Annotated in this window: 50 protein-coding genes, 3 tRNA genes and 1 pseudogene; 24 read left to right on the forward strand and 30 right to left on the reverse strand. The window is 71.3% G+C overall.

Going from position 1 to position 57398, the window contains the following annotated elements; all coding sequences use genetic code 11:
* Window positions 1–105, forward strand: a pseudogene (locus tag ACIQCJ_RS00005) (IS481 family transposase); the annotation flags it as partial.
* A gap of 88 nt (window positions 106–193) precedes the next feature.
* On the opposite strand, the gene ACIQCJ_RS00010 reads toward ACIQCJ_RS00005, so the two are convergent.
* Window positions 194–277, reverse strand: a tRNA-Leu gene (locus tag ACIQCJ_RS00010).
* A 416-nt stretch (window positions 278–693) separates the two neighbouring features.
* On the opposite strand from ACIQCJ_RS00010, the gene ACIQCJ_RS00015 reads away from it, so the two are divergent.
* The 6 genes from ACIQCJ_RS00015 (at window position 694) to pknB (ending at window position 8935) form a co-directional block, all read left to right on the forward strand.
* Window positions 694–1617: a DUF3662 and FHA domain-containing protein gene (locus ACIQCJ_RS00015; protein ID WP_355336704.1), complete on the forward strand. Its 924-nt coding sequence runs from the start codon at window positions 694–696 to the stop codon at window positions 1615–1617.
* Between the two features lie 10 nt (window positions 1618–1627).
* Window positions 1628–2155: an FHA domain-containing protein gene (locus tag ACIQCJ_RS00020; RefSeq protein WP_355336703.1), complete on the forward strand. Its 528-nt coding sequence runs from the start codon at window positions 1628–1630 to the stop codon at window positions 2153–2155.
* A 57-nt stretch (window positions 2156–2212) separates the two neighbouring features.
* Complete coding sequence (locus ACIQCJ_RS00025) at window positions 2213–3751, forward strand: Stp1/IreP family PP2C-type Ser/Thr phosphatase (RefSeq protein WP_355336776.1); 1539 nt, start codon at window positions 2213–2215, stop codon at window positions 3749–3751.
* A gap of 79 nt (window positions 3752–3830) precedes the next feature.
* Window positions 3831–5216: an FtsW/RodA/SpoVE family cell cycle protein gene (locus ACIQCJ_RS00030; RefSeq protein ID WP_355336702.1), complete on the forward strand. Its 1386-nt coding sequence runs from the start codon at window positions 3831–3833 to the stop codon at window positions 5214–5216.
* Window positions 5213–6679 (forward strand): penicillin-binding protein 2, encoded by a 1467-nt coding sequence (locus tag ACIQCJ_RS00035; protein WP_355336701.1) that lies wholly within the window; start codon window positions 5213–5215, stop codon window positions 6677–6679. Before ACIQCJ_RS00030 ends, ACIQCJ_RS00035 begins: the two co-directional genes overlap by 4 nt.
* Window positions 6680–6943: 264 nt before the next feature.
* Entirely contained in the window at window positions 6944–8935 is a 1992-nt protein-coding gene (gene pknB / locus ACIQCJ_RS00040; protein WP_402710219.1) for a Stk1 family PASTA domain-containing Ser/Thr kinase, read from the forward strand.
* 82 nt (window positions 8936–9017) lie between these two features.
* Here pknB and ACIQCJ_RS00045 read toward each other — a convergent pair whose 3' ends face one another.
* The 5 genes from ACIQCJ_RS00045 to ACIQCJ_RS00065 form a co-directional block, all read right to left on the reverse strand.
* Window positions 9018–9719: a class E sortase gene (locus ACIQCJ_RS00045; RefSeq protein WP_391041969.1), complete on the reverse strand. Its 702-nt coding sequence runs from the start codon at window positions 9717–9719 to the stop codon at window positions 9018–9020.
* Between the two features lie 36 nt (window positions 9720–9755).
* Entirely contained in the window at window positions 9756–11153 is a 1398-nt protein-coding gene (locus tag ACIQCJ_RS00050) for a class E sortase (protein ID WP_402710220.1), read from the reverse strand.
* Window positions 11150–11827: an aminodeoxychorismate/anthranilate synthase component II gene (locus ACIQCJ_RS00055; protein ID WP_355336697.1), complete on the reverse strand. Its 678-nt coding sequence runs from the start codon at window positions 11825–11827 to the stop codon at window positions 11150–11152. Before ACIQCJ_RS00055 ends, ACIQCJ_RS00050 begins: the two co-directional genes overlap by 4 nt.
* Window positions 11824–12024, reverse strand: coding sequence for a hypothetical protein (locus tag ACIQCJ_RS00060; protein WP_355336696.1), 201 nt, complete (start codon window positions 12022–12024; stop codon window positions 11824–11826). The genes ACIQCJ_RS00055 and ACIQCJ_RS00060 overlap by 4 nt, the downstream gene beginning before the upstream one ends.
* A 120-nt stretch (window positions 12025–12144) precedes the next feature.
* Entirely contained in the window at window positions 12145–12849 is a 705-nt protein-coding gene (locus ACIQCJ_RS00065; RefSeq protein WP_355336695.1) for a DUF881 domain-containing protein, read from the reverse strand.
* 215 nt (window positions 12850–13064) lie between these two features.
* Here ACIQCJ_RS00065 and crgA point away from each other — a divergent pair, with 215 nt between their 5' ends.
* Complete coding sequence (gene crgA, locus ACIQCJ_RS00070; RefSeq protein WP_188281586.1) at window positions 13065–13322, forward strand: cell division protein CrgA; 258 nt, start codon at window positions 13065–13067, stop codon at window positions 13320–13322.
* A 295-nt stretch (window positions 13323–13617) separates the two neighbouring features.
* On the opposite strand, the gene ACIQCJ_RS00075 is transcribed toward crgA, so the two are convergent.
* Both ACIQCJ_RS00075 and ACIQCJ_RS00080 read right to left on the reverse strand, forming a co-directional pair.
* Window positions 13618–14472: a rhomboid family intramembrane serine protease gene (locus ACIQCJ_RS00075; protein WP_355336694.1), complete on the reverse strand. Its 855-nt coding sequence runs from the start codon at window positions 14470–14472 to the stop codon at window positions 13618–13620.
* 171 nt (window positions 14473–14643) lie between these two features.
* Window positions 14644–15171, reverse strand: a complete 528-nt coding sequence (locus ACIQCJ_RS00080; RefSeq protein WP_355336693.1) for a peptidylprolyl isomerase — start codon at window positions 15169–15171, stop codon at window positions 14644–14646.
* Window positions 15172–15427: 256 nt separating this feature from the next.
* Between ACIQCJ_RS00080 and ACIQCJ_RS00085 the strand changes: the two genes are divergently transcribed.
* On the forward strand, window positions 15428–16240 hold the full coding sequence (locus ACIQCJ_RS00085) for a DUF5324 family protein (RefSeq protein WP_355336692.1): 813 nt from the start codon (window positions 15428–15430) through the stop codon (window positions 16238–16240).
* 200 nt (window positions 16241–16440) lie between these two features.
* Here ACIQCJ_RS00085 and ACIQCJ_RS00090 read toward each other — a convergent pair whose 3' ends face one another.
* From ACIQCJ_RS00090 to ACIQCJ_RS00100, 3 genes are all read right to left on the reverse strand, one after another.
* Window positions 16441–18039, reverse strand: coding sequence for an MFS transporter (locus ACIQCJ_RS00090; RefSeq protein ID WP_402710221.1), 1599 nt, complete (start codon window positions 18037–18039; stop codon window positions 16441–16443).
* 203 nt (window positions 18040–18242) lie between these two features.
* Window positions 18243–21740 carry an AfsR/SARP family transcriptional regulator gene (locus tag ACIQCJ_RS00095; RefSeq protein WP_402710824.1) on the reverse strand — a complete coding sequence of 1166 codons (3498 nt, stop codon included), beginning with the start codon at window positions 21738–21740 and terminating at the stop codon, window positions 18243–18245.
* Between the two features lie 61 nt (window positions 21741–21801).
* Window positions 21802–22341 carry a MarR family winged helix-turn-helix transcriptional regulator gene (locus tag ACIQCJ_RS00100; RefSeq protein ID WP_401305491.1) on the reverse strand — a complete coding sequence of 180 codons (540 nt, stop codon included), beginning with the start codon at window positions 22339–22341 and terminating at the stop codon, window positions 21802–21804.
* A gap of 84 nt (window positions 22342–22425) precedes the next feature.
* On the opposite strand from ACIQCJ_RS00100, the gene ACIQCJ_RS00105 reads away from it, so the two are divergent.
* Entirely contained in the window at window positions 22426–23070 is a 645-nt protein-coding gene (locus ACIQCJ_RS00105) for an NAD(P)H-dependent oxidoreductase (protein ID WP_391041984.1), read from the forward strand.
* Window positions 23071–23158: 88 nt separating this feature from the next.
* Here ACIQCJ_RS00105 and ACIQCJ_RS00110 read toward each other — a convergent pair whose 3' ends face one another.
* Together ACIQCJ_RS00110 and ACIQCJ_RS00115 are read right to left on the reverse strand one after the other, a co-directional pair.
* A complete protein-coding gene (locus ACIQCJ_RS00110; RefSeq protein WP_402710222.1) occupies window positions 23159–23989 on the reverse strand; it encodes a methyltransferase domain-containing protein in 831 nt (276 codons plus the stop codon).
* A 56-nt stretch (window positions 23990–24045) separates the two neighbouring features.
* Window positions 24046–24780 carry a DUF4232 domain-containing protein gene (locus tag ACIQCJ_RS00115; protein ID WP_401851356.1) on the reverse strand — a complete coding sequence of 245 codons (735 nt, stop codon included), beginning with the start codon at window positions 24778–24780 and terminating at the stop codon, window positions 24046–24048.
* A gap of 188 nt (window positions 24781–24968) precedes the next feature.
* Here ACIQCJ_RS00115 and ACIQCJ_RS00120 point away from each other — a divergent pair, with 188 nt between their 5' ends.
* Window positions 24969–26417 (forward strand): helix-turn-helix domain-containing protein, encoded by a 1449-nt coding sequence (locus ACIQCJ_RS00120; protein ID WP_402710223.1) that lies wholly within the window; start codon window positions 24969–24971, stop codon window positions 26415–26417.
* Window positions 26418–26473: 56 nt separating this feature from the next.
* Here ACIQCJ_RS00120 and bla read toward each other — a convergent pair whose 3' ends face one another.
* On the reverse strand, window positions 26474–27472 hold the full coding sequence (bla, locus tag ACIQCJ_RS00125; RefSeq protein WP_402710224.1) for a class A beta-lactamase: 999 nt from the start codon (window positions 27470–27472) through the stop codon (window positions 26474–26476).
* A 256-nt stretch (window positions 27473–27728) separates the two neighbouring features.
* Between bla and ACIQCJ_RS00130 the strand changes: the two genes are divergently transcribed.
* Window positions 27729–28697 (forward strand): LysR family transcriptional regulator, encoded by a 969-nt coding sequence (locus tag ACIQCJ_RS00130; RefSeq protein ID WP_402710225.1) that lies wholly within the window; start codon window positions 27729–27731, stop codon window positions 28695–28697.
* On the forward strand, window positions 28694–29608 hold the full coding sequence (locus ACIQCJ_RS00135) for a serine hydrolase (protein WP_402710226.1): 915 nt from the start codon (window positions 28694–28696) through the stop codon (window positions 29606–29608). Before ACIQCJ_RS00130 ends, ACIQCJ_RS00135 begins: the two co-directional genes overlap by 4 nt.
* A 72-nt stretch (window positions 29609–29680) precedes the next feature.
* On the opposite strand, the gene tgmC is transcribed toward ACIQCJ_RS00135, so the two are convergent.
* The 3 genes from tgmC to tgmA are packed head-to-tail and all read right to left on the reverse strand — an operon-like array spanning window position 29681 to window position 32092.
* Entirely contained in the window at window positions 29681–30844 is a 1164-nt protein-coding gene (gene tgmC / locus ACIQCJ_RS00140; RefSeq protein ID WP_402710227.1) for an ATP-grasp peptide maturase system methyltransferase, read from the reverse strand.
* On the reverse strand, window positions 30841–31803 hold the full coding sequence (gene tgmB, locus ACIQCJ_RS00145; protein WP_401306018.1) for an ATP-grasp ribosomal peptide maturase: 963 nt from the start codon (window positions 31801–31803) through the stop codon (window positions 30841–30843). Before tgmB ends, tgmC begins: the two co-directional genes overlap by 4 nt.
* Window positions 31804–31807: 4 nt before the next feature.
* Window positions 31808–32092: a putative ATP-grasp-modified RiPP gene (tgmA, locus tag ACIQCJ_RS00150; RefSeq protein WP_402710228.1), complete on the reverse strand. Its 285-nt coding sequence runs from the start codon at window positions 32090–32092 to the stop codon at window positions 31808–31810.
* Window positions 32093–32232: 140 nt separating this feature from the next.
* On the opposite strand from tgmA, the gene ACIQCJ_RS00155 reads away from it, so the two are divergent.
* The 3 genes from ACIQCJ_RS00155 (at window position 32233) to ACIQCJ_RS00165 (ending at window position 34746) form a co-directional block, all read left to right on the forward strand.
* Window positions 32233–33300, forward strand: a complete 1068-nt coding sequence (locus ACIQCJ_RS00155; RefSeq protein ID WP_402710229.1) for a hypothetical protein — start codon at window positions 32233–32235, stop codon at window positions 33298–33300.
* A 65-nt stretch (window positions 33301–33365) separates the two neighbouring features.
* Window positions 33366–33962, forward strand: coding sequence for a YdcF family protein (locus ACIQCJ_RS00160; RefSeq protein ID WP_402710825.1), 597 nt, complete (start codon window positions 33366–33368; stop codon window positions 33960–33962).
* A gap of 28 nt (window positions 33963–33990) precedes the next feature.
* Window positions 33991–34746: a WbqC family protein gene (locus ACIQCJ_RS00165; RefSeq protein WP_402710230.1), complete on the forward strand. Its 756-nt coding sequence runs from the start codon at window positions 33991–33993 to the stop codon at window positions 34744–34746.
* 16 nt (window positions 34747–34762) lie between these two features.
* On the opposite strand, the gene ACIQCJ_RS00170 is transcribed toward ACIQCJ_RS00165, so the two are convergent.
* Window positions 34763–34835: transfer RNA gene (locus tag ACIQCJ_RS00170), tRNA-Ala, on the reverse strand.
* A gap of 106 nt (window positions 34836–34941) precedes the next feature.
* On the opposite strand from ACIQCJ_RS00170, the gene ACIQCJ_RS00175 reads away from it, so the two are divergent.
* A complete protein-coding gene (locus ACIQCJ_RS00175; RefSeq protein WP_355336678.1) occupies window positions 34942–35505 on the forward strand; it encodes a DNA-binding protein in 564 nt (187 codons plus the stop codon).
* 17 nt (window positions 35506–35522) lie between these two features.
* Entirely contained in the window at window positions 35523–36893 is a 1371-nt protein-coding gene (locus tag ACIQCJ_RS00180; protein ID WP_402710231.1) for a protein kinase, read from the forward strand.
* A gap of 131 nt (window positions 36894–37024) precedes the next feature.
* Here ACIQCJ_RS00180 and ACIQCJ_RS00185 read toward each other — a convergent pair whose 3' ends face one another.
* The 12 genes from ACIQCJ_RS00185 to dnaA form a co-directional block, all read right to left on the reverse strand.
* Complete coding sequence (locus ACIQCJ_RS00185) at window positions 37025–38416, reverse strand: hypothetical protein (protein WP_402710232.1); 1392 nt, start codon at window positions 38414–38416, stop codon at window positions 37025–37027.
* Window positions 38413–40557 (reverse strand): VWA domain-containing protein, encoded by a 2145-nt coding sequence (locus ACIQCJ_RS00190; RefSeq protein ID WP_402710233.1) that lies wholly within the window; start codon window positions 40555–40557, stop codon window positions 38413–38415. Before ACIQCJ_RS00190 ends, ACIQCJ_RS00185 begins: the two co-directional genes overlap by 4 nt.
* 229 nt (window positions 40558–40786) lie before the next feature.
* Window positions 40787–40927, reverse strand: a complete 141-nt coding sequence (locus ACIQCJ_RS00195; RefSeq protein WP_223187219.1) for a DLW-39 family protein — start codon at window positions 40925–40927, stop codon at window positions 40787–40789.
* Between the two features lie 178 nt (window positions 40928–41105).
* Window positions 41106–41179 (reverse strand) — tRNA-Ile (locus tag ACIQCJ_RS00200).
* Between the two features lie 83 nt (window positions 41180–41262).
* Complete coding sequence (locus ACIQCJ_RS00205) at window positions 41263–41877, reverse strand: DUF3566 domain-containing protein (protein WP_391042007.1); 615 nt, start codon at window positions 41875–41877, stop codon at window positions 41263–41265.
* Window positions 41878–41880: 3 nt separating this feature from the next.
* Window positions 41881–44532: a DNA gyrase subunit A gene (gene gyrA, locus ACIQCJ_RS00210; protein WP_355336674.1), complete on the reverse strand. Its 2652-nt coding sequence runs from the start codon at window positions 44530–44532 to the stop codon at window positions 41881–41883.
* 41 nt (window positions 44533–44573) lie between these two features.
* Entirely contained in the window at window positions 44574–46574 is a 2001-nt protein-coding gene (gene gyrB / locus ACIQCJ_RS00215; protein WP_355336774.1) for a DNA topoisomerase (ATP-hydrolyzing) subunit B, read from the reverse strand.
* Between the two features lie 325 nt (window positions 46575–46899).
* Window positions 46900–47514, reverse strand: a complete 615-nt coding sequence (locus ACIQCJ_RS00220; RefSeq protein WP_355336673.1) for a DciA family protein — start codon at window positions 47512–47514, stop codon at window positions 46900–46902.
* Window positions 47511–48641: a DNA replication/repair protein RecF gene (gene recF, locus ACIQCJ_RS00225; RefSeq protein ID WP_355336672.1), complete on the reverse strand. Its 1131-nt coding sequence runs from the start codon at window positions 48639–48641 to the stop codon at window positions 47511–47513. The genes ACIQCJ_RS00220 and recF overlap by 4 nt, the downstream gene beginning before the upstream one ends.
* Before the next feature lie 52 nt (window positions 48642–48693).
* Window positions 48694–49641: a phosphogluconate dehydrogenase (NAD(+)-dependent, decarboxylating) gene (gnd, locus tag ACIQCJ_RS00230; protein ID WP_355336773.1), complete on the reverse strand. Its 948-nt coding sequence runs from the start codon at window positions 49639–49641 to the stop codon at window positions 48694–48696.
* Between the two features lie 63 nt (window positions 49642–49704).
* Entirely contained in the window at window positions 49705–50835 is a 1131-nt protein-coding gene (gene dnaN / locus ACIQCJ_RS00235) for a DNA polymerase III subunit beta (protein WP_355336671.1), read from the reverse strand.
* 811 nt (window positions 50836–51646) lie between these two features.
* A complete protein-coding gene (gene dnaA, locus ACIQCJ_RS00240) occupies window positions 51647–53605 on the reverse strand; it encodes a chromosomal replication initiator protein DnaA (RefSeq protein ID WP_402710234.1) in 1959 nt (652 codons plus the stop codon).
* A gap of 380 nt (window positions 53606–53985) precedes the next feature.
* On the opposite strand from dnaA, the gene rpmH reads away from it, so the two are divergent.
* From rpmH to rsmG, 6 genes are all read left to right on the forward strand, one after another.
* A complete protein-coding gene (gene rpmH / locus ACIQCJ_RS00245; protein ID WP_003975051.1) occupies window positions 53986–54123 on the forward strand; it encodes a 50S ribosomal protein L34 in 138 nt (45 codons plus the stop codon).
* 19 nt (window positions 54124–54142) lie between these two features.
* Window positions 54143–54541, forward strand: a complete 399-nt coding sequence (rnpA, locus tag ACIQCJ_RS00250) for a ribonuclease P protein component (RefSeq protein WP_391158835.1) — start codon at window positions 54143–54145, stop codon at window positions 54539–54541.
* Window positions 54538–54855, forward strand: coding sequence for a membrane protein insertion efficiency factor YidD (gene yidD / locus ACIQCJ_RS00255; RefSeq protein ID WP_188282916.1), 318 nt, complete (start codon window positions 54538–54540; stop codon window positions 54853–54855). The genes rnpA and yidD overlap by 4 nt, the downstream gene beginning before the upstream one ends.
* The gene (gene yidC, locus ACIQCJ_RS00260; protein ID WP_355336772.1) at window positions 54855–56036 is read left to right on the forward strand and encodes a membrane protein insertase YidC; all 1182 of its coding nucleotides are present in this window, start codon (window positions 54855–54857) and stop codon (window positions 56034–56036) included. Before yidD ends, yidC begins: the two co-directional genes overlap by 1 nt.
* A 13-nt stretch (window positions 56037–56049) precedes the next feature.
* On the forward strand, window positions 56050–56568 hold the full coding sequence (locus ACIQCJ_RS00265) for a R3H domain-containing nucleic acid-binding protein (protein WP_355336668.1): 519 nt from the start codon (window positions 56050–56052) through the stop codon (window positions 56566–56568).
* An 88-nt stretch (window positions 56569–56656) separates the two neighbouring features.
* A complete protein-coding gene (gene rsmG / locus ACIQCJ_RS00270) occupies window positions 56657–57394 on the forward strand; it encodes a 16S rRNA (guanine(527)-N(7))-methyltransferase RsmG (protein WP_355336667.1) in 738 nt (245 codons plus the stop codon).
* The last annotated feature ends 4 nt before the right edge of the window (window positions 57395–57398 follow it).

A 57398-nucleotide genomic window follows, 5' to 3' on the forward strand; every position in this document is an offset into this window, starting at 1 on the left:
CTGGCAGACTTCCTCCACACCTACAACCACCACCGCACCCACACCGCACTCGGCGGCCAGCCACCCATCACCCGCGTCAACAACCCTCCAGGTCAATACACCTAGATCCAGCCAAACGATCACGCAACGAGAAACGGACCCCCGGTCGCGACTTTCGTCACTTCCGGAGGCCCGCGTCGTCGGTACCTCTTTGTGCGCGAGGGGGGAGTTGAACCCCCACGCCCTTTCGGGCACTGGAACCTGAATCCAGCGCGTCTGCCTATTCCGCCACCCGCGCATGGGTGTTGCCGTTTGATTCTCACACACGGTCCGGACCGGTGGGTCCGAGTGGTGTGGGAGGGCCTCCCGACATGCAGAAGATTAGCACGAGGTCCGGGGTGGAATCACATGCGTTCGGGCGGCCCGGGGAGTGCCGGGAGCCGGGCGGGGGCAGGTGGGAGAGGGACCCGGGGGCGGTGCGGGACACTGGGAGGGGACAGGGCGGCGGTGAACGACGGCGAACCGGGCACCATGGACAGAACGCGCATCTACCATCCCAGTGGGGGACGGCGGAGGAGGCGCGGGCGGTGTGAGGGTTGACACTGCCCGGTCCAGGGGATTCGGGGAACCACAGGTTTTTCCCGCGCGTGGATACGATCAGTAAGCAGTATCGGAAATCGTTGGGCCGGAAGGTCGCGAGGAGGGAGGTGCCCCGTGGGAGTACTGAAGCGCTTTGAGCAGCGCCTGGAGGGCCTGGTGAACGGCACCTTCGCCAAAGTGTTCAAGAGCGAGGTGCAGCCCGTCGAGATCGCGGGCGCGCTCCAGCGCGAGTGCGACAACAACGCCACGATCTGGAACCGTGACCGCACCGTCGTGCCCAACGACTTCATCGTGGAGCTCAGCTCCGGCGACTTCGAGCGGCTGAGCCCGTACGCGGTGCAGCTCGGCGACGAGCTGGCCGGGATGGTCCGCGACTACGCCAAGCAGCAGCGCTACACGTTCATGGGCACCATCAAGGTGCACCTGGAGCGGGCCGACGACCTGGACACCGGGCTCTACCGGGTGCGCAGCCGCACGCTGGCCTCCAGCGAGTCGCAGCACCAGGGCGGCGCGCCCCAAGCCGCCCACCAGGCCGCCCACCAGGCCCCGGCCGCCCCCTCGTACCAGCAGAGCCCGCAGCACCAGCCGCAGGCGCCGCAGCGTCCGACGTACGCGCAGCCCGGCGGACCGCAGCGGCCCTCGGGTCCGCCGCCGATGCCCGCGGCCCCGCCCCCCGGCGGCGGTGGCGCCCGTCACGGTGTGGCGCCCGTCACGCGGCTGCCCGGCACCGGCGCTCCCGCGGGGGCCCCCGGCGCGGCCACCCGCCGCTGGATCGAGATCAACGGCAACCGCCACCAGATCTCCCGCTCGACGCTCGTTCTCGGCCGTTCCACGGAGGCCGACGTGCGGGTGGACGACCCGGGCGTATCGCGCAAACACTGCGAGATCCGGGTCGGAACGCCGTCCGTGGTCCAGGACCTCGGGTCGACAAACGGCATTGTGGTGGACGGACAGCACACCACGCGCGCTACGCTCCGCGACGGCTCCCGCATTGTCGTGGGGAGCACCACCATCGTGTACAGGCAAGCCGAAGGGTGAAGCGGGGGCAATGTCAGAGCTGACCCTGACGGTCATGCGGTTGGGTTTCCTCGCCGTTCTGTGGCTGTTCGTGATCGTCGCGGTGCAGGTCATCCGCAGCGACCTCTTCGGTACCCGGGTGACCCAGCGAGCGGCGCGCCGCGGGGACGGCCAGTCGCGTCCTCCGCAGCAGCGCCAGCAGCAGGCCGCCGCCGCGCAGGCCCAGCCGCGGCAGCAGCCGCAGAACAACCGCCAGCGCCGCGGCGCCCCCACCAAACTGGTGGTCGCCGAGGGCTCGCTCGCGGGGACGACGGTCGCGTTGCAGGGCCAGACGATCACCCTCGGCCGGGCACATGACTCGACGATTGTGCTCGACGACGACTACGCGTCCAGTCGGCATGCCAGGATCTACCCGGACCGCGACGGCCAGTGGATCGTCGAGGACCTCGGATCCACGAACGGCACCTATCTGGACCGGAACCGGCTGACCACGCCGACCCCTGTCCCGCTGGGTGCGCCGATCCGCATCGGCAAGACCGTCATCGAGCTGCGGAAGTAGTCGCACTATGGGCGAGCGGAGCCACGACGCGCGAGCGAGAGGGTGGGCAGCGTGCGGATGTACCCGGAGCCGACGGGGGAGGTGCGCATGTCTTTGAGCCTGCGTTTCGCCGCCGGTTCGCACAAGGGCATGATCCGCGAGGGGAACGAGGACTCCGGCTACGCCGGTCCGCGTCTGCTCGCGATTGCCGACGGCATGGGCGGACAGGCCGCCGGCGAGGTCGCCTCGTCCGAGGTGATCTCCACCATCGTCACGCTCGACGACGACATCCCCGGCTCCGACATCCTCACCTCGCTCGGCACCGCCGTGCAGCGGGCCAATGACCAACTGCTGCACATGGTCCAGGAGGACCCGCAGCTCGAAGGCATGGGCACCACGCTGACCGCGCTGCTGTGGACGGGCCAGCGGCTCGGCCTGGTGCACGTCGGCGACTCCCGCGCGTATCTCCTCCGGGACGGCGTCCTCACCCAGATCACCCAGGACCACACCTGGGTGCAGCGGCTTGTCGACGAGGGCCGGATCACCGAGGAGGAGGCCACCACCCACCCGCAGCGCTCCCTGCTGATGCGCGCGCTGGGCAGTGGCGAACACGTCGAGCCCGACCTGTCGATCCGCGAGGTGCGGGTCGGCGACCGGTATCTGATCTGCTCCGACGGCCTGTCCGGCGTCGTCAGCCACCAGACGCTGGAGGACACCCTCGCCGGGTACCAGGCGCCGCACGAGACCGTGCAGGAGCTGATCCAGCTCGCGCTGCGCGGCGGCGGACCCGACAACATCACCTGCATCGTCGCGGACGTGCTGGACACCGACGACGGCGACACGCTGGCGGCGCAGCTCAACGACACCCCGGTGGTCGTCGGCGCGGTCGCCGAGACCCAGCTCCCGCTGAGCGACCCGCGGCACCTCCAGACCCCGGCGGGGCGCGCCTCCGAGCTCGGCCGTACGCCCCCGCCGCAGCAGCAGGGCCCCGCGGGCTCCTTCGGCCCGCCCGGCAGCGGCGAACCCGGCGCGGCCGGCGCCGCGCCGCTGGGCACCTTCGGGTCGTACGACGACGACGGCCAGACCAAGCCCGCCAAGACCCGTAAGTGGCCCAAGCGCACGGCGATCACCGTCATCGTGCTCGCCGTCATCGCCGGCGGTCTGTACGGCGGTTACGCGTGGACGCAGACGCAGTACTACGTCGGCGCCAAGGGCGACCACGTCGCCGTGTACCAGGGCATCGACCAGAAGCTGGCCTGGATCAAGCTGTCGAAGGTCCACAAGGACCGCCCCGACATCGAACTCAAGTACCTACCGGCCTACCAGCAGAAGCAGGTCCAGGACACCATCGCGCTCAGCAGCCTCGGCCAGGCCGACGACAAGGCCGACGAGCTGGCGACGCAGGCCGGTGTCTGCAAGAAGGTCGCGACGGCCAAGACCCTCGCCGACCAGGCCAAGGCGGCGGCGAAGGCCGCCGAGGACAAGATGCCCGCAGCGGGCACCACCGGCACGCCGGGTGCGAAGAAGAGCAGCGCCACCCCGACGGCGGACCCCACGCCGCCGCTGACGCCCGACGAGAAGAAGCTGGCCCAGCAGTGCGGTACGAGCCAGCAGTAGCGGCTGGTCGCGCACCGGAAGCCCCGCGGGGACCGGCGAGCGCGCCGGCGGCGGGACCAGCAGGAGGAGTCGGCTCGTCATGAGCGCCAGCAACACCACCACCATCACGTCGATCGGCGCGCCCAACCGTCGCAACACCGAACTGGCGCTGCTGGTCTTCGCGGTGCTCATCCCGGTCTTCGCCTACGCCAACGTCGGGCTCGCCAAGAACGACTCGGTCCCGGCGGGGCTGCTCAGCTACGGCCTCGGCCTCGGCCTGCTCGCGGGGATCGCGCACCTGCTGGTCCGTAAATTCGCGCCGTACGCCGACCCGCTGATGCTGCCGATCGCCACGCTGCTCAACGGCCTCGGCCTGGTGCTGATCTGGCGGCTCGACCAGGAGCCGTCGCTGGGCAAGGCCATGGCGCCCAACCAGCTCATGTGGTCCACGCTCGGAGTGGCGCTCTTCGTCGGCGTGCTGGTCTTCCTCAAGGACCACCGCATCCTCCAGCGGTACACGTACATCTCGATGATGGTGGCGCTGGCCCTGCTGGTCGCGCCGATCTTCTTCCCCGGGGTGAACGGCGCGAAGATCTGGATCACGCTGCCGGGCATCGGCTCGCTCCAGCCCGGTGAGTTCGCGAAGATCGTCATCACCGTCTTCTTCGCCGGATACCTGATGGTCAAGCGGGACGCGCTGGCGCTGGCCAGCCGCCGCTTCATGGGCCTGTACCTGCCGCGTGGCCGCGACCTCGGCCCGATCCTGGTGATCTGGGGCATCAGCCTGCTGATCCTGGTCTTCGAGACCGACCTCGGCACCTCGCTGCTCTTCTTCGGCCTCTTCGTGATCATGCTGTACGTCGCCACCGAGCGGACCAGCTGGATCGTCTTCGGCCTGCTGCTCAGCGCGGGCGGCGCGGTCGTCGTCTCCTCGATCGAGCCGCACGTCAAGGAGCGCGTCCACAACTGGCTGCACCCCCTGCAACTGGCGTCCAACGGGGGTGTCACCGAGACCGCGCAGACGATGTACGCGTTCGGCTCCGGCGGCATCTTCGGCTCGGGACTCGGCCAGGGCTACTCCCGGCTGATCGGCGGCATCGCGCCGAAGAGCGACTACATCCTCGCCACCGTCGGCGAGGAGCTGGGCCTGGCGGGCCTGATGGCCGTCCTGCTGCTGTACGCCCTGCTGATCGAGCGCGGTGTGCGGACGGCCCTCGCGGCCCGCGACCCGTTCGGCAAGCTGCTGGCGATCGGCCTGTCGGGCGCCTTCGCGCTCCAGGTCTTCGTGGTCGCGGGCGGCGTCACCGGGCTCATCCCGCTGACCGGTATGACCATGCCGTTCCTGGCGCAGGGCGGCTCCTCGGTGATCGCCAACTGGGCGCTGGTCGCGATCCTGCTGCGGATCAGCGACACCGCCCGCCGTCCGGCCCCGAGCCCGGCCCCCTCCCCCGATGCCGAACCGACCCAGGTGGTGCGCACCCAGTGAACAAGCCTCTCCGACGGGTCGCGGTCTTCTGCGGTCTGCTCGTCCTCGCCCTTCTGCTGCGCGTGAACTACGTGCAGTTCGTCCAGGCCGACCAGCTCTCCAACGACGTGCACAACCGCCGGGTCGCCATCAACCAGTACGCCCAGCCGCGCGGCGACATCATCGTCGACGGCGGCAAGGCGATCACCGGTCACACCGAGACCACGGGCAGCGACTTCAAGTTCAAGCGGACCTACGTCGACGGCCCGATGTGGGCGCCGGTCACCGGCCACGCCTCGCAGGCGTTCGGCACCACCTTCCTCGAAGGCGTCGAGGACAAGTTCCTCACCGGCAACGACGACCGGCTGTTCTTCAACCGCACCATCGACCTGCTGACCGGCAAGGAGAAGCAGGGCGGCAACGTCGTCACGACGCTGAACGCCAAGGCGCAGAAGGCCGCGTTCCAGGGCCTGGGGAACAAGAAGGGCGCGGTCGTCGCGCTCGACCCCGGCACCGGCGCGATCCTGGCCATGGCGAGCACCCCGTCGTACGACCCGTCGACCATCGCGGGCAACTCCAAGACCGACGAGAAGAACTGGGTCGCGCTCGACAAGAAGAACGACCCCGACGACCCGACGCAGAACCGCGCGCTGCGCCAGACGTACCCGCCGGGTTCGACGTTCAAGCTGGTGACGGCCGCCGCGGCGCTGGAGAACGGCGCGGTGACCGACATCAACGCGAAGACCGACACCCCGCTGCCCTACATCCTTCCCGGCACCACGACCCCGCTGAAGAACGAGGGCAACATCCCCTGCAAGGAAGCGTCGCTGATCGACGCCCTGCGGGTTTCGTGCAACACCGTCTTCGGCCACCTGGGCGCGGACAAGGTGGGCCTCCAGGCGATGGTCGACGAGGCGGAGAAGTTCGGCTTCAACAAGGAGCAGTTCGTCCCGGTCCGCGCGAACGCCAGCAACTTCGACACCAAGATGACCAAGGACCAGGTCGCGCTCTCCTCCATCGGCCAGTTCGACACCGCGGCCACTCCGCTCCAGATGGCGATGGTCGCCTCGGCCATCGCCAACAACGGCAAGCTGATGAAGCCGTACATGGTCGACAAGCTGGTGGCGCCGAATCTGAGCACCATCTCGCAGACCAACCCGAGCGAGATGTCGCAGCCGCTGTCGCCGGAGAACGCGCAGAAGCTCCAGACGATGATGGAGACGGTGGTCAACTCCGGCACCGGCACCAACGCCAAGATCTCCGGCGTCAAGGTCGGCGGCAAGACCGGCACCGCGCAGAACGGCATCAACAACGAGGGCACGCCGTACGCCTGGTTCGTCTCGTACGCGATGACCGACCAGGGGTCGCCGGTCGCCGTCGCGGTCGTCGTCGAGGACGGTGCGGCCAACCACGACGACGTCAGCGGTGGCGGTCTGGCCGCGCCGATCGCCAAGAAGGTCATGGAGGCCGTCCTCAACAAGTGAGGGCCGGCCGCCCGGCAGGCCCGGTCCCCCGGCACGGTCCCGGGCCCGGCGTCGAACCCGGTGTCAGGCCCGGTCCCGGTGCCGGAAACGGTCCGGAGACCGCCCCCGGGACCGGCGCACGTACCGGACAGGTACCGGTCGGGTATCGGCGGGCGGGCAGGGCGCGAAGGGACCAGAAACGCCCGGTAGCGTATGCCCGAGCATCCGCAGGGCACGGCATTACCGGTTTTGGGTCAAGAACGGGTTTGAGGAGAGGGCAGAGCTATGGAAGAGCCGCGTCGCCTCGGCGGCCGGTACGAGCTGGGCTCAGTGCTCGGCCGTGGTGGCATGGCCGAGGTGTACCTCGCCCATGACACCCGGCTCGGCCGCACTGTCGCCGTGAAGACGCTGCGGGTGGACCTCGCCCGCGACCCGTCGTTCCAGGCCCGGTTCCGCCGAGAGGCCCAGTCGGCCGCCTCGCTCAACCACCCGTCGATCGTCGCCGTGTACGACACCGGCGAGGACTACGTCGACGGGGTCTCGATCCCGTACATCGTCATGGAGTACGTGGACGGCTCCACCCTGCGTGAGCTGCTGCACTCCGGACGCAAGCTGCTGCCCGAGCGCGCCATGGAGATGACGGTCGGCATCCTCCAGGCCCTGGAGTACAGCCACCGGGCCGGCATCGTGCACCGCGACATCAAGCCCGCCAACGTCATGCTCACCAGGACCGGCCAGGTCAAGGTCATGGACTTCGGCATCGCCCGCGCCATGGGCGACTCCGGTATGACCATGACGCAGACCGCGGCCGTGATCGGCACCGCGCAGTACCTCTCCCCCGAGCAGGCCAAGGGCGAGCAGGTCGACGCCCGCTCCGACCTGTACTCGACCGGCTGCCTGCTCTACGAGCTGCTGACCGTGCGGCCGCCCTTCGTCGGCGACTCCCCGGTCGCGGTGGCCTACCAGCACGTGCGCGAGGAGCCGCAGCCGCCGTCGGTGTACGACCCCGAGGTCACGCCCGCGATGGACGCGATCGTGCTCAAGGCGCTGACCAAGGACCCGAACTACCGCTACCAGTCGGCCGACGAGATGCGCGCCGACATCGAGGCGGCCCTCGACGGGCAGCCGGTGGCCGCCACGGCGGCGATGGGCTCGGTCGGCTACGGGTACGGCTACCCGGACAGCCAGGCCACCACGGCGATGCCGTCGCAGAACGACCAGCACACGTCCATGCTGCCGCCGCTGCGCGAGGAGGACGGCGGTTACGGCTACGACGACCGCCCGGACCGCCGCCGGCAGAAGAAGGGCGGCAACAACACCTCCACGGTGCTGCTGGTCGTCGCGGGCATCCTGGTCCTGGTCGGCGCGATCTTCCTGGGCAAGGCGCTGTTCAGCGGCAGCGGCGCCGCGGACAACGGCACCGTGCCGAATCTGGTCGGCGCGTCCCTCACCGACGCGCAGGCCAAGGCCACCAACGTCGATCTGAAGATCGTCCAGGGTCCGGCCGAGTTCTGCGACAGCATCGACAAGAACCTCGTCTGCAAGCAGACCCCGGCAGCCGACGCCGCGATCCCGGACGACAAGACGGTCACGGTCGTCCTGTCCAAGGGCCAGGCGCCGATCGAGGTCCCGGACGTCAAGAACGACAAGTACGACTCGGCGGCGAGCCAGCTCACCGCCAAGGGCTTCGAGGTCGACCGCAAGAACAAGACGACCACCACGGAAGACCCGGACACCGTCCTCGACCAGACCCCGAAGGCCGGTACGAAGCAGCCCAAGGGCACGACGATCACGCTGACCGTCGCGGTGGCCCCCGAGAAGAAGGCGCCCACCGACGTCAAGGGCGTCCCGTACGACAACGCGGTCGCCCAGCTCAAGGCGCAGGGCTTCACCAACATCACCCGCGCGCCGCAGGACGTCCCCTCGGACACGACCGCCAAGGGCAGCGTCACCGCCCAGACCCCGGACCCGGGCGCGGGCCCGATCGCCCTGGACACCTCGATCGTCCTGACAGTCTCGTCCGGCCCGCCGCAGACGCAGGACCCGCAGAAGCAGATGCCCGGGGATCTGGGTGGCAAGACCGTGGGTCAGGCAAAGGCCGAACTCGACGGGCTCGGCCTGAACCTCCAGGTGTCCGCGGTCGGTCCTGGCGGCAACCCGGTCGGCGACAACGCCATGGTCATCTCGGTCGACCCCGGAGCGGGCACGCAGCTCTCCGAGGGCCAGCCGGTCAAGCTGATCGCCGTCGGCGGCAACGGCAACGGCGGGGGCGGCTGACCCCCCGGCAGTACGTGAAGGGGGGCGGCCCGCACACCTGGTGTGCGGGCCGCCCCCCTTTCACGTGTGTCGCCGTACGCGCCTACCGCAGCTCGGCCGGCGGGGTGCGGGCCGCGTCGACCTTCTCGGTGCGGACGAGTTCGCCCCAGACGATGTAGCGGTAGCGGGAGGTGTAGACGGGGGTGCAGGTCGTGAGGGTGATGTAGCGGCCCGGCGTGGTCTTGCCGGACTCCTTGGGGACCTGGTCGGTGACGGCGACGTTGTACTTCGAGGTCTGGTCGAGGATCTTGTAGACCTTGTAGACGTACCAGGTGTCCTTCGACTCGAAGACGACCGGGTCGCCGTCGTGGATCTTGTCGATGTTGTGGAACTTGGCGCCGTGGCCGTCGCGGTGGGCGGCGAGGGTGAAGTTGCCGGTCTTGGCGGTCGGCAGCGCGGCGGGGACGGGGTCGGTGTAGTAACCGGCGACGCCCTCGTTGAGGACCTTGGTCGAGGTGCCCTTCTTGACCAGCACCTCGTAGTCCTTGCCCATGGCGGGGACGTGCAGGAAGCCGATGCCGTCCTTGGTGTCGAGGCTCCCCGGTCCCGCGTCGGGCGTCCGGGCCCAGTCCTGCCGGACCTTGTCCGCCGCCTTGTGCTCATGGCGGTCGGCGAGGACGTTCGTCCACCACAGCGAGTAGGCGACGAACAGCGCGAGCACCAGGCCCGCGGTGATGAGGAGTTCGCCGATGACGCTGATGGTGGCCGCGATGGGCCCCCGGCCGCCGCGTTTGGTCGTGGTCACGCCGTTCCGTTCCTCAAGTTCCGCTTGGAGCATGGATCACTCCACCAGCGCGTCGGGCTTGCCCTTGCTGCGCGGCCGTTCCTCGGTCAGCTTTCCCCAGACGATCAACCGGTTGGTGCTGGTGAATTCGGGGGTGCAGGTGGTCAGCGTCAGATAGCGGCCGGGCCCGGTGAAGCCGGAGCCGGTCGGCACCGGCTTGATCACGCTGATGTTGGACGGCGGGGTGGACGCCAGCGAACTGGTGATCTCGTACGTGTAGTAGGTGTCCGCCGTCTCGACCACGACCTTGTCGCCGGGCACCAGGTGGTTGATGTAGCGGAACGGTTCACCGTGGGTGTTGCGGTGGGCGGCGACCGCGAAGTTGCCGGACTTGTCCCACGGCATCGCGGTGTTCAACACGCCGTCGTAGTGGCCGATCATGCCCTTGTCCAGCACATTGTGCTTCGAGACGCCCTGCGCGATGGGCGCCTTGACGTCCAGCTTGGGGATGTACATGATCGCGAAGCCCTGGCCGGGCGAGAAGGTGCCGGGGACCCGGTTCGGGTCGTCCTTCGTGGCGTCCCACTGGTGCTGGAGGTTGTTCGCGGCGCCGCTGGCCTGCTGGTGCGCGCGGACGTTGGTCCACCACAGCTGGTACGTGACGAACAGCAGCATCAGCACGCCGGTGGTGATGAACAGCTCACCGACGATACGGCTGACGACGACCGCCGGGCTCTCCTTGGCGGCCTTCGCGGCCCTGCGGGCCTCGACCCGGCTGAGCGGGACGGCTCCGGCGGGGGCCGCACCGGCCGCGCCACCGGGCGTACGGCCCCTGGCGCGGTGGCCGCCGTGTCCGGCGCCGCCCCGCTGCTGTGCCTGCGCCGCCTTCCGCCGCGCGGCCCGCCCGCCCTCGCCGTCGGGGCCGAGCACGGGACCCGGCGCCGGACCGGGCCCGGGACCCGCGGGCTCGGGGGCCGGTTCCGGGGCCGACTCCGTGGTGGGGAAGACGGATTCGAGTACGTCGTCCGCGGGCGGTTCGACGGCCGGCTGCTCGACCGGCCGTACAACGGGCTGCACGACCGTCGCCGTGCCGAGGTCCAGCTCCTCGTCCGCGGTGACGGGCCGGACCGGGGGCGGCGCAGGAGGCGGCGGGGCCGCCTGCGGCGGCTCCTCGGGGACGAACCAGGGCGCGGCCGGCTCGTCGAACACCGGCTCTTCGTACGCCGGCTCGTCGAACACCGGCTTCTCGTACGCCGGTTCCGGGAAGACCGGCTCGTCGAACACCGGCTTCTCGTACGCCGGTTCGTCGTAGGACGGCTCGGGAACCGCGGGGGGTCTTCCGGGGAGAGGGTCGTTCAGGGGGTCGTCGAGCTGCTCGACAACGGCTTTGAACTGCCCGGTGTCCTCATAGGACATCGGGCCGTCCGAGGGGCGCTCCGGGCGGAGCGTGGTCACGCCCCGGCCCTCCCCGCAGGACTCCCCGAACCTCCGGCGCCCCCCGCCGTACCGACCACGGGCGCCAGCCCCTCGGAGCGGCCGACGGCCCCCGGATCACCGCACTCGGCGAGCCAGTTGGCCAGCATCAGATGGCCCCACTCGGTGAGCACCGACTCCGGGTGGAACTGCACGCCCTCGACGGCCGCGTCCCGGTGCCGCAGCCCCATGATCACGCCGGACTCGGTCCACGCGGTGACCCGGAACTCCTCGGGCACGGTGTCGCGTTCGACGGCGAGCGAGTGGTAGCGGGTCGCGGTGAAGGGCGACGGCAGCCCGGCGAAGACGCCGGTCCCGTCGTGCGTCACCGGCGACGTCTTGCCGTGCAGCAGCTCCGGCGCGCGGTCCACGACCCCGCCGTACGCGACGGCCATCGACTGGAGGCCGAGGCACACGCCGAAGACCGGCACCCCGGTGTCCGCGCAGTGCCGCACCATGTCGACGCAGACGCCCGCCTCTTCCGGCGTGCCGGGGCCGGGCGAGAGCAGTACGCCGTCGAAACCGTCCTGCGCGTGCGCGGGCTTGACCTCGTCGTTGCGCCGCACCTCGCACTCGGCGCCGAGTTGGTAGAGGTACTGGACCAGGTTGAAGACGAAGGAGTCGTAGTTGTCCACCACGAGAATGCGTGCGCTCATCGGACAGCGGCCGTCCCCGTCTCGCGTACGACGGCCATCCCGTTGTCGACGGTGACCTCGTTGAACGGCAGCAGCGGCTCCGCCCACGGAAAGATGTACTGGAAGAGGAGGTAGACGACGGCCAGGGCGAGCACGAGCGAGATCAGAGCCCTCACCCACGCGTTACCCGGCAGATGCCGCCAGATCCAGCCGTACATGCGCTGCCTTCCTTCCTCTTCCCCGGAACAGAGTAAAGGGAGATCGGCGTGATAGGGGGCCCGGCTGGACAAAGGCTTCGGCATGCGTTCGCCAATGCTTCGGCCGGGGACGCCCACCGCTCACGACGCCGGCTCCGCGTAGTGCAGGTCGGTCGAGCCCGAGTAACCGGGCAGTGTCGTCCGCTTCTGCGCGCCGACCTTCCAGCCGAGGCCGTACGCGTTCACGTACTGGAGGTAGTTCTGGATGGCCGGGCTGTCGTTGAGCGCCTTGCGCAGTTTGGCCTGGTCGCCGACGGCGGTGATGCGGTACGGCGGGGAGTAGACGCGGCCCTGGAGGATCAGGGTGTTGCCGACGCAGCGCACCGCGCTGGTGGAGATCAGCCGCTGGTCCATGACGCGGATGCCCTGGGCGCCGCCCTGCCACAGCGCGTTGACCACGGCCTGGAGGTCCTGCTGGTGGATGACCAGGTCGTTGGGCTGCGGGTCGGGGACGCCGGGGACCAGCGCGGTCGCGTTCGGCGGGGCGTCGTTGAGCGTCACGTCGATCGCGGGGCCGGTCAGCTTGCCGGTGCCCGCCGCCTTGTCGAGGGCGTCGAGCCTGGCCCGCTCGGCGGGGCTGACGCCGTCGCCCTGCCGGGTCAGCCGGTCCACGTCCTTGCGCACCCCGGAGAGCTGGTCCTCCAGCTGCTGATTACGGGTGTTCTTGGTACGTACGGTGTCGGACAGCTTCGGCAGCGGGTCGTCGCTGCGGATGTCGACGCCCTTGGCGGTGTTGAAGCTGGTCCAGAAGATCAGTCCGGCGAGCGCGAAGACTCCCGCACTCATGGTCCGCAGCGCTACGGTGCGGTGGGCAGGACGGGAGGAGGGGGTGGGGGATACCCCGTCTGAATCCGTCACCGTACCCTGTCTCCTTATAACCCGAGGAAGCACTACGCTAACGGACGCCCGGAAGCGGTAGTGACCCTTACCAGGCCCAGAACCCGCCCGGCTTACCCCGCACACCCGCGCGGTTACGCAGCGCATCGACAGGAGCGTCCCTCGTGCCGAAGTCACGGATCCGCAAGAAGGCCGATTTCACGCCGCCACCGGCGAAGACGGCCACCGCCATAAAGTTCAACACCAACCGCAACTGGGTCGCGCCGCTCATGCTGGCGTTCTTCATCGTCGGTCTGGCGTGGATCGTGCTGTTCTACGTGACGCAGGGCAGTCTGCCCGTCGAAGCGTTCGGCAACTGGAACATCGTGGTCGGTTTCGGCTTCATCGCGGGTGGGTTCGTCGTGTCCACCCAGTGGAAGTAGCCGTCCCCAGCGGGGTGCCGGGGGCCGCGTCGGCGTGCTGCCGGACGTTTGTCCACACGGTTATCCACAGTGGGGAAAAGGTCGGAAGATCTGTGGATAACCTCTACGAGGTTGACGCCGGTACGACCGGTGGCCAGGACGTCGGCCACCGGTCTTTCGCTGATCTTGGGCTTGTGCGGGCGTGAAACACGGTCTTCCGACGACTTGTGCACAACTTGCGAAGACCCGCCTACACGCTGTGGATAACGTGTGATCAACGCCAATGGACACGGGTCCACGGCCGCGAATCCGTCCCTCAGGACGTGACCTGCGCCACAGCGATCACGCTGAGCGCGATCGAGACCACCAGGACCGCCGCCGTGGTCCCCCACTGCACCAGATCGCGGCGCTCGCGCGGCGCGTAGGCCATCCCTATGGCGATCGCGGTACCCGCCACCAGTCCGCCGATGTGGCCCTGCCAGCTCACGTCGGCCCAGGTGAAGGTGAACACGATGTTGAGCGCCAGCAGGATCAGCACCGGCCGCATGTCGTAGCGCATCCGCCGCATGAACACGGCCGTCGCGCCGAACAGACCGTAGACCGCGCCCGAGGCGCCCAGGGTGAGCGACGACGGGGCGAGCAGCAGCACCAGCGCGCTGCCGCCGAGCGCGGAGACCAGGTAGAGCGCGAGATAGCGGGCCCGGCCGAGCATCCGCTCCAGCGGGGCGCCGATCCACCACAGCGACAGCATGTTGAAGCCGATGTGCAGGACCGCCTGGTGCAGGAACGCCGAGGTGATGAGGCGGTACCACTGGTCGGGGCCCTGGGCGACGCCGATGCAGCCGTGCTGTCCGAACGGGTCGTTGCCGCAGACCGCGTACAGCCCGAGGTCGTAGACCAGCCGGTCGCCGACCGCCTGGACCAGCAGGAACACCGCGATGTTCAGGCCGATGAGGATCTTGGTGATCAGGAACGGGTCGGCCGCGACCGTGCCGCCGGCGACCGTACGCGGCGCCGCCGTGTGCCGGCTGGACTCGTTGACGCAGTCCGGGCACTGGAAGCCGACCGACGCGTTGACCATGCACTCGGGGCAGATCGGCCGGTCGCACCGGGTGCAGCGAATACCGGTCTCCCGGTCCGGGTGCCGGTAGCAGCAGACCGCCTGGTCCATGAGCCTTCTCCCTGAATGAAGCGCCTCGCGATGCGGCGCGGAGGCGCTGAGACGCCCCGCCCACTCCTACGTGCGGGCGGGGCGCGATGTTCCCGAAGACGTTCCCCTGAGACGTTCCCCGAAGGTGCTTCCGAAGGGTACGGGATACGGGCCGCGGGGCGGCGGGCCGCGTCAGCGCTTCTCGATCACGACCGTCTCGATGATGACGTCGTCCAGCGGCCGGTCGGTGCGCGGGTTGGTCGGCGCGCCGATGATCGACCCGACGACCTTCTTGCTGGCCTCGTCCGCGACCTCGCCGAAGATGGTGTGCTTACGGGTCAGCCAGGTGGTCGGCGCGACCGTGATGAAGAACTGCGAGCCGTTGGTGGCCGGGCCCGAGTTGGCCATCGCCAGCAGATAGGGCTTGTCGAAGGCCAGGTCGGGGTGGAATTCGTCGGCGAACTCGTAGCCGGGACCACCGGTGCCGTTCCCCAGCGGATCGCCGCCCTGCATCATGAAGCCGGAAATGACGCGGTGGAAGACGGTGCCGTCGTAGAGCTTGGCCGTGGAAGGCCGGCCGGTACGGGGGTCGGTCCACTCGCGGGTGCCCTCGGCGAGCCCGACGAAGTTGTCCACCGTCTTGGGCGCGTGGTTCGGCAGCAGCCGGATCACGATGTCGCCGTGGTTGGTCCTCAGGGTGGCGTAGAGCTGCTCGGCCACGGTCTACCTTCCATAGTCTTCGCTGACAGGGACAAATCCTTTCACGGACGCGGTGGCGCGCGCGGGGTTCCCCGAGGGTCCGTGGCAAGGGAGCCGGCGGCGCGTCCCGAAGGCCCTCCCGGACACCGGGACGGACCGCTCGGAACGGGTACCTGACCCGTATGCGCGTCCACACATGCCGGACCCGCCATCGACAGGCATGATTTCAAACTGGGTGGAAAGGCGAAAACCGTACGCCACCGAGGAGGAGGATCCCGTGACCCGCATCGACAGCGTGCGCCACGCAGCCGACGTGACCAAGGACAGCGTGCGGCATGCCGCGGAGGTGGCGGCGCCGTACGCGAGCACGGCTAAGGACAACGCCGCGTACTACGCGCAGCAGGCCGGCGCACTGGCCAGGCAGCAGTACGACGCCCATCTCGCCGACCGGGTCGACCAGGCCCGCGAACAGGCGAAGTCGGCCGTGCCGCCGAAGGCCGCCGACGCGCTCGGCACCGCCGCCAAGCGGACCCGCCGCGGCGCGCGGGCCGCCGCCGACTACACCGCGCCGAAGGTGCGGGCGGCGGCCGACTACACCGCGCCCAAGGTGGAGTCCGCCGTGACCGCGACCCGCTCGGTCGCCGGTCCGGCCAAGGACGAGGCGGTGCTGCGCGGTGCCGCCGCGCTGCACGCCCTGCGCGGCCAGGTGACCGCGGCCGAGATCGACGGGCTGGTCCGCAGGCGGGTGCGCCGCGAGCGCACCGGCCGGGTCTTCCGCGGGCTCGTCGTCGCCGGTCTCGTCGGCGGTGCGGCCTTCGCCGCCTGGAAGTGGTGGTCGAAGCAGACCAACCCGGACTGGCTGGTGGAGCCGCCCGAGGCGACCGACGTCGCCGACCGCGGTCCCGTGAACAGCAGCGGCACCCTCACCGTCGTCGAGCCGGTCGGCCACCCCAACGGGTCCTCGCCGAACGGCACGATCGACCAGGTCGACGGCTCCCTCGAGGCCGATGGCCTCGACCCCGAGGTCGAGGCCAAGCAGGCCGACGCCGACCGCCCGGACGACGAGGGCCGGGGCGGCACCTACCCCTAACCGCCGACGAGGGACGAATCGCGCGATCAGCCGTGACGTGTGTGGCACGTCACGGCTGATCGCGCCGTGGCGCGGGTGAGAACCCTCCCCAGCGGGGCGGTTGCCGTCGTTTTCGGGCTCAAAGCCCGGCGGGGGCTGAGGGCGCCGTTCCCCGCGCCCCTTCTGGGCTCGTACCCGCCGTGCGCACAAGTGCGCCGTCGTCAGACGGCAGGGGCGGGCTGGGGGGCCTGTTCCGCGGGGGCTTCGGGGACGTCGAGCACGGCGGGGACCCCGCGGAGGGCGAACAGGGCGGCGACGGCACCGGCCAGCATCAGCGCGGCGGCGATGTAGAGGGTGCCGTGCAACCCGTCGGTGAAGGCCGACTTGGCGGCGGCGACGACCTGCCGCCCGGTGGCGCCGGGCAGGGCGGCGCCGGTCTCGACGCCGGAGGTGACGGATTCGCGCGCGGTGGCGGCCCGGTCGGGGGAGAGCCCGGCGGGCAGGGTGAGGCCGTTGCGGTAGAAGGCGCTGAGGACCGACCCGAGGATGGCGATACCGAGGGCGCCGCCGAGCTCCATGGCGGTCTCGGAAATGGCGGCGGCCGTACCGGTCTTGGTCCTGGGCACGCTGGCCAGCAGGGTGTCGGCGGTGACCGAGAAGACGAAGATCAGTCCTGCGCCGTTGACGACGAGCGCCGGGAGCAGCAGCCAGTAGCTGGTGTCGGCGCTGATCAGCCCGAACGCGGCGGTGCTCAGCGCCATGAGCAGCAGGCCGAACGAGACGGTACGGGCCCGGCCGATCCTCGGGATCAGCAGCGCGGACAGCGGCGCGGCGAAGGCGGCGGACAGCGGTCCCGGCAGCAGCGCGAGCCCCGCGGTCAGCGGCGACCAGCCGCGTACCACCTGGAAGTACAGGGAGAAGCCGAGGGACAGGGTGGTGGCGGTGAACAGCGTCACGACGTTGGAGCCGACGGCCCCCGCGAAGGCGGGGTTGCGGAAGAACCTCAGGTCGAGCAGCGGTTCGGCGAGGGTGGTCTGGCGGCGCAGGAAGAGGACGAGGGCGGCGAGGCCGACGGCCGCCGAGATCCAGACGGCGTGGTCGTCGACGCCGTCGCGTGCGGCGGCCTTGATCGCGTAGATCACGCCGAAGAGCCCGGCGATCGACAGGGGCACGCTCGGCCAGTCCAGCCGTCCCGGGTGCGGATTGCGGGACTCGGGGAGCAGGACGGCGCCCGCGATGAGGACGGCGGCCATCACGGGGACGTTGATCAGGAAGACCGAGCCCCACCAGAAGTGGTCGAGCAGCACACCGCCGACGACCGGGCCGAGCGCGAAGCTGGCCGCGCCGATGCCGCTGCTGATGCCGATCGCGGTGGTCCGCTCCTTGGGGTCGTCGAAGACGCTGCGGACCAGCGACAGGGTCGACGGCATGATCGTGGCCCCGGCCAGGCCGAGCAGCGCGCGGGAGGCGATCAGCATGCCGGGGCCGTCGGCGTAGGCGGTGAGCGCGGAGGCCGCGCCGAAGCCCGCGACGCCCAGCAGCAGGAGCTTCTTGCGGCCGATCCGGTCACCGATGTTGCCCGCCACGATCAGCAGGCCGCCGAGGACGAAGCCGTAGATGTCCACGATCCACAGGAGCTGCGTGGAGGACGGGCCCAGCTCGCGGGACAGAGACGGGATCGCGTAGTTGAGGACGCTGTTGTCGATGCCCAGCAGCGCGGCGGCCACGCAGCAGATGGCCAGGACGGCCCAGCGCCGCCGGTGCGCCTGTTCTGCGGCGCTCCCGCCGCCCCTCACGTCGTCGTTCGGTGTCGTCGTCATGGCAAGCAGCGTGCGGCGGCCCGCTGACGGCCGGCGCACCGTCGGCTGACAGGGCCGGGGCGCGATCCGGTCAGCGGGCGGTCGGAGCTGGGCCGGGGCGCGGGTCCCAGGACGGGAGCCGCACGCGGCAGGCGGTCGGAGAGCGTCAGGGGCGCGGGTCTCGGGCCCGGTCTCGCCCACGCGGCGGCCGGTTCGCCGTCCGCTCAGTCCGCCGTGAGGTACGCCGTCAGGACGGCGAGTGCCGCGTCGCGGTCGAGGGCGGCGGCCCGCGCGCGCTCGCGCTCGTACGCCTCGTCGCCCAGCGCGGCGCGTACGGCGGCGACGGTCGCGGCGGCGTCCGGCCCGGTGGGCGGCCGGCCGCGCAGGGCCTCGGCGGCGCCGAGGAGGGCGGCGGCCCGTGGCGCGTCGCCGTTGAGCAGGGCGAGGCCCGCGGTGGCCTCGGCGGCGACGGCGCCGTTGAGCGGGAGCCGCATGGCGACGCTGTCGAGGGTGACCGCCTCGCGGAAGTGGCCGCGGGCCAGGTCCGGGTCGCGGTCGGCGACGGCGACCCGGCCCAGGGCGACGAGGACGGCGGAACGGGTGCCGTTGCTGGAGAACCAGCCGACCGGGCACTCGGCCAGCGCCTGCTCGTACAGCGCGCGGGCGCCGTCGCCGTCGCCGCGCAGCCGGACGGACTCGGCCAGCGCCAGGTGGGCGAGTGCCAGGCACTCGGGGGTGCCCGCCCGGCGGGACAGCTCCACGGCCCGCTCGCTGTACGCGGCGGCGGTCGCGTAGTCGCCCGCCTTGGTGCTGTACGCGGCGCGGATGCAGAGCAGCTCCGCCATGTCGAGCGCCGAGTCCAGCTCCTCGGCGAGCAGCAGCGCGTCATCGAGGAGGGAGTCGGCGAGCGCGAGTTCACCGCGGTGGTCGGCGAGGTCGGCCAGCACGTTGAGGTTGGTGATCATGCCCCAGCGGTCGCCGAGGCGGCGGAACTCCTCGTAGGAGGCGGTGCAGTGGATCCGCGCGGCGACCGGGTCGGCGCGCGTCAGCCAGGACTGGAATCCGCTCCCGAGCAGGATCAGCGCGCGGTACCAGGGGTGGTCCCGCTCGGTGAGGAACTCGTCGAAGACCGCTTCCAGGACGTCGATGCCCTCGTCGGGGACCCCGGCGAAGGGCGCCCACAGCAAGGTGAGCACGGGGTAGCGGCGGGACAGCCGGTGCATCGCCTCGACCACCCGGGTCGCCGCCGCGACATGGTCGGCGAACTCCTCGGGGTCGGGCAGCATTCCGACCACCGCCATCACGCACAGCGCGTACTCCTCCTCCATCCCCTCCGGCGGATTCGGGCCGAGGGCGGCGAGGACCTGGCGGGCGGGTCCGAAGCCCTCGTAGCGCACGCCGCGCAGCAGCCAGTACGAGGACAGGGCCGCGATCAGCCGCATCGCGGTACGCACCTCGCCCGCCTCCAGGCTGCGGTGCAGCGCGGCCTGGAGGTTGTCGCGCTCGTCGCCGAGCAGCCGCAGCCACTCCAGTTGCTCGGCGCGGCGCAGGTGCGGGTCGGCGGTGAGCGCGAAGTCCAGGAAGTACGCGGCGTGCGCGCGCACCGTCGCCTCGCGCTCCCCCGCCTCCGTCAGCCGCTCGGCGCCGTACGCCCTGATCGACTCCAGCGCGCGGTAGCGAATCCGGCCCGCGCCGTCCGGCTGCTCGGCCACCACCAGGGACTTGTCGACCAGCGCGTCCAGCAGGTCCAGCACGTCCTCGGCGAGGATTCGCGCGCCGTCCGCGCACACCGCCTCCGCGGCGGCGGGCGTCCAGCCGCCCGCGAAGACCGAGACACGGCGGAGCACGGCCCGCTCGTCGTCGGGCAGCAGGTCCCAGCTCCAGTCGACGACCCCGCGCAGGGTGCGCTGGCGCGGCTGGGCGGTGCGGCTGCCGCGCGACAGCAGCCGGAAGAGCGCGTCGGGCCGTACGCCCAGGCTGTACGGGGCGTCGTCGTCGGGCAGCGCGCCGAGCCGGTCGGCGATGTCGGTCACCGACAGCGAACGCAGCCGGGCCGCGGCCAGTTCGATGGCGAGCGGCAGCCCGTCGAGCGCGGTGCACAGCCGCAGGACGGCGTCCACGGTGGCCGGGTCCGCGGTCGCGTCGAGGTCGAGGTCGGGGCGTACGGCGGCGGCCCGCTCGGTGAACAGCCGCACGGCGGGGGAGCGCAGCGCCTGCTCGCGGTCGGTGCCGGGCCGGGGCACGTCGAGCGTGGGCACCGGGCACAGCGTCTCGCCGTTGATACCGAGGGCTTCCCTGCTGGTGGCGAGCAGCCGCAGCAGCGGTGACCCGGCGAGCAGCCGCTCGGCCAGCCGGGCCGCGTCCTCCACCACGTGCTCGCAGTTGTCGAGGACCAGCAGCAGCGGGCGGCCGTCCAGGGCGGCGGTGATCCGCGCGACGGGGTCGTGCGGGCCTGGGTCGTGCCCCTGGCCGCCGGACGCGGCCGATCCGGCCGCCAGCAGCCCGCCCGCCCGCAGGCCGAGCGCGCCGAGGACGGCCTGCGGGAGTTCCGCGCCGTCGCTGAGTCCGGCCAGCGGCACGAAACAGGCGTCGTGCGCGTACCGCCCCGCGGCCTCCACCGCCAGGCGCGTCTTGCCCGCGCCGCCGGGGCCGGTGAGCGTGACGAGCCGCTGGCGCGCCAACTGCTCACCGATCCGCTCCAGTTCGGCGGACCGGCCGACGAAGCTGGTGAGCTGGGCGGGGAGTTCGTGCCGGGGCGGGGCCGGGGCGGGCGCGCCGTCCCCTGAGCCTGCCGCGCCTTCCGTCGATGTTCCACGTGGAACATGTCCGTCGGCGCCCACCCTGTCCGCCGTGTCTGTTTCACGTGGAACATCCTGCGGCGCGTCCCGTGGAACATCCCGCCGGGCGGCCCGCGACGCGTCCCGTGGAACATCCCGCCGGGCGGCCCGCGACGCGTCCCGTGGGGCCTCGCGTGAGACGTCCCGTGGAAGCAGCGCCGGGTCGCCGCGCAGCACCGCGAGGTGGACGGCGGCCAGTTCGGGTCCGGGGTCGGCGCCGAGGGAGTCGGCCAGTTCGCGCCGGGCCTCCTCGTACGCCTCCAGCGCCTCGCTCTGCCGTCCGCTGCCGTACAGCGCACGCATCAACTGGCCGCGCGGGCGCTCCCGCAGCGGGTGCGCGGTGACGAGTTCGCCGAGTTCGGCGACCAGGGAGCGGTGGCGGCCGAGGGCGAGGTCGGCGTCGGCTCGGTCCTCGACGGCGCCGGTCCGCAGTTCTTCGAGCCGGGTGATCTGCGCGGCGGCGAAGGGCGCGGGGCCGACGTCGGCGAGTGCGGGGCCGCGCCACAACGCGAGGGCGGTGCGCAGCAGTCGCTCGGCCAGGACCGGGTCGCCCGCGGCCAGGGCGGCGCGGCCCTCGGCGCTCAGCCGCCGGAAGCGGTGGGCGTCCACCTCGTCCGGTGCGACGGCGAGCCGGTAGCCCGCGGGGAGCCCTTCGAGCGGCACCGGCAGCACCTGGCGCAGCCGGGAGATCTGGGACTGCACGGCGTTCCCCGCGCCCGCGGGCGGATCGTCGCCGTAGAGGCCGTCGATCAGCCGCTCGGCGGGCACCGCCCGGCCCGCGTCGAGCAGCAGCAGGGCGAGCACCGCGCGCCTCCGGGGGCCGCCCAGCGCGACCTCGGCGCCGTCCGCGCCCACCACCCGCGTCGCGCCCAGGATGCCGAACATCACGCCCCCGTTCTCCGCCCGGGAGCGCGGGCCGACGCCGCCCGTGGCTCCCCGGGCACCGTCAGCAGGTCTCCGTGTCCCCCGCCTCGCCCAGGCACTCCGGCGCGGCGGCCGGGGCGTCGGTCACGCAGCTCAACGCCGCGTCCGTCGCCGTCCCGTCCACGCCGTGTCCCGACGCGGCGAGCTGGAGCAGATCGTAGAGGGTGTCGCGCTGGCCGGTGTCAAGCGCGCAGAGGACTTCGTCCTCGACGCGGGCGAGCGCGAATTCGGCCTTGGCCAGCCGCTTGCCGCCCTCGTCGGTGAGCTGCACCAGGTGGCGCCTGCGGTCCTCGGGCGAGCGGAGCCGTTCGATCAGGCCGTCCGCCTCCAGATCGTTGAGCAGGCCGACGACATTGGCGCGGTCCATCATCAGCGTCGTGGAGAGCGCCTGCTGGGTGCTGCCGTGCTGGTCACGCAGGACGGTGAGGGCCACCAGGTGCCGTGGGCGCAGGCCGAGCGGGGTCAGCACGGACTCGGCGTGCAGTCGCATCCGGCGCGTGAGCTGTTCGAGCAGCGCGCCTGAACGTCGCGGGGGCTGGTTGAGCACGGGCAGTGAGGCCACTTCCTCAGTCTATCGGGCGGCGTGGAATCATGACGTGCTATAAATCGTTGGCGTTACACAAACCAAGTATGAAGGGTTAACGAGATGCCTCACCTCCTGCACATCGATTCCAGCGTCCAGGGCGACCGATCCGTCAGCCGCCGGTTGACCGCGCGGGCCGCCGCCGCCTGGAAGGCCGCCCACCCCGATGGCACGGTCACCTACCGCGACCTGGGCAAGGACCCGATTCCGCACATCCACACCGGCACCGTGGGCGTGGCGATGATCCCGGCCGAGGACCGCACCCCCGAGCAGGCCGCCACCTACGCGCTGTCCGAGACGCTGATCGGTGAGGTCAAGGAGGCGGACACCGTTCTGCTCGGTCTGCCCGTCTACAACTTCGGCGCGCCCAGCAGCGTCAAGTCATGGGTCGACCACCTGATCGTGCCCGGTCTCTCCGTCGACGCCGAGACGAGGGACCCGCTGCTGACCGGCCGCGACTTCGTCGTCCTCGCCTCGCGCGGCGGCGGCTACGCCCCCGGCACCCCCCGCGAGGGCTGGGACCACGCGGAGCAGTGGCTCCCGCACGGCGTGGTCATGACGGGCCTGGTCCCGCGCTTCATCACCGCAGAGCTGACCCTCGCGCCGGTCACCCCGGCCATGTCCGAGCTGATCCCGCTCGCCGAGAAGAGCCTCGCGGCGGCGGAGGAGGCCGTCGACGCGCTGTGGCAGCCGGTGCGGGCCGCCTGATCCCTCGGGGTTCCCTGATCCCTCGGGGTTCCCTGACCCCTCAGGGGCTCGCGGAATGACGCCCCGGCTCCACCTGCCCGGGCCACGGCTACGCCTGCGCCACCACGATGTAGAAGGTCACGGCCGCGAGGAAGGGCCCTGAGGCCAGGTGGTCCAGCCAGCGACGGGCCCCTTCGACGGTGAAGTACCCGGCGGCGAGGGCCCGTTGCGTGGTCCGCTCCAGGCCGAGGACCTTGTCGGCGGCGCCGACGTCCCGGAAGGCGGGCGTCACCGGGACGACCGTCGGCACCGTGAAACCGGCCTCCGCCGCCAGCCGGGGGAGCTGCCTGCCGATCCGGGCGTTACGGATCACCTCGTCGGTCACGTACCGCGTGTAGGTGCGCGACAGCTCGTCGTCGGGGTGGTCGACGGTCAGCGTGTCCCAGTCCGGCTCGCCCAGCACCAGCCGCCCGCCGGGCCGCAGCACACGGTGGGCCTCGCGCAGCGCCCGTACGGGATCGGCGACGTGTTGCAGCACCCGGTCGGTGCGGGCGCGGTCCACGCTGCCGTCGGCCAGGGGCAGTTCGTGGACGTCACCGAGGTGGACGGTGACGGTGTCCCGGTCGGCGGTACGTTCCCTGGCGGTGTCGACGGCGACCTGGTCGTGGTCCACACCGATGACCGCGCCGGGGGCGGAGCCCGAGGCCGTACCGCTGACCGCGTCGGCGAGGGCGCCGAGGTCGGTGCCGGGGCCGCAGCCGATGTCCAGGACCGTCTGGCCGGTCCTGACATCGAGTGCGTCGAGCATGCGGCCCTTGTAGAAGCGGCCCAGGTCGGTCGCGGCGAGACGGTCGAGGTAGACGACGGAGCCGGGAGCGACGGTCTCGAAGACCGTTGAGGTCGGTGAACTCGGTGAGCTCGATGAGGTCGATGACGTCATGGCGCCAGTCAACCAACCGCCCCCGCGTCGGCGGGCTCCTTCCCCCGGAGGGGCGGCTACCAGGAGATCGCGTCGTTCATCGACTGCTGCCAGTAGCTGACCTTGAGCGAGTCGTCGATGTAGGTGCCCCCGGCGGGCAGCGACGGGTGGGCGCCGGTGCCGACGCTCTCGTTGCCGGAGCGGCCGTGGAAGTAGACGTTCAGGGTCTTCACGGTGCGGCCGTGCTCAGCGCTGCCGTCGGCGGCGGCCAGGACGATGACGGCGTAGCCGGACTCACCCGGGTTCAGGGTGACGACCGCCTGCGGCTGGGACTCCTCGATGACCGGCGGCTCGGCCTGCGCGTCGGTGAACTGCACGGACGGGTACGTGTAGAGGAGGCAGGGGTTGCCGCCGGTGTTGGTGACCGTGAGCAGCATGTGGTTCACGGGACGGTTCAGCGGGGACGCGACCGTCTTGGTGTTGGAGCCCTGGCAGGTGACCGCCGTGTCCTTGGCCCCGGGCTTCTTCGGCGCGGGTGCCTTGGCCACGGGCTTCTTGGTCGAGGCGTCCGCGGCGGGCTTCGAACCGACCGGCGTGCCCCCGGCGTCCGCAGTGGTGGAGCCGGAACCGGGAGTGAGGGTCGGGGTGACCGAGGGCGAGCCGTCGGAGGAGGACGAAGAGGCCGGCGAGGCGCCCTCGTCCCTGCTGCCCGACCCGTCGTCGCAGGCGGTCAGGGCGAACGCGGCGAGCGCCACGGTCGCGGCGGCGGTGACGAAGCGGGTACGGGTACGGGAGTTCCGGATGCTGGACATGTGGCGGGTGCCCCTTAGTCGTTCGGGTGGTGGTGCTGCTTGGATGACTGGAGCTTGCGGGGCAATCCGTCCCAGCCACCACCGTCGGCGGGCAGTTGGGGACGCTGGGATGGAAAAACCGGCTCTGAGCAGGGGGAACGCACCTCCCCTGGAATGCGTGACTGGGACGCGGGGGGATGGAGGAACTGATGTCGGTGGCAACAGGGGCCGGTGAAACGAACGAGTTCGCGACCCTGCTGCGGCAGCTCAAGGACCGTTCGGGCCTGAGCTACGGGGCGCTGGCGAAGCGGCTGCACATGAGCACGTCGACGCTGCACCGCTACTGCAACGGCACCGCGGTGCCGAACGAGTACGCGCCGGTCGAGCGCCTGGCGCGGGTCTGCCGGGCGACGCCCGAGGAACTGATGGAACTGCACCGCCGCTGGATCCTCGCGGACGCGGCGCGCGACCGGCGCGCGGAACAGGCCGCGGCGGCGCGGGCGGGGGCGGCAGCGGCGGAAGCGGGGGCGGCGGCGGAGGCACCGGGTACGGAGCAGGCGGCGCCGTTGTCGCAAGCGGCGGAGGCGGGCGCCGGGGCCGAGACCGGGACCGGGGCCGGGGCCGAAGCCGGGACCGGGACCGAAGCCGGGACCCCGGCCACGGTCAAGGCCGAGACCGACGGGAACGGTGACCTCGTCGTCACCGACCTGCCGCGCACGCCCGCGCCCGCGCCCGCACCGCCGTCACGCCGCCGCCGTCACGCCCTGATCGCGGCCGTCACCGTGGCCGCCGTCCTGGGAGCCGTGGTCCTCGCCGTGGACCGGCCCTGGGACGGCGGGAACGGCGGGGGGTCCGCCGACGGAAAACAGCGGGCCGTCGGCGCCACCGGCACCACCGCCGCCACGACCACCGGTACGGCGGCCACCGCGACGCCGCCCGCCACCCCGTCCTCGACCGCGCCGAGCCGCACCCCGTCCACCACGCCCTCGGCCACCAGGACCGGCGGGGCCGCGCCCGCCACCAGGACCGGCGACGGCGAAGGCGACGGCAAGGCCCCGCCGGTCAGCGTCGACGTCCACCCCTACGTCCGCGCCGAGGAGAACCCGTGCAGCCAGCACTTCCTCGTCGACGCCGAGCCCTCGCACATGGGGCCGCCCGCCAGCGAGCAGGACTCACCGCGCTGGGCCGCCGCGTACGGCGCGGTCTCCTCCGACGAACAGCGCCTGTCCCTCACCGTCCAGGGCACCGGCTCCGAGACCGTCGTCCTGGAGGCCCTGCACGTACGGATCGTCTCCAAGGCCGCGCCGCTCGCCTGGAACGACTACGCGATGGCCGTCGGCTGCGGCGGCAATGTCGGGACGGCGGACTTCGGCGTCGACCTGGACAAGGGCAGCCCGCACCTCACCCCGGAGAACGGCCAGCGCGACTTCCCGTACAGCGTCAGTGAGTCGGACCCCGAGGTCTTCCGCGTCACCGCCACCACCAAGGCGTACGACGTCCGCTGGGACCTGCTCCTGGACTGGTCGAGCGCCACCCGCCACGGCACCCTCCACATCGACAACAAGGGCGTCCCCTTCCGTACCAGCGCCGACGTGAACCGTCCCGGCTACGACTACCCGCCCGGCTACACCGACTGGATCAAGCGGGAGGGCGGCTGAGGCGAGGCGGGGGACGACGCGGTGACGTACGGACACGGGTGACGCGGGTGACGCCGTTACCGCGTCAGTGCTCCGAAGGCGACTTCGGCCGCCCGGGCGATGAGCGCGTCGTCGCGGGTCGCGTCCTCGGCCGCGCGGCGGGACAGGACGGCGAGGACGATCGGCGCGCCCCCGCCGGGCGGCCAGGCGATGGCGATGTCGTTGCGGGTGCCGTACCCGCCGGTGCCGGTCTTGTCGCCGATCCGCCACCCGCGCGGCGCACCGGCCCTGATGGTGTGGTCCCCGGTCGTGTTGCGCACGAGCCAGTCGGTCAGCACGGCGCGCTTGTCGGCGGGGAGGGCCGTCCCGAGGACGTACGCGCGCAGGTCGGTGGCCAGGGTGCGGGGCGTGCTGGTGTCGCGGAGGTCACCGGGGACGGCGTCGCTGAGCGCGGGTTCGTACCGGTCGCAGTGGGTGACGTCGTCGCCGAGCGCGCGCAGGGCGTCCTGGAGCCGCCGGGGGCCGCCGAGTTCGCGGAAGAGAAGATTCGCGGCGGCGTTGTCGCTGTACCGGATGGCCGCGTCGCACAGGTCGCGCACGCTCATTCCGGTGGCCACGTGCTTCTCGGTGATCGGTGAGTTGCTGACGAGGTCGCCCCGGCCGTAGCGCACGACGCGGTCGAGCCGCCGCAGCGAGTTCTTCTCCAGAACGGCTCCGGCGAGCAGGGCCTTGCAGGTGGAGGCGTACGCGAAGCGTTCGTCGGAGCGGTGCGCGACGGTACGGCCGCTGCCGGTGTCGAGCGCGTGGACGCCGAGGGTGGCGTCGAACTTCTTCTCCAGGTCGGCGAAGGCGCGCCGTGTGGCGGGGTCGGCGGCGTTCGTCGCGCCCGGAGCGGGTCGCGTGGGCCCGGTGGGCCCGGTGGGCCGGGTCGCGGGCGGGGACGTCGTCGTCGGCCGGGCGCCCGACCGGGTCGGGGCGGACGTTCCGGAGCCGCCGCAGCCGGTGATCGGCACGGCCGCGATCCCGGTGAGGGTGGCGAGCGCGGAACGGCGGGAGACAGGGGCGCGGGTGTCCATGGGGTGCGGGACTCCGTTCTGAGGGGGGTGGGTTCGCAGTTCTGAGGGGGGTGGGTTCGCACCGGGGGGCCGCCGGTCGGCTCGGGAGGTGAGCCGGTCCTGGTGGCTGCGGACGGCCCACGGCGTCGGTGCGGGGGCACACCGTACGGTCGGCCCCTCGTCCCGGAGTCAAGCCCGCGACCGGGCCGTATGTCGAATATGCTCTTGATGTCGGATCGATTCACAGGCCGTATCGGCCCACGCTAGGGGGCACGGATTGCTGACGGAACGGCATCTGGAAATCTTCGTCGCGCTGGCGGAAGAGGGACACTTCGGGAGCGCCGCGCAGCGGGTCGGCATCACGCAGCCGCCGCTGTCGCAGGGCCTGCGGCGGCTGGAGGCGCTGCTCGGCGTCCGCCTCTTCGACCGCGAGCGCGGGGTGTCCCTCACCGAGGAGGGCGCCCTGCTGCTCCCGCACGCCCGCCGGGCGCTGGCCGCGCTCGCGGAGCTGCGCGAGACCGGTGCACGTGAGCAGGCCGACGGCCGCCGTCTGCGCCTCGGGCTGGCCCCCGAGGTGCCCGCGCCCCTCGCGGCCGGCGCGGCGGCCGACGTCGCGGGCGCGCCGGTACGGACCGGTGAACGGACGCGCATCGGCGTGACGACGGCGCCGACGGCCGTACTGCTCAACGACCTCGCCGCCGGGCGGCTGGACATCGCCGTGATCCGGCACCCGTCCGTGCTGCACGGTCTCACCGCGGGCCGGGTGATCCTGCTGCCGACCTGGCTCCTCACCCCGGCAGGTCCGCACGTTTCTCACGGCGACGGTCACGGTGACGATGGCGGTGGCGGTGGCGCGCCGCCGCGGCTGCCCGTCGCCGTACGACCGCGGGCCGAGGCGCCCGCGGCCCACGACCTGTTCGTGGACACCCTGGCCAGCCGTGGCCGCCGGGTGGAGACGGTGGTGGTCTCCGACGAGCGCGCCGGGCTCGCACTGGTGGCGGCGGGCCAGGCGGTGCTGGTCACGGCGGACGACACGCTGACGGCCTCGGGGGTGGAGCGGCGCGCGGCGGCCGATCCGCCGCTTCCGCTGCGGCTGCGGGTGGCCTGGAATCCGCGGCGGCCGGGGGCGGGGGAGACCGCGCGGACGGCGCGGCGGTTCGAGGAGAGCCTGGCCCGTGGCGTCGCGGCCCCTCACACCTCTGTGCACTCTCCGCACGGCGTCCCGGCCCGGCGGGTGGCGCCGTGAGCGGCACCCGGCACACGAGCGGGGTCGAGCGGGCCATCCGCGCCCTGTTCGACGACGCGGGCGTCCGCGGCTGGCTGCACGTGGCGGATCTGCGCCGCCCGTCCGACCAGGTGACGATCGACCCCGGCGAACGGCTGCCCATCGCCTCCGTCTACAAGGTGCCGCTGATGGCCGCCTTCTGCCGCCTCGCGGACGCCGGGCTGCTCGACCCGCGCCGCCCGGTGACGCTGGAGCCCGACGAGCGCGTCCCCGGCGCGACCGGCGTCTCCGTACTCCGCGACCCCGTCACCATGTCCCTGCGCGACCTGGTCGTCCTGATGATGACCATCTCCGACAACGCCGCGGCCGACGCCGTCCTCCGCGCGGTCGGTCCCGACGTGGTCGACGCCATGTGCCGCGAGCTGGGCATGTCCGACACCCGCGTCCACGGCGGCGCCGCCGGCACGTTCAGCCGCCTGGTCGCCGAGACGGGCGCCGCCTCCCTGGACGCGGCCCTCGCCCGCGTCGCCGACAACGACTCGGTCGCACCCCCCGGCGTGTACGACCCGGCCTTCACGGCGTCCGGCACCCCCGCCGACATCGCCGTGCTGCTCCGCGCGATCTGGACCGACGAGGCCGCCTCCGCCGCCCGTTGCGCCTTCATGCGCGACGTCATGCGCCGACAGCCCTGGACCCACCGCCTCGCCTCCGGCTTCCCCTACGACGACATCACCGTCTACGGCAAAACCGGCACCTTCGGCTCACTGCGCCACGAGGCGGGCGTCGTCGAATTCCCCGACGGCACCGCCTACACCGCCGTCGTCTTCACCCAGGCCGCCCGCTCCGACACCAAACTCCCGCGCGCCGACGCCGTCATCGGCACGGCGGCGCGACTGGCGGTGGAAGCACTACGCGCCACCCGCACCACCTGACCGCCCCCGGCCCCCAGGTACGACGGTGAGCCTTCGCGGTGTGGACGACTCTGCGGAGATCCTCACCACGCCTCAGGCGAGGACGTGTTCCCAGGTCAGGGCCGACGTCCCTTCGATCCAGTAGCGGTGGGACGCCTGGGTGACGCGGAGCCGTACCGAGTTGATCTCAGGGTGTCCGGCGGCCTGCCAGGCGACGAGCGCGCCCTCGATCCTGTCCCAGAGAGGTACGGGGCCGCCCTGCCGGACCGTCCACCGGCCGTCCTGGGCGGTGAATTCCGCGAAGGACTCCCGGTCGGGGTCGAAGAGGTACAGCAGGCCGGTCCCGTCGCTCCGGACGGCGCGGACGAGATGTGCGCCAGGTGCGGCGAGTTGAGCGAGGAAGGCCGGCATCCAGTCGTCGAGGAGGGTCGGTGGCACCTTCGTCTTCCGCTCGCTGTCCACGTAGGCGGTGCGGGCGGACAGGTCGCCTGCCACCGGCACGACGGCTTGGGCACGTGCCTGCATGAACGACGAGCGGCCGGCAATGCGGCCCTCGGCGTTGCCGTCGTCGTCGACGATCACCTTGGCCAGGCCGGTTCCGTACGGCCAGGAGCCCACGGTGGCCAGGATGGTGCCCCCGGGCTTGGTCTGGAGGATCCAGGTGTGCGGGATGCGGCGGACGGCGCAGGTGGCGATCACGCGGTCGTACGGGGCGTTCCGTGGGTACCCGAGGAGGCCGTCGCCGGTGACGGTCCATGCGGAGAAACCGAGCGATTCCAGCGCGGTGTCCGCGCGCTCGGCCACCTCCGGATCGACCTCGACCGTGGTCACGTTCTCCGCGCCGAGGCCGTGGCACATCAGGGCGGAGGAGTAGCCGGTACCGGTGCCGATTTCCAGGACCCGGTGGCCGGGCTCCAGGTCCAGATTCTCGATCATCCGGACGACGGTGGCCGGGGTGGTGGAGGAGGAAGTGGGCACCCCGGCAACGGACTCGGCCGTCTGGTCGGCGGTCAGGTGGCCGTCGAGCTGAGTGGTGAGGGTGTCGCGACCGTACGCGGTCCTGAGCCACTCGGTGGGCTCGGTGCCGGCCGCCGTGACGGGTTTCCAGAGGCCGCCCTCGTCGAGGAACACCCCGGGGCGGAGGAACACCTCGCGGGGTACGGCTTCGACGGCCGCGCGCAGCCAGGGCGAGATGAGGTCGCCGTGTCGAGCCAGCGCCGTGGCGAGGCGGCGGCGCTCGGGCGCGGAATCGGTCACGGGCTTTCTCCTTGTGCGAGCAGGTCGGCGAACGCGGAGGACATCGGGAGGCCGGTCTCGGTCGCCAGCCACCCCCACTGGCCGTTGGGATTCAACTCCAGCCACCAGTAGTCGCCCGCCCGATCCACGGCGAGGTCGAAGCTCCCCGACACCAGGCCGAGACACTCCAGATAGAGGTGGAGCGCCTTGGCCACCTCCTCGGGAAGGCGCTCGACGGTGTAGGTGAGGGCGCTGTAGTCCTTGCGCCAGTCCAGCAGACCGGACTGGATCCGCACGGCGAACGTGCGCCGGCCGACCACCAGGACACGGACGTCGGCGGCTTTCTCCACGCGAGCCTGAAACAGGTGCGGCGCGACACGGACGCTTTCGTCGACCTCGTCGGCGGACACGGGTTCGGCCCAGCCGGTGACCGGTACGCCGTCCCGCACGTACGGGGTCCAGCGCAGCGTTTTGAACAGCACGTCGCCTCGGATACCGGCAATGAACTCGCGTGCTTCGTCCGGGTCGTTGGTGATGAGGGTGGCCGGGACGGCGAGGCCGAGTCGCTGTGCGAGGGCGAGCTGCGCGGGTTTGTAGTCGGCGGCGGCGATCCGCTGGGGATGGTTCACCCAGAGCGGGCCGTCCATCGCGTAGAGGAGACCGCCGAGCCCGAAGCGGACGTGCGCAGCCGCGAACCGGGCGTCGTCCGGGCGCAGATGGGAGAAGGCCGGCCACTCGGGGCGGCGCCAGTACACCGCGCGGACGCGGGCCAGGTCGGCTGTCCTCGACCGGGTGCGCAGCCGCCCGGCCATGGAGTCCGGGCGGGTGCCGAACCGGGTCGAGACCGTCAAGTCGGCACCGATGTCAGCAGGGTTGAACCTGACCACGGGCACATTCCGCCGGTTGAGTTCGGTGATCACCATGTCGGCGGTCAGGTCGTCCGCCTCGGTCACCACCAGAACCGGCCTCTCCTCGGTCACGGCGTCAGTCCTGCTCGGAATCCTGGTCGTGACCCTGATCGTTCTTGGAGTCCGAGTTCGTGGTGGTCGACGTTTCGGTGCCCTTGCTGGTGCCGTGCGCGCCCATCTCGACCAGCAGACCGGCGCGATCGCGGAACACACCTAATTGCGTGCCGGGGTCGACGACGACCGTGGCATGCGGGCGCTGTGCGGTGGCCGGGTACGGGGCGAGACGGCCGACGCCCCACGGTGCGGTGGGCTGGGGCGCGAGTCGCTGCTCGGTTCGGGTGACCACGCTGATGACCTCCACGGCGGGACGAACGGATCGGGTCCTTCGAGCCTGCCGCGGCCCCATCCCGCCGGGAATGAACCGCCGTTGCACCTTTGTGGCACTTCCGTGGCCGCTCGCACACCGTCCGTGATTCCATGGCGGCGGGAGGTAGGCGCGCTGTGGTGAACGTGAGTCGATGGACGGGCCACGAGGCGGGCTTGCTGCGGCAGGCGCTGCGCATGAGTGTGCGTGCTTATGCGGCGCATCTCGGCGTCGGCATCCGCACCGTCTCGAAGTGGGAGAAGCTGGGCACGGACACCTGCCCCTGGCCCGACACGCAAGCCATTCTCGACACAGCCCTCGCTCGTTCCGACGCCGCCGTACAAGCCCGATTCGATCAGCTCATGGGTTCGTTCCCCGGGCGGCGACCGACCAGGACGCCCTCGCTCACGGTCGCCGATTACGAGACCTGGACGGAGGATCTGGAGCGCAGCGCGGTGTGTCTCGACCGCCAGGACTTCTCCTTCGCCGCCAGCCTCCTGGAACGTTGGCTCGGTCGGGTCCGGACACGGGACCTGGACGATCGCGGCTTGTACCTCTACGGTCGCTCCCTGGTCCTCTCCGGCGACCTGCGCCGACTCCAGGGCACCCTTCAGGACTTGATGACCGCCAAGCGCCTCTACTGCGACGCCCACGCCGTGTTCACCGAACTCGGCATCCCCCGCCGGGCCGCGCAGATCGAACTATCGCTCGCGGTGGTCACCGAGATGGCCGGACGGCTGGCCCCCGCCGCCACGCTTTATCAACAGCTCACCGACGACGAAAGGCTCGGCTCGGCCGACCGCGCTCGCGCCCTGCTGTGGATCGGCACCGCCCTGTCCAAGCACGGCCGCAACGAGTTCGCCATCCAGGTCATGGCACAGGCAGCCGAGCGGTTCGAGAACCTGGACGAACCGGAGGACTGGGCGACCGCCCAGCAGAAGCTCGCGCTGGCGCACCGCGGCGTCGGCGATCTCACCCGGGCGCTGGCGTACATCGACACGGCCCGCAGCAACGGCCGTTTCGAGACCCCGCTCCAGCGCGTCCAGATCGACACCGCGCACGGTCACATCCTGCTCACCGACCCGGCCACCCGCAGTGCCGGCGACTCCGTGCTCGACCGGGCCTCCGACACCGCCACCCGGTACGGCCTGAAACACCAACTGCGCAGCATCAAGAGCGTGCGTGAGAGCGAGGAGTACGCGTGACCAGGCAGGCACCGATCAGCGACGCGGACCGGGCCGACGCCCGCACCATCTGGGACTTCCACCAGATGGGCCACGAGCTGAAGCCCTGCTCCGCCGCGATCACCCTCGGCAGCCTCGACCTCGGTGTGGCCACCACCGCCGCTGGCCTCTACCGCGCCGGCATGTTCCCGACCGTGGTCTTCACAGGCGACACCAGCGCAGCCACCCAGGCACGATTCCCGCGCGGCGAAGCCACCCACTACCGCGAGCACGCGCTCTCCCTGGGAGTGCCGGACGAGGCGATCCTGCTGGAGCCCAAGGCCACCAACACCGGTCAGAACATCGGCTTCTCCCGCGAAGTGCTGGAGAACGCGGGCATCCCGGTGACCACCCTTCTCCTGATCTCCATGCCGTACATGCAGCGCCGGGCCTACGCGACGTGCCGCAAGGTGTGGCCCGAGGTCGAGCCGGTCTGCGTCTCCCAGCCTTTGCCGTACGACGAGTACGTCAGGACGCATGACGACGAGAAGCAGCTCATCGACATGCTCATGGGCGACATGGAACGGGTGATGGAGTACCCCAAGCGCGGATTCGCCATCGAGCAGCACGTCCCTGAAAGGGTCCGCGATGCCTTCGAACGCCTCCGCGCCGGTGGTTACGACACCTGGCTCCTGCCCGGCTGACCGAACCGCCTCCTTGCACGCACCGGCCGTGCGCTCGTGCGCGATCCATCAGCCCAACCTCCTGCCCCGCCTCTCCACACTGGCGAAGCTCTACGCGGCCGACGTATGGGTGGTCCTCGACGACGTCCAGTTCGTCCGTCGCGACTACCAGCACCGAGCCCGGCTCGCGGGGCTCCACCGCCCGGAGCAATGCCGGTGGCTGTCCGTGGAAACCCATCTCCCTTACGGGCGCGCAACATTGATCCGCGAGGCCCGACTCGTAGACCCGTCACGCGCCGCCCGGCGCCTCAGCCAGTTGCCCGCACAGCACTACCGCCTCAGCGGCTACTGGCCGTCACTGCAAGCCGCCCTCCAACCCGCAGTCCAGGCGGTCACTGAAACCGGTGGGACAGCGTCCGTCGCTGAATCCACCACCCGCGCCCTGCTGAACGTCCTGGACTGGCGCGGCTCCATCGTGCACAGCAGTGACCTCGCCGCGTCCTCGGACCGCTCGGCACGCCTGGCCGACCTCACGAGGGCGGTCGGCGCCGACACCTACCTCTGCGGCACGGGCGGCATGCGATACCTCGACCGAAGCCCCTTCGCCGAGCGGGGTCTCAGCGTCCACGCACTCCGTCCACCATCCTCCGAGGGCCTGTGGACGGGGGCGGCGACAGTGTCCGCCCTGTGGGCACTCGCCGCGTACGGCCCCCGCAACATCAAGGCCGCGTTCGACGAGTTCCTCACAGCTCGTGTCCCGCACGCCAGCGGCCCCCTCGCCCGAACCGGGCGAGGGGGCCGCTGAACTGCACAAACGGGGGTGGAGCCTAGGAGATTCGAACTCCTGACATCTGCCTTGCAAAGGCAGCGCTCTACCAACTGAGCTAAGGCCCCGCTACGGGAGACAGCGTACCGGTTCCGGGGGCGGGGGCCGAACGGGTATGGGGGTGGGTCCGTAGGATGGGTTTGCTGGATTCGCGGGAGCAAATTGGGAGCGCGTATGGATGCGTCGGCGCAGGACTCGGCACGTCGCGCGCAGGAGGCGAGGGAGTTGCAGCGGGGGTGGTACGGGGAGCCGTTGGGGGATCTGTTCAGGCGGCTGCTGGCGGACCTGGGGCTGAACCAGGCGCGGCTGGCGGCGGTGCTGGGGCTGTCGGCGCCGATGCTGTCGCAGCTCATGAGCGGGCAGCGGGCGAAGATCGGGAATCCGGCGGTGGTGCAGCGGTTGCAGGCGTTGCAGGAGCTGGCGTGGCAGGTGGCGGAGGGCCGGACGGGGGCGATCGAGGCCGCGGCGCGGATGGACGAGATCCGGGAGCTGGCCGGGTCGTCGGTGCTGGGCGGGACGACGACGCACTCGGCGGCCGGGGAGCTCCCGGCGGCGCCCGCGCGGCAGGTGGTGCGGGGCATCCAGGACGTGCTGCGGTCGGTCGCGTCCGCGCAGGAGATCGAGCGGGCGGCGCACTCCCTCGCGCCCGCCCACCCGCAACTGGCAGAGTTCCTTCGTGTGTACGGCGCCGGGCGGACCGGTGAGGCGGTCGCGCACTACGAGGCGCATCAGGACTGAGGGGAGGGGCGCGCACCATGGGTGAGGTCTTCGCGGGCCGGTACGAACTGGTGGACCCGATCGGCCGCGGCGGCGTGGGCGCGGTCTGGCGCTCGTGGGACCGCCGCAGGCGCCGCTACGTGGCCGCCAAGGTCCTCCAGCAGAGCGACGCGCACGCGCTGCTGCGTTTCGTCCGCGAACAGGCGATGCGGATCGACCACCCCCATGTGCTGGCCCCGGCGAGCTGGGCGGCCGACGACGACAAGGTGCTGTTCACCATGGACCTGGTGCACGGCGGCTCGCTGTCGCACCTGATCGGCGACTACGGGCCGCTGCCGCCGCACTATGTGTGCGTGCTGCTCGACCAGTTGCTGTCCGGGCTGACCGCCGTGCACGCCGAGGGCGTCGTCCACCGCGACATCAAGCCCGCGAACATCCTGCTGGAGGCGACCGGCACCGGCACCCCGCACCTGCGCCTGTCGGACTTCGGCATCGCCATGCGCAAGGGCGAGCCGCGGCTGACCGAGACGGACTACGTGGTCGGCACGCCCGGCTACTTCGCGCCGGAGCAGATGCTCGGCGCCGAGCCCGACGTCCCCGCCGACCTCTACGCGGTGGGCCTGGTCGCGCTCTATCTGCTGGGCGGGCAGAAGCCGGACGCGCAGGCGATCTCGGAGCGCTTCCTGACGATGGGCATGCCGCCCGCGCCCGTGGGGGTGCCGGAGCCGCTGTGGCAGGTCATCGGCGCGCTGCTGCAACCCGACCCGCGGGCCAGATTCCGTACGGCCAACGGCGCGCGCAAGGCGCTGGCCGCCGCCGTGGAGCTGATCGGGGAACCGGCCGCGGGCGACGAACCGGTGGAGGTCTTCGACCAGATCGGCCCGCTGCCCGAGGGCTTCGGCCCGGACGGCCCGCTGCCCGCCAAGTCCTCGCAGTCCGCGGAACGCGCGAGGCACGCGGGGCCCGCGGAACCGGAACCCGCCGCGCCCGCCGCCCCGGCCGTCCCGGAACCGGCCCGCGCCCTCACCACCGGCTTCCCCCTCGCCGCCCCGCAGACGGCCGCCCCGCAGACAGTCGGCCCGCAGACAGTCGGCCCGCAGACAACGGCCCCCGCCCCCGTACAGCCGGTCACCCACACCAGGACCCGCGCGGAGCCGTACACCCCCGCCCAGCCGCTCCCCCCGGCCGCGCCCATCGCTCGTACGGCCCCGACGCGCCCGCTGCCCGACCCGGCGGCCACCGGCCAGGCCGCCGCGGACCCCGCGGCCGGTCACAGCGCCGGTACGGTCTCGGCCCGCCTCCCGGTCCGCGCGCCCACGCCGGGCCCTTCGGCCAAGGTGGTCGTGCCGGTCCTCGTCGTCGCCGTCCTGTGCTTCGTCGTCGGCATCCTGGCCCTGCTGGCCTCCTAGAGCCGCCGGCCTCCGCGCGGAAACGGGTAACAACCGCCCTCCAGGAGAGCGACTGTTACCGGCATCCGTAAACAAGTGCCCGTACAAGAACCCGTACGAGAGCCCGTCCGAGAGCCCGTAGAAGACACCCGCTACCAGGCAGGCGGCGGCCCGTACCCCGGCTGCGGCGGCACCGCGTCCGCCGTCCGCGCCGCCCGTCGCCGCGCGGCGACGAACCACACCACGAGCGTGAGCAGCAGCACCGTCCCGGCGCCCATGGCGCCGAAGGCGAGGAAGCGCAGCCCCGAACTGCCGGACGACCCGGACGACCCGGTACCCGAGCCGTTCGCCGCCGAGACGTCGTGCGCGCTGACGCCGATGCCGGCCGCGCCCGGATCACCGTCGTACGCGGGCGCGGGCAGCGCCTCGCCCTTGACGTCCACCCGCAGGGTGACCGGCACCGCGCCCGTCACCGCCTTGGCGACATCGGGGTGCACGGTGACCGCGAAGTAGTACCAGCCCGCGTACCGCACCCGCACCACATCGGTGGCGCTGCCCGCCCTGTTGGCGTACGACACCGGCGCCAGCCGCTCGTTCAGCGAGGTCGGCGCGCCGGAGTAGGAGTGGTCGACGGAGTCGATCAGCTCGCGGACCGGGCTGTACGCCGTCAGCCGCACGCCCTGGCCGATGTACGTGGCGCTGTCGCCGTTGGCCGGAGCGCTGGAGAAGTCCGAGAAGACGGTGGCCTGCTGGCCCCAGTCGACCGGGACCTTGTAGAAGCGCGTCTCGCCCGGCAGCACCTTGTCCTTCCAGATGCCGGTCTTGACGGCCGCCGCCGTCTCGAAGCTGGGGCCGCCGCGGGCCTGCCGCGGGGTGCCCGCGGTCAGCGGGGTCGGCGACGCGGAGCCGAAGTTCGGCGCGGGCTGCGCCGTCGTCCCGGCCTTCAGCGCGGGTTCGAGGACGAAGCGCAGCTCCAGCGGCCACGCGCCGGGGTCGGACGTCCCCGCGCTCGTCCGGTGCACCGACAGCGTGTACTGGTTGGCCTCCTGGCAGGACGTGCCGACGCCCGCCAGCCGCGCGACCGCCGAGCCGATCGGCCGGGTCGCGTCGTCGTCACGGAAGTTGGCGTCCCGGCTGTCGCAGGTGGTGCCGTCCGCGCTCTGGAGTTCAAGCTCCAGCCCGTCGTTGTACGCCACCCGCGAGCCGGTCGGCGGCAGCGCGAAGGCCGAGGCGTACGCCGAGGACGTGGCGTCGAGCGTGATCCCGTACATCCGGGTCTCGTTCGGCTTGATCATGCCCCGGTACGTGGTCGCGGCCTTCAACGGCGGCGCGTCCGCCGTGGTCTGCGCCCCCGAGACGGCGGTGCCCTCCGGCTTCCAGGTGGCCGGGGCCTCGGTCGGGACCCCCGTGGAACCGGCCGAGGACGACCCCGACGCGGAGGACGGGGGCGCGGACGGTGACGCCGTGTCGGCCGCCGCCTGTCCCTGGAGCGCGGCGAGCGCGAGCACGCCCGCCGCCGCGGTGAACGTCAGTTGGCGCTTCATGCCCCACCCCTGTAGTCGTCGCCGGACTGAGTGCCCGGTTGAGTGCCCGGTTGAGTGCCGGTCTCAGGGCCCGTCTGAGTGCCCGGTTGAGTGCCGGTCTGTGTGCTCGTCTGTGTGCCGGTGTGTGTGCCCGTCTGAGGGCCGACCAGCGTGTCCGCCTGCGCGCGGAACCGCTGACGGGCCCCGGCGCGGCGGATCAGCGCCGCCACCCCGACCCCGGCCAGCGCCACGGCGCCGCCCGTCCCCGCCGCGAGCAGGTCCTTGCCCGTGACCGAGCCGATGCCGGACCCCGCGGCGGAGCCCGTACCGTCACCGTCACCGTCACCGTCACCCGCGGCCCGGCCCTTCGTACCGCCGTCGGCGCCGCTCGCGCCGTTCCGGTCGCCGCCCTGCCGGGCCAGCTTCGGCGCCTGGTACTCGGGGCCCGCCAGCTCGTCACCGGTGACCGCGACCCGCAGGATGACGCCGACAGCGGCGTTCTTGGCCAACTGCGCCGCGTTCGGGCCGAGTCCGACCGCGATCCAGTAGTCGCCCGCGCTGTGCACGGTGTCGGCCGGGTCGCCGACCGTCCAGCGGTTGGTCCAGGTCACCGGGACGGTACCGAGGCCGACCGACAGCGGCTTGCCGAAGTACGAGCGCTCGCCGCGGGCGTCGGAGGCGCTCTCGATCGGGAGCCTGCCGGGCGCGAAGGCCGAGGTGGTGACGAAGGTGGACGCGTGGGACGAGGAGTCGTCCAGGACCGGCTCGTTGGCGAATTCCGCCGCGTAGGTGAGCTGCTGGCCCCAGCCGAGGTGGACCTTGTAGTAGCGGGTCTGGCCGGGCAGCAGGTGGTCCCGCCAGACGCCGGTGCCGACCCGTGCGGCGTCGTTGAAGCCGGTGCCGCCGACGAGGTCCTTGGGCGTGCCGGTGACGGGCGCGGGCGCGGCCCCGTAATCGGTCCGCGCGGCGGCCGGTGTGGTGCCCGCGGGCAGCGGCGCCTCGGCGTCCAGCCGCAGTTCGACCGGCCAGCGGCTCCGGTCGGAGGCGGGCGCGCTCGTCCGGTGCACCGACAGCAGGTAGCGGCCCGCCTTGTCGCAGTCGTCCTTGTGGTCGGCGGACGGCACCCGGCTGACCGCGCCGGTCAGCGTCATCGCGCCCTCGTTCTGCCCGAAGTGCGCGGACTGCGTGTCGCAGGAGTAGGCGTACTTACCCGTCCCCGTGAGCTTCAGCTCCAGGCCGTCGCCGTAGGTGACCGGCACGCCCGGCTGCGGGGCCGCGGTGACCGACGCGTCGGCGGTCGAGACGCCGTCCAGCGTGGCGGCGTACCAGCGCGTCTCGCCGGGGCCGATGGTGTCGAGGTACTGGCCGGTGCTGATCGAGGCGGCGTGCTCCGCCGAGTCGCCGCCGGTGATCCGGGTGCCCTCGAAGCGGTACGCGTCCGCGCTCAGTTGGGAGGCGCGCACGAGCTGGCGGGCGAGCGAGGCGGCGTCCGGCGCGTCGTAGTACGAGCCGTGCCCGGCGCGGGCGACGCACTCCAGCTCGTCGCGGGCCGCGCCCTTGACCTGGAAGCCGACCGTGTTGATCCGCAGGTCGATGCCGTCCTTGCCGTCGCCCGCGAGCCGCGCGGCCACGTCGCACGGCTTGGGCGCCCCGCAGTTGGACTCGCCGTCCGAGATCAGCAGGATCGTGCGCCGCCCGTCGGCGGGCAGGTCGTCGGCCGCCTTGGTGAGCGCGAGCGCCGTCGGGGTGTCCCCCTTGGGCTGTACGGCGTCCACCGCGCGCTTGACGGCGTCCCGGTCGAGCGGGGTGACCGGCTTGGCGAGCGAGGTGTCGTCGCAGCCGTGCGGCTTGCCCGCGCCGTAGACCCGCAGTCCGGTCGGGTAGCCGTCCGGCAGCGAGTCCACGACGGAGCCGACGGCCTTGCGGGCCGAGGCGATCCGGGTGCTGCCCGAGCCGTCGGGGCCCGCCATCGAGCCGGAGGAGTCCAGCACCATGATCAGGCTGCCGTCCTGCCCGACGGCCGGGGCGGCCGGCGCGGCGGGTGCGGCCGGGGCCGCGGCGGCGGTTCCCGCGCCGGTCAGCACGGCCGCGCAGGCCAGGAGCAGCGCCCCGAGCAGCGCGGCGGTGGCGGCTGCCCGCCCCGGTGGTGGTCGTCGTTCCATGCCGTCACATCCCCCTCACTCCACTTCATTTGCAAGAGCAAACCTAAGGATTTGCTCAGGCAAACTCAAGCGGTTCCTGTCACGGTCCCGCAACAGCCGAGCCGGGCTCGCCCGCACGCCCCGGCAGCGGCCAAGTCCCCCGACCCGCCCCCACGGCCCCCGGAAACAGCGAAGCCCCGGCGGCACTCACCCATGAGTGCGGCCGGGGCCCGAAGACAGTACGTACGGTTCACACGGTCGTGCTGGATCCCGCCGGAACCGTGTCGGTGGCTTCGGTCCACAGGTCCTGCTCGGCGCGGTCCGCCTGAATCTGTCGGTATACGAACAGTCCGGCGACGGCGGCCAGGGCGACCAGGAGAAACTTCTTCATCGCGTGACCTCCTCCTTGATTCCGTGGGGAGAGCTTCTGACGCGCCCGACTATACACAGCGGCCGATACCGAACGGTGACCTGTGCGGCCTTTCGTTCTACCCTCAACAGCGCGGCCTCACACCCCCCGTACACACCGAAGGCCCCCAACCGACTTGCGGTTGGGGGCCTTCACGCGGTGGGGCTACCAGGACTTGAACCTGGGGCCTCTTCCTTATCAGGGAAGCGCTCTAACCGTCTGAGCTATAGCCCCGCGCTGCACCGAAAGATTAGCGCACCCTGGGCCATGTCCCAAAATCGGTATCCGCCGCCCCGACCTGCCGCCCTGACGGACGGCTACTCGTCCTCCGCCAGCGTCAGCTCGACACCGCCGACGAAGCCCGCCGAGAGGTTGTAGACGAAGGCGCCGAGCGTGGCCAGCGCGGTGGCCAGGATGACGTCGATCACGGCGATCACACAGGTGATGACCATCACCCGGGAGAGCGACAGGAACGACACCAGGTCGAAGCCGCCGCTGCCGCCCTGCTCGGACGTGGTGGCCTCGCTGATGGTGTCGCCGACGGTGCTGAAGACGCCGATCGCGTCCAGCACCATCCACAGCACCGCCACGGCGATGATCGTGCAGATGCCCAGTGCGATGGAGAGCAGGAAGCTCACCTTCATCACCGACCAGGGATCGGCCTTGGCGATCCGCAGCCGCGCCTTGCGGGTGCGCGGCACCGACCGGGCCGCGGGACGCGGCCTGCGCACCCCCGCGGCGGCGGGCGAACCCGGCGTCGGCGGAGGTGTGGCGGGTGCCGGCGGCGCGTACGCCTGCGCCGGCTGGTGCGGCGGCGGCTGACGCGTGTCAGTCACGGTGTATCCCCCCTCTTGCGGGCCGTTGAGGTTGGCCGAGCCATGGGCACCCCCGGTCCTGCCCGCCCCACCTGCGGCGCCCGTGGCTCCACTCACGGCTTACTCCTCCGCTTCACCGGCCTCGGGCTCCAGGCCCGCGACCGCTCCGTCGTCCTCACCGGCTTCGGCCACGATGGCCGACTCCGGGTCGTCGTCCGCTTCGGCGTTCCGCGCGATGCCGACGACGGCGTCCCGCTTACCGAGGTTGATCAGTTGGACGCCCATGGTGTCACGGCCCGTCTCCCTGACCCCGTTGACCCGCGTACGGATCACCCCACCGCTGAGCGTGATGGCCAGGATCTCATCGGTCTCCTCGACAACCAAAGCGCCGACCAGAGAACCGCGGTCCTCCACGATCTTCGCCGCCTTGATACCGAGTCCGCCGCGCCCCTGGACCCGGTACTCGTCCACCGATGTGCGCTTCGCGTACCCGCCGTCCGTGGCGGTGAACACGAACGTACCGGGCCGGACGACATTCATCGAGAGGAGTTCGTCACCTGGACGGAAACTCATGCCCTTCACGCCCGAGGTGGCGCGGCCCATCGGGCGCAGCGCGTCGTCGGTGGCGGTGAAGCGGATGCACTGCGCCTTACGGCTGACGAGCAGCAGATCGTCCTCCGCGGAGACCAGCTCGGCGCCGATCAGCTCGTCGGAGGTGCCGAGCACCGCGCCCTCGCCGTCCGCGTCGCCGTCCACGGCGCCGGACTCGCGCAGATTGATCGCGATGACACCGCCCGCGCGCGGCGAGTCGTAGTCCTTCAGCGCGGTCTTCTTCACCAGTCCGGCCTTGGTGGCCAGCACCAGGTACGGCGCCGCGTTGTAGTCCTTGATCGCCAGGATCTGGGCGATCCGCTCGTCCGGCTGGAAGGCCAGCAGATTCGCCACGTGCTGGCCGCGCGCGTCCCGCCCGGCGTCCGGCAGCTCGTACGCCTTGGCCCGGTAGACCCGGCCCTTGTTGGTGAAGAACAGCAGCCACTGGTGGGTGGTGGTCACGAAGAAGTGGTCGACGATGTCGTCCTGCTTCAGCTTCGCGCCGCGTACGCCCTTGCCGCCGCGCTTCTGCGACCGGTAGTCCTCGGTCTTGGTGCGCTTGACGTAGCCGCCACGGGTGATCGTGACGACGATGTCCTCCTCGGCGATCAGGTCCTCCATGGACATGTCGCCGTCGAAGGGCACCAGCTTGCTGCGCCGGTCGTCGCCGAACTTGTCGACGATGGCCTGGAGTTCCTCGCTGATGATCTGCCGCTGCTTCTCCGGCGAGGCGAGGATCGCGTTGTACTCGTTGATCTTCTGCTGCAACTCGTCGTGCTCGGCGATGATCTTCTGCCGCTCCAGGGCGGCCAGCCGGCGGAGCTGCATCTCCAGGATCGCGTTGGCCTGGATCTCGTCGATCTGGAGCAGGCCCATCAGGCCCTCGCGCGCGACCTCGACGGTGTCGCTGCGCCGGATCAGCGCGATGACCTCGTCGATCGCGTCCAGCGCCTTGAGCAGACCGCGCAGGATGTGGGCGCGCTCCTCGGCCTTGCGCAGCCGGAAGCGGGTCCGCCGCACGATGACCTCGACCTGGTGGTTCACCCAGTTGCGGATGAACGCGTCCAGCGACAGGGTGCGCGGCACGCCGTCGACCAGCGCCAGCATGTTGGCGCCGAAGTTGGACTGGAGGTCGGTGTGCTTGTACAGGTTGTTCAGCACGACCTTGGCGACCGCGTCCCGCTTGAGGACGATGACCAGCCGCTGGCCGGTGCGCGACGAGGTCTCGTCACGGACGTCGGCGATGCCGCCGATCTTGCCGTCCTTCACCAGGTCGGCGATCTTCTGCGCCAGATTGTCCGGGTTGGTCTGGTACGGCAGCTCGGTGACGACCAGGCACTGCCGGTTCTGGATCTCCTCGACCTCGACGATCGCGCGCATCGTGATCGAGCCGCGGCCCGTACGGTAGGCGTCCTCGATGCCCTTGCGGCCGACGACCAGGGCGCCGGTCGGGAAGTCCGGGCCCTTGATCCGCTCCATGAGGGCGTCGAGCAGCTCCTCGGGCGTGGCGTCCGGGTTGGCCAGGCACCACTGGGCGCCGTCGGCGACCTCGCGCAGATTGTGCGGCGGGATGTTCGTCGCCATGCCGACCGCGATGCCCGCGGAACCGTTGATCAGCAGGTTCGGGAAGCGCGCCGGGAGGACCGTCGGCTCCTGGTTGCGGCCGTCGTAGTTGTCCTGGAGGTCGACGGTCTCCTCGTCGATGTCCCGGACCATCTCCATGGACAGCGGCATCATCTTGCACTCGGTGTACCGCATCGCGGCGGCCGGGTCGTTGCCCGGGGAACCGAAGTTGCCGTTGGAGTCCACCAGCGGCATCCGCATCGACCACGGCTGCGCGAGACGGACCAGCGCGTCGTAGATCGAGGAGTCACCGTGCGGGTGGTAGGTGCCCATCACGTCGCCGACGACGCGCGCGCACTTGTAGAAGCCCTTCTCGGGCCGGTAGCCGCCGTCGTACATCGCGTACAGCACGCGGCGGTGCACCGGCTTGAGGCCGTCCCGCACGTCCGGCAGCGCGCGCGAGACGATGACGGACATCGCGTAGTCGAGGTAGCTGCGCTGCATCTCGGTCTCGAGCCCGACGGGCTCGATGCGCAGGCCACCCGACTCGTTGCGCTCGTCCATCTCGGACGGGGGTACGTCGGGCACGGGGGGAACGTTGGAGGTGTCGTCGGCCATCGCTGTCGATTAGTCCTTTCACACGGCCAGTGGGGGCCGACTCAGATGTCCAGGAACCGGACGTCCTTGGCGTTGCGCTGGATGAAGGAGCGGCGGGCTTCCACGTCCTCGCCCATCAGCACCGAGAACAGGTCGTCGGCCTGGGCCGCGTCGTCGAGCGTGACCTTGCCGAGCACCCGGTGGTCGATGTCCATCGTGGTGACCCGCAGCTCCTCGGCGTTCATCTCGCCCAGACCCTTGAAGCGCTGGATCGAGTCCTCGCGGATGCGCTTGCCGGCCTGCTTGCCGATCTCCACCAGCGCGTCCCGCTCACGGTCGGAGTACGCGTACTCGAAGTCGTCCCGGCCCCACTTGATCTTGTACAGCGGCGGGCGGGAGAGGTAGACGTGCCCGGCCTCGACCAGCGGCCGCATGAAGCGGAACAGGAAGGTCAGCAGCAGGGTGTTGATGTGCTGGCCGTCGACGTCGGCGTCCGCCATCAGGATGATCTTGTGATAGCGGAGCTTGGAGATGTCGAAGTCCTCGTGCACACCGGTGCCGAAGGCCGAGATCAGGGCCTGGATCTCGGTGTTCTGGAGGATCTTGTCGATCCTCGCCTTCTCCACGTTGAGGATCTTGCCGCGGATCGGGAGGATCGCCTGGTACTGCGGGTTGCGGCCGGACTTCGCGGAGCCGCCGGCCGAGTCGCCCTCGACGATGAAGATCTCGCACTTCGTCGGGTCGTTGGACTGGCAGTCGCTCAGCTTGCCGGGCAGCGACGCGGACTCCAGCAGCCCCTTGCGGCGGGTCAGGTCCCGCGCCTTGCGGGCCGCGACCCGGGCGGTGGCCGCCTGGATCGACTTGCGGATGATGTCCGCGGCCTCGTTGGGGTTGCGGTCCAGCCAGTCGGTCAGGTGCTCGTGCACGACCTTCTGGACGAACGTCTTCGCCTCGGTGTTGCCCAGCTTCGTCTTCGTCTGGCCCTCGAACTGCGGCTCGCCGAGCTTGACGGAGATGATCGCGGTCAGACCCTCGCGGATGTCCTCGCCCGCCAGGTTGTCGTCCTTCTCCCGGAGGAACTTCTTCTCGCGCGCGTAGCGGTTGACCAGGCCGGTCATCGCCGCGCGGAAGCCCTCCTCGTGCGTGCCGCCCTCGTGCGTGTGGATCGTGTTCGCGAAGCTGTACACACCCTCGCTGTACTGGGTGTTCCACTGCATGGCGACCTCGACCGACAGCAGCCGCTCCTTGTCCTCCGCCTCGATGTCGATGACGGTGGGGTGGATCAGCTCGCCCTTGCGCGAGTTCAGGTACTTCACGTAGTCCACGAGGCCGCCCTCGTAGTGGTACGTGACGGTGAGCGGCTTGCCCTCCTCGTCCACGTGGTCGGCGCGCTCGTCGGTCAGCGAGATCCGCAGGCCCTTGTTGAGGAACGCCATCTCCTGGAAGCGCCGCGACAGCGTCTCGAAGGAGTAGTCGGTGGTCTCGAAGATGTCCGCGTCTGCCCAGAAGGTGACCGTGGTGCCGGTCTCGTCGACCGCCTCGTTCTTCAGCAGCGGCGCCGTCGGCACACCCAGCTTGTAGTCCTGCGTCCAGCGGTGGCCCTCGGTGCGCACCTCGACCGCGACCCGGGAGGACAGCGCGTTGACCACGGAGACGCCGACGCCGTGCAGACCGCCGGAGACCGCGTAACCGCCGCCGCCGAACTTGCCGCCCGCGTGCAGCACCGTCAGCACGACCTCGACGGCCGGCTTGCCCTCGGAGGGGACGATGCCCACCGGGATGCCGCGGCCGTTGTCCACGACGCGCACGCCGCCGTCTTCGAGGATGGTGACGTCGATGGTGTCCGCGTGACCGGCCATCGCCTCGTCGACCGAGTTGTCGACGACCTCCTGGACGAGGTGGTGCAGGCCCCGCTCACCGGTCGAACCGATGTACATACCGGGGCGCTTGCGCACCGCTTCGAGACCCTCGAGCACGGTGATCGCGCTGGCGTCGTAGGACTTGCTGGAATTCTCGTTGGGGTTGCCGGAATCGGCCACGAAGCGCCCTTTCTGGCACAGCACGAGCCGTCTCCCGCGGGGCGGGATCGGCTGCGTCTTCGACATGTTCCGCTGGTGTCCCCCTGTCTGCTGCCAGGGGAGGGCGGTCTGCCTATCAGTCTACCGGTAGCGCCGACATGAATGGGGCTTTGGCGGTACCTGAGTTCCCATGTGCCGTCCCGAACCGCCGCCGCCCGACTCCCTACACGCGGCCCTGGTGCCAAAACCGCTCACACGGGCGTCCAGGGCTTCCGGCTGTCAACCCCCGGCTACGCTGAGCAGGGTCGGCGCGAAGTCGCTACGGGCGCCGTACGAACGCGCTCCCCGCCGTACGCGCGGCGGCGCGTTCTCAGCCGTACGTGTCGCCGGGGCCGACGCTGCCGGGGGCGCGCAGCCGTCCGTACGAGCGGGCCGGGCCCGCGGGGCCGAGCACCTTGATCAGCTTCACCGTGCCGTGGCCGAGATCCGCGTTGAGCCGGGCCACCAGGGTCGGCGCCAGCAGCCGGAGCTGGGTCGCCCAGGCGGTCGAGTCGCACTGGACGGTCAGGACCGAGTCCTCCTCGTCGTACCGCGCGGGCGCGCAGTGCAGCGCCACCTCGGGGCCGACGAGCTGCGGCCAGCGGCCCATCACCCCGCCCACCGCGGCCGGGGCCTCCCAGCCGCGCTCGGTGATCAGCCGGTTGATCGCGGCGCCCAGCGGCAGCGGGTCGCGGCCGTCGGCGCGCGCGCCGCTGCGCAGCCCGCCGCGCCTGGCCTGCTTCTTCTGCACGGCCGCCGCGCCACGGGCCCTGGCCTGCTCCTTCGCGGCGCGCAGCGCGACCCGCGCGAGGTCGACGCCGGTCTGCTCGGGGAGCGTGCCGGACGGTGTACCCGCGGGCGCTGCCGGAGCGGTGTCGGCCGTGCCGTCCGCCGGGAGTGCCGTGCCGCCCGCGCCCCTGGCCCGCTTCGCGCCGCGCTCGCTCATACCCGCTCCACCGTCCCCTGCTCCACCGCGAACCGGGCCCCCACCAGGACACCCGGCACATCGTCGTCCACCGCCGCCGTCACCAGCACCTGCTCGCCGGGCGCGACCAGCTCCGCCAGCCGCTCGCGCCGCTTGGTGTCCAGCTCGGCGAAGACGTCGTCCAGCACCAGCACCGGCTCGCCGCCGTCGGAGCACAGCAGTTCGTACGACGCCAGGCGCAGCGCGAGCGCGTACGACCAGGACTCGCCGTGGCTGGCGTAGCCCTTGGCGGGCATCGGGCCGAGCTTGAGCAGCAGGTCGTCGCGGTGCGGCCCGACCAGCGTCACCCCGCGCTCGATCTCCTGCCTGCGCGCCTCGCCCAGCGCCTCCAGCAGCCGCCCGTACAGGTCCTCGCGGCCCTCGGCCCCGGCCATCCTCTCGCCCATCGAGCCCCGGTACTCGAAGCCGACCGGGCCGCCGCCGGGGGCGAGCTGTTCGTACGCCTTGTCGGCCAGCGGCTGGAGCGCGGCCACCAGGTCCAGGCGCTGCGCGAGCAGTTCCGCGCCGACCCGCGCCAGATGCTGGTCCCACACGTCGAGGGTGGACAGGTCGCCGCCCTTGCCGCCGTGCCTGCGGGCCATCGCGGCGGACTTCAGCAGGGTGTTGCGCTGCTTGAGCACCCGGTCGTAGTCGCTGCGGACCCCGGCCAGGCGCGGGGTGCGGGCGGTGATCAGCTCGTCGAGGAAGCGGCGGCGCTCGGTCGGGTCGCCCTTGACCAGCGCCAGGTCCTCCGGCGCGAAGAGCACGCTGCGGACGATGCCCAGCAGGTCGCGCGGGCGGCCGGGCGCCGAGCGGTTGATCCGGGCGCGGTTGGCCCGCCCCGGATTGATCTCCAGCTCCACGAGCTGCTGCCGGTCGCCCTGCACGACCTGGGCCCGGACGACCGCGCGCTCGGCGCCCATCCGGACCAGCGGCGCGTCGGTGGAGACCCGGTGGCTGGACAGCGCCGCCAGATAGCCGACGGCCTCGACCAGATTGGTCTTGCCCTGCCCGTTGGGCCCCACGAAAGCGGTGACGCCCGGGTCGAGGGGGACCTCGGCCCGGGCGTAGGAACGGAAGTCGGCGAGCGAAAGGTGCGCTACGTGCATCGCGTGCTGTGGCGCGGGACCGCGCCGACCTCCCTGCTGTCTGGCTTTCGTACTACTCGGCGGCGGTGACCGCGTGGCCGCCGAATTCGTTGCGGAGCGCGGCGATCATCTTCATCTGCGGCGAGTCGTCCTGGCGGGACGAGAACCGGGCGAACAGCGACGCGGTGATGGCGGGCAGCGGCACGGCGTTGTCGATGGCGGCCTCGACCGTCCACCGGCCCTCGCCGGAGTCGTCCGCGTGGCCGCGCAGGGCGCCCAGGTGCTCGTCCTTGTCGAGCGCGTCCACGGCCAGGTCGAGCAACCAGGAGCGGATGACCGTACCGGACTTCCAGGAGCGGAAGACCTCGCGGACGTCGGTGACCGAGTCCACCGCCTCCAGCAGCTCCCAGCCTTCGGCGTAGGCCTGCATCATCGCGTACTCGATGCCGTTGTGGACCATCTTGGCGAAGTGGCCCGCGCCGACCTTGCCCGCGTGCACGGCGCCGGCGTCGCCCTCGGGCTTGAGCGCGTCGAAGATGGGCTGCGCCTTGGCGACGTCCTCGTCCTTGCCGCCGTACATCAGCGCGTAGCCGTTGGCCAGGCCCCAGACACCGCCGGAGACGCCGCAGTCGACGAAGCCGATGCCCTTGGCCGCCAGCTCGTCGGCGTGCCGCTCGTCGTCCGTCCAGCGGGAGTTGCCGCCGTCCACGACGAGGTCGCCGGGGGAGAGCAGTTCGCCCAGCTCGTCGATGGTCGACTGGGTGGCCGCGCCCGCGGGGACCATGACCCACACCACGCGCGGTCCCTTGAGGGAGTCCACAAGCTCCTGGAGGCTGTGGACGTCGGCGAGATCCGGGTTCCGGTCGTACCCGATGACGGTGTGCCCGCCGCGGCGGATGCGCTCGCGCATGTTGCCGCCCATCTTGCCGAGACCGATGAGACCGAGCTCCATCGCAGATCCTTCGTTCGAAGCGTGTCTGACCTGAGCCGAGCCTACGACGGCCCGCTGTGACCGGCTCAGCCGGACGGTGTGTCCGGCGGGCGGGGGCGGCCCCGGCGGCCGTCAGTCGGCCGCCGACAGCCGTCAGCCGGACAGCCGGACCGGCATGATCAGGTACTTGTACGCGTCGTCCGCCTCGGCGTCGAGCGCGGGACGGCCGCTGAGCAGCGCGGGCTTGGTCGAGGTCGTGAAGGAGAGCTGGGCGACGGCGGAGTCGATCGCGCTGAGGCCGTCGAGCAGGAAGGTCGGGTTGAAGGCGATCGAGATGTCGTCGCCCTCCAGCTTGGCGTCGACGCGCTCCACAGCCTGTGCGTCGTCGCTGGAACCGGCCTCCAGGGTGAGCACGCCCTGCTCGAAGCTGAGCCGCACCGGGGTGTTCCGCTCGGCGACCAGGGCCACGCGCTTGACGGCCTCGACGAACGGCGCGGTCTCGATCACCGCGACCGAGGCGAACTCGGTCGGGAAGAGCGTGCGGTACTTCGGCAGGTCGCCTTCGAGCAGCCGGGTCGTCGTACGGCGGCCGGCGCCCTCGAAGCCGATCAGGCCCTCACCGGCGCCGGATCCGGCGAGCGCGATGGAGACGGTGTCTCCGCTGGTGAGCGACTTGGCGGTGTCCAGCAGCGTCTTGGCGGGCACCAGGGCGACGGCGGAGATGTCGGCCTGCTCGGGCTTCCACAGGAACTCGCGGACCGCGAAGCGGTAGCGGTCGGTGGCGGCGAGCGTGACGGTGTCGCCCTCGATCTCGATCCGCACACCGGTGAGCACCGGGAGCGTGTCGTCGCGGCCCGCGGCGATGGCGACCTGGGAGGCGGCGGCGGCGAAGATCTCGCCGGGCACCGTCCCCGAGGCGTCGGGCATCGCGGGCAGCGCCGGGTACTCCTCCACAGGCAGGGTGTGGAGTGTGAACCGCGAGCTGCCGCAGACCACGGTCACGCGGATTCCGTCGGTGGAGATCTCCACCGGGCGGTTGGGCAGGGCCCGCGAGATGTCGGCGAGCAGCCGCCCCGAGACCAGGACCGTGCCCTCCTCCTCGACCTCGGCCTCCACCGACACCCGTGCCGAGACCTCGTAGTCGAAGCCGGAGAGGCTGAGCTTGCCCTCCTCCGCCTTCAGCAGGAGCCCGGCGAGGACGGGCACCGGGGGACGGGCCGGAAGGCTACGGGCTGCCCAAGCCACTGCCTCGGCGAGTACGTCGCGCTCCACCCGGATCTTCACCGGAACCGCCTCCTGCTTGTTGCTGGCTGTCGGGGAACAGTCTGACGCACAGCACCGACAGTCGGTGCGGGTTGGCGTCAAGCCGCGACACGAGCCGCAGGGCGGGTCCGGGCCGAGTTGTGCACACCCCCCGCTTCGAAGCAGGTTCCCATCTATCTCTACGTAGTCGTAGTAATAGGGGTTGTGGATACCGTGGATAAGTGGTTCCGGTGCAGGTCAGACCCTGTTTTTTATCCACCGGGCCTGTGGGTGGGGCATGGGGACAACCAGGGGGTCCTGTGGACGGCCGGAAGTTGTGCACACCCGATTCACAGGTGACCCCGGGTTCTCCCCAGCGCTGTCCCCAGAAATACCCAGGTTCTCCCCAGGCCAACCCACCACCTTGGTGTGACGCCTTTCACTCTTCCGTGGGACCAGGCGCGTTTCGTTGCCGAACAGTGGACAGAGATGTGGAGAAACGATCCCATGCTGTGCACAACGAGCCCCAACCTGTGGGCGAGCGGTGGACAACGCGAAGTGACCCCCAAGAGGTGTCCTTTCTGTCCACAGTCTGTGGATTCGGGTTGCCCACATATCCACACCCGGCTGAGCTGGGCGTACCTCCCTTGCGGCGCCCGGCCTGTGGAGACTTTCTGGACAACTCCGGTGTCCCCAGGGTGTGGACGGTCCATTTGCCACAGTCCTGTGGAGAACTGCCCCTCGGCGTACGGGAATCGAACAGGGCGCGGCGCGGCGGACAACGCGAAGCGCCCCGGGAGAGGTCTCCCGGGGCGCTCGGAGGGGCTGTGCGCGGCGCTTCTCCGCGCGCGGCTCAGCTCTTGATGCGGTTGGTCAGCTCCGTCACCTGGTTGTAGATGGAGCGCCGCTCGGCCATCAGGGAGCGGATCTTCCGGTCGGCGTGCATGACCGTGGTGTGGTCGCGGCCGCCGAAGAGCGCGCCGATCTTCGGCAGCGACAGGTCCGTCAGCTCGCGGCACAGGTACATGGCGATCTGCCGGGCGGTGACCAGGACGCGGCTGCGCGAGGAGCCCGACAGGTCGTCCACGGCCAGCCCGAAGTACGCGGCGGTCTCGGCCATGATGGCCGTCCCGCTGATCTCGGGCACCGAGTCCTCGCCGCCGGGGATCAGGTCCTTCAGCACGATCTCGGTGAGCTGGAGGTCGACCGGCTGCCGGTTGAGGCTGGCGAAGGCGGTGACCCGGATGAGCGCGCCCTCCAGCTCGCGGATGTTCCGCGAGATCCGGGACGCGATGAACTCCAGCACCTCGGGCGGGGCGTTGAGCTGCTCCTGCACCGCCTTCTTGCGCAGGATCGCGATCCTGGTCTCCAGCTCGGGCGGCTGGACGTCGGTGATCAGGCCCCACTCGAAGCGGTTGCGGAGCCGGTCCTCCAGGGTGACGAGCTGCTTGGGCGGCCGGTCGGAGGAGAGCACGATCTGCTTGTTGGCGTTGTGCAGGGTGTTGAAGGTGTGGAAGAACTCCTCCTGCGTCGACTCCTTGCTCGCCAGGAACTGGATGTCGTCGACGAGCAGGATGTCCATGTCCCGGTACCGCTTGCGGAACGCGTCCGCCTTGCCGTCCCGGATCGAGTTGATGAACTCGTTGGTGAACTCCTCGGAGCTGACGTACCGCACCCGTGTCCCCGGGTACAGGCTCCGCGCGTAGTGCCCGATCGCGTGCAGCAGGTGCGTCTTGCCGAGCCCCGACTCCCCGTAGATGAAGAGCGGGTTGTACGCCTTGGCCGGGGCCTCGGCGACGGCGACCGCGGCCGCGTGCGCGAAGCGGTTGGACGCGCCGATCACGAAGGTGTCGAAGAGGTACTTGGGATTCAGCCGGGCGGTCGGCTCGACGGCGCCGCCGGAGGAGGAACCCGAATGGCCCGAGTGGTTCTGGCGCCCCGAGGGGTCGGAGTGCCCGGAAGGCCCCGAGGGCCCGTCGAGCCGGCCGCCCGACAGATTCGGCGACGCGTGCCGCCCGGTGGACTGCTGCTGCTGCTGCTGGTCCGGCCGGCCCTGGCCCTGCTGCCGGTCCTGCTGCTGGTAGCCGCCGGACTGCGGCGCGTAACCGCCCTGCGGGGACTGCGGGTACGCCTGGTGCGGTACGACCGGGTAGCCGTCGTGCGTGTCCTGTCGGTACCGGTGGCTCTGCTGCTCCGGGTACGGCTCGCGGTCCTGGAAGCCGCCGCTGTTCTGCGCGGGCAGGGTCCAACTGTCGGTACGCGGCTGCCGCCAGCCGTCGTCGCTCTGCCGCGGCGGCCACTCGTCGGGGCCCGCGTGCCGGCCCTGGCTCTGCTGCTCGGGGTAGGCGCGGCGCATCCGCATGCCGTCGTCCCCGAGGTCGCCGCCGTGCCGGTCGTCCCGCGGGCCGTCCCGCATGCCGTCGCGGTGGTCGTCGCGCAGCTCGTCCCTGTGGTCCGCGCGGTGCCCGTCGCGGCGGTCGTGCCGCTCGTGCTGCTGCTCGTACGGGTCCTGGTCGTGGTCGGCCGGGGCCGGCTCCTGGTCGCCGCCGGACGCGACGGCGATGGCGATCCCGACAGGGTGACCGAACTCACGGCTCAGCACCTCGGTGATCAGCGGCAGCAGCCGCCCCTCCAGGACGCTCTTGGCGAATTCGTTGGGCGCGGAGAGGACGGCGGTGCCCGCGACCAGGGCCAGCGGCTGGGTGCGCTTGAGCCACTCCGCGTCCTTGGGCTTCAGGTCCTCGCTGTCCACCAGCAGTTTCTGGAGTACGCGCGGCCACACTGCGGCAAGATCGGCGGTTACGTCAGCCACAGGGCACGCTCTCTCGTCGCTTAATGGTGCAAGTGCGGGCAACTCCCGCGAAAGTGTGGTCCTGAAGACAGGCGGGAAGAGTTGGGAGTTCAGCCACGGTAGTCAGGGGGTAGGCGCGGTTCAAGTCGTTGTCCACAGGGTGTGTACAAATGCCGGGCCCGCGACCGCCGGGTTTGACCGGATGGCCTAGCCGCGCGTACCGTATCGAGGTCGAGTTGTCGATGGCTGCTGCCGCCTGCCTACCGATGGGCGAGGGTCTTCCGGAAGTCCCCGGATGATCGTCAAGCGGTGCACCTGATCTGTTCCGCGAGATTCTTCGTGGGCGCACGGTGACAGCCAGGCGACGCCCCGCCGGACACGATTTTCCCTGGAGCCCCCGAGTGAGCAAGCGCACCTTCCAGCCGAACAACCGCCGTCGTGCGAAGACCCACGGCTTCCGTCTGCGTATGCGCACCCGCGCCGGCCGCGCGATTCTCGCGACCCGCCGCAGCAAGGGCCGCGCCCGACTGTCCGCCTGATCGTCACAGGTCTCATGCCGTGCTGCCCACCGAGAATCGGCTGAGGCGGCGCCAGGACTTCGGAGAAGCGGTTCGCCGAGGACGCCGAGCGGGTCGACCGCTGCTGGTGGTCCATCTGCGCAGCGACATCACGGACCCGCATGTGCCGGGGGGGAGCACTCCCCCGGTGCGTGCGGGTTTCGTCGTGAGCAAGGCGGTGGGTGGCTCGGTGCAGCGCAATCTGGTCAAGCGCCGACTGCGTCATCTGGTCCGCGAACGCCTGTCGCAGCTGCCCCCCGGTAGCCTGGTAGTCGTACGAGCGCTACCCGGAGCCGGTGGCGCTGACCATGCGGAGCTGGCCCACGACCTGGACGCCGCCCTCGAGCGGCTGCTGGGTCGCGACACCCGAGGCGAAGCCGAGGGGAGGGTGTCTCGATGAAGTACCCGCTGCTGGCACTGATCAAGCTGTACCAGTGGACGATCAGTCCGCTGCTCGGCCCGGTCTGCCGGTACTACCCCTCGTGCTCCCACTACGGGTTCACGGCCATCGACCGGCACGGCGCGATCAAGGGCACCGCCCTGACCGCGTGGCGCATCCTGCGCTGCAATCCCTGGTCGCCGGGCGGCGTGGACCATGTCCCGCCGCGCAAGCGGCCGCCATGGCACGATCGGCTGCGCCGCGCACTGCGGGGCGGCTCCGACGGGCCCGTCACGCCCGAGCCCACCGGACCCTCTCACGCCCAAGGAGCCTGATCGTGGGGATTCTGAACCCCCTCTACGACGCTGTCTCGTGGATCATCGTCCAGTTCCACTCGTTCTACAGCCTGATCTTCGACAAGGACAGCGGCTGGGCGTGGGGTCTGTCCATCGTCTCGCTGGTGGTCCTGATCCGGATCTGCCTGATCCCGCTGTTCGTCAAGCAGATCAAGTCGACCCGGAACATGCAGGCGCTCCAGCCCAAGATGAAGGCGATCCAGGAGCGCTACAAGAACGACAAGCAGCGCCAGTCCGAAGAGATGATGAAGCTGTACAAGGAGACGGGTACCAACCCGCTCTCCTCGTGCCTGCCGATCCTGGCGCAGTCCCCGTTCTTCTTCGCGCTGTACCACGTGCTGAGCAACATCGCCAAGGGCCACGAGGTCGGCGTGATCCATGCCAACCTGGTCGACAGCGCCAAGAACGCGCACATCTTCGGTGCCCCGCTGGCGGCGAAGTTCCTGGACAGCGCGGCCAAGGTCGAGTCGCTGGGCGCCACGCAGACCAATGTGCGCATCGTCACGGTGATCATGATCCTCATGATGTCGGCGTCGCAGTTCTACACGCAGCGCCAGCTCATGACGAAGAACGTCGACATGACGGTGAAGACCCCGTTCATGCAGCAGCAGAAGATGCTGATGTACGTCTTCCCGGTCATCTTCGCCGTCATGGGTATCAACTTCCCCGTCGGTGTCCTCGTCTACTGGCTGACCACCAACGTGTGGACCATGGGCCAGCAGATGTTCGTGATCCGGCGTAACCCCACCCCCGGCAGCCTCGCGTTCCAGCAGCGCCAGGAGCGGCTGCGCGCCAAGGGCAAGCTCGTCGAGCCCCCGGAGGAAGTGGCCGCCAAGGAGGCCGTGGAGGTCGCGCGCGCCAACCGCACCCAGCCCAAGCGGCAGCCGAAGTCCAAGCGCCAGACGACCCCCACGGGCACGGGCGCCGGCGGCGGCGCGGCGGGCGGCACCGGTGGCGGCGGCGCTCCCAGGGCGGGCGGTGGAGCCCCGCGGGCGGGCGCTCCCAAGGCCGGTGCCCCGAAGGCGAGCGGCGGCTCGGCAGGCACAGGCAGGACAGGCGGCGGTACGAAGCAGGGCGGCGCTCCGGGCAAGCAGGGCGGTTCGCCCGGCAAGCAGTCCGGTGGCAAGTCCAAGCCGACCAACCTGTCGAAGAAGAAGTAAGAGGAGCCCAGGCGTGAGCGACGTCAACACCACCACCGCACCCGACAACGGCTCGGCCGCGACCCTGAACCGGCTGGAGCAGGAGGGTGATATCGCCGCCGACTACCTGGAAGGTCTGCTGGACATCGCGGACCTCGACGGTGACATCGACATGGATGTCGAGGGCGAGCGCGCGTCGGTGTCGATCATCGGTGACACCGGCACCCGTGATCTGAACAAGCTGGTCGGCCGGGACGGCGAGGTGCTGGAAGCCCTCCAGGAGCTGACCCGGCTCGCGGTGCACCGGGAGACCGGTGAGCGCAGCAGGCTGATGCTGGACATCGCCGGGTTCCGGGCGCGCAAGCGGGCCGAGCTGGCGCAGCTCGGCGCGAAGGCGGCGGCGGAGGCCAAGGCCAGCGGTGAGCCGGTGAAGCTGGACCCGATGACGCCGTTCGAGCGCAAGGTCGTGCACGACGCCGTGGCCGCCGCGGGCCTGCGCAGCGAGTCCGAGGGCGAGGAGCCCCAGCGCCGGGTGGTCGTACTCCCGGTCTGACCGGACGCTGTGTGGTACTGCTCTGTCGGCCCCGTCTGTTCGCAGGCGGGGCCGAACCTTGTGAGTGACCTAGGAAAGGACAGCCCCCGTGACGGAGGCAGCAGCGGAGCTTCCCGCGCCGCCCGAGCAGGCCAGGACGGTCTTCGGTGACCGGTTCGCCGACGCCCTGCGCTATGCCGAGCTGCTCGCGGACGCCGGGGTGCGCCGCGGCCTGATCGGCCCGCGCGAGGTGCCCCGCCTGTGGGAGCGGCACCTGCTGAACTGCGCGGTGCTCTCCGAGGTCATCGACGAGGACGTGTCCGTGTGCGACGTCGGCTCGGGCGCCGGCCTGCCGGGTATCCCGCTGGCGCTGACCCGGCCCGATCTGCGGATCACGCTGCTGGAGCCGCTGCTGCGCAGGACCACCTTCCTCGAAGAGGTCGTCAAGGTGCTGGGGCTGAGCAATGTCACCGTGGTGCGCGGCCGGGCCGAGGAGATGATGGGCAAGCTGCCCCCGGTGGACGTGGTGACCGCGCGCGCCGTGGCGCCGCTGGAACGGCTCGCGGGCTGGGGCCTGCCGCTGCTGCGCCCGCACGGTGAGATGGCGGTCCTCAAGGGCGACACCGCGCTGGACGAGCTGAAGGCGGCCAGGGCCGCGCTCGACCGGCTGGGCGCGGTCGACACCTCTGTGGTCCAGGTCGGCGAGGGCATCGTGGACCCACTCTCCACCGTCGTACGCGTCCTGGTCGGCGAGAGCCCCGGCGGGGTACGCGCCGCGACCCGGCGGGCGAAGGCCGCGCGCGCGAGCCGTAACCCGCGGGGCGGAGCTCCCCGCCGTCGCCGCTGAACCG

It is taken from the genome of Streptomyces sp. NPDC093221 (genome assembly GCF_044753885.1).
Lineage (GTDB): Bacteria > Actinomycetota > Actinomycetes > Streptomycetales > Streptomycetaceae > Actinacidiphila.

Coding starts and splice junctions, on each gene's coding strand:
- ACIQCJ_RS00020 (WP_355336703.1), top strand. CDS start 1,628: ATGTCAGAGCTGACCCTGACGGTCATGCGGTTGGGTTTCCTCGCCGTT.
- ACIQCJ_RS00025 (WP_355336776.1), top strand. CDS start 2,213: ATGTACCCGGAGCCGACGGGGGAGGTGCGCATGTCTTTGAGCCTGCGT.
- ACIQCJ_RS00030 (WP_355336702.1), top strand. CDS start 3,831: ATGAGCGCCAGCAACACCACCACCATCACGTCGATCGGCGCGCCCAAC.
- pknB (WP_402710219.1), top strand. CDS start 6,944: ATGGAAGAGCCGCGTCGCCTCGGCGGCCGGTACGAGCTGGGCTCAGTG.
- ACIQCJ_RS00055 (WP_355336697.1), bottom strand. CDS start 11,827: ATGAGCGCACGCATTCTCGTGGTGGACAACTACGACTCCTTCGTCTTC.
- ACIQCJ_RS00060 (WP_355336696.1), bottom strand. CDS start 12,024: ATGTACGGCTGGATCTGGCGGCATCTGCCGGGTAACGCGTGGGTGAGG.
- ACIQCJ_RS00065 (WP_355336695.1), bottom strand. CDS start 12,849: ATGAGTGCGGGAGTCTTCGCGCTCGCCGGACTGATCTTCTGGACCAGC.
- ACIQCJ_RS00075 (WP_355336694.1), bottom strand. CDS start 14,472: ATGGACCAGGCGGTCTGCTGCTACCGGCACCCGGACCGGGAGACCGGT.
- ACIQCJ_RS00090 (WP_402710221.1), bottom strand. CDS start 18,039: ATGACGACGACACCGAACGACGACGTGAGGGGCGGCGGGAGCGCCGCA.
- ACIQCJ_RS00095 (WP_402710824.1), bottom strand. CDS start 21,740: ATGTTCGGCATCCTGGGCGCGACGCGGGTGGTGGGCGCGGACGGCGCC.
- ACIQCJ_RS00105 (WP_391041984.1), top strand. CDS start 22,426: ATGCCTCACCTCCTGCACATCGATTCCAGCGTCCAGGGCGACCGATCC.
- ACIQCJ_RS00110 (WP_402710222.1), bottom strand. CDS start 23,989: ATGACGTCATCGACCTCATCGAGCTCACCGAGTTCACCGACCTCAACG.
- ACIQCJ_RS00115 (WP_401851356.1), bottom strand. CDS start 24,780: ATGTCCAGCATCCGGAACTCCCGTACCCGTACCCGCTTCGTCACCGCC.
- ACIQCJ_RS00120 (WP_402710223.1), top strand. CDS start 24,969: ATGTCGGTGGCAACAGGGGCCGGTGAAACGAACGAGTTCGCGACCCTG.
- bla (WP_402710224.1), bottom strand. CDS start 27,472: ATGGACACCCGCGCCCCTGTCTCCCGCCGTTCCGCGCTCGCCACCCTC.
- ACIQCJ_RS00160 (WP_402710825.1), top strand. CDS start 33,366: ATGGGCCACGAGCTGAAGCCCTGCTCCGCCGCGATCACCCTCGGCAGC.
- ACIQCJ_RS00175 (WP_355336678.1), top strand. CDS start 34,942: ATGGATGCGTCGGCGCAGGACTCGGCACGTCGCGCGCAGGAGGCGAGG.
- ACIQCJ_RS00180 (WP_402710231.1), top strand. CDS start 35,523: ATGGGTGAGGTCTTCGCGGGCCGGTACGAACTGGTGGACCCGATCGGC.
- ACIQCJ_RS00185 (WP_402710232.1), bottom strand. CDS start 38,416: ATGAAGCGCCAACTGACGTTCACCGCGGCGGCGGGCGTGCTCGCGCTC.
- ACIQCJ_RS00190 (WP_402710233.1), bottom strand. CDS start 40,557: ATGGAACGACGACCACCACCGGGGCGGGCAGCCGCCACCGCCGCGCTG.
- ACIQCJ_RS00195 (WP_223187219.1), bottom strand. CDS start 40,927: ATGAAGAAGTTTCTCCTGGTCGCCCTGGCCGCCGTCGCCGGACTGTTC.
- gyrA (WP_355336674.1), bottom strand. CDS start 44,532: ATGGCCGACGACACCTCCAACGTTCCCCCCGTGCCCGACGTACCCCCG.
- ACIQCJ_RS00220 (WP_355336673.1), bottom strand. CDS start 47,514: ATGAGCGAGCGCGGCGCGAAGCGGGCCAGGGGCGCGGGCGGCACGGCA.
- recF (WP_355336672.1), bottom strand. CDS start 48,641: ATGCACGTAGCGCACCTTTCGCTCGCCGACTTCCGTTCCTACGCCCGG.
- yidD (WP_188282916.1), top strand. CDS start 54,538: ATGAAGTACCCGCTGCTGGCACTGATCAAGCTGTACCAGTGGACGATC.